Annotated in this window: 68 protein-coding genes (2 of these 68 cut by a window edge); 57 read left to right on the top strand and 11 right to left on the bottom strand. The window is 55.1% G+C overall.

Annotated elements, in window-relative coordinates:
* The 34 genes from tuf to rpsI form a co-directional block, all read left to right on the top strand.
* A protein-coding gene (tuf, locus tag ATHL_RS02995; protein WP_062189632.1) for an elongation factor Tu crosses the window boundary here: on the top strand, positions 1-21 show its end. It extends 1182 nt beyond the left edge of the window; 21 of the gene's 1203 nt are visible here — the last part of the coding sequence; its start codon lies beyond the left edge, outside the window; the stop codon is at positions 19-21.
* Positions 22-31: 10 nt separating this feature from the next.
* Positions 32-340 carry a 30S ribosomal protein S10 gene (gene rpsJ / locus ATHL_RS03000; RefSeq protein WP_062189634.1) on the top strand — a complete coding sequence of 103 codons (309 nt, stop codon included), beginning with the start codon at positions 32-34 and terminating at the stop codon, positions 338-340.
* Between the two features lie 306 nt (positions 341-646).
* Positions 647-1276, top strand: coding sequence for a 50S ribosomal protein L3 (rplC, locus tag ATHL_RS03010; protein ID WP_062189637.1), 630 nt, complete (start codon positions 647-649; stop codon positions 1274-1276).
* Between the two features lie 36 nt (positions 1277-1312).
* Complete coding sequence (gene rplD / locus ATHL_RS03015) at positions 1313-1951, top strand: 50S ribosomal protein L4 (RefSeq protein WP_062189639.1); 639 nt, start codon at positions 1313-1315, stop codon at positions 1949-1951.
* A gap of 1 nt (position 1952) precedes the next feature.
* Complete coding sequence (gene rplW, locus ATHL_RS03020) at positions 1953-2252, top strand: 50S ribosomal protein L23 (RefSeq protein ID WP_062189641.1); 300 nt, start codon at positions 1953-1955, stop codon at positions 2250-2252.
* A 2-nt stretch (positions 2253-2254) separates the two neighbouring features.
* The gene (gene rplB / locus ATHL_RS03025) at positions 2255-3091 is read left to right on the top strand and encodes a 50S ribosomal protein L2 (protein WP_062189643.1); all 837 of its coding nucleotides are present in this window, start codon (positions 2255-2257) and stop codon (positions 3089-3091) included.
* Between the two features lie 34 nt (positions 3092-3125).
* On the top strand, positions 3126-3413 hold the full coding sequence (rpsS, locus tag ATHL_RS03030) for a 30S ribosomal protein S19 (RefSeq protein WP_062189645.1): 288 nt from the start codon (positions 3126-3128) through the stop codon (positions 3411-3413).
* A gap of 3 nt (positions 3414-3416) precedes the next feature.
* A complete protein-coding gene (rplV, locus tag ATHL_RS03035) occupies positions 3417-3758 on the top strand; it encodes a 50S ribosomal protein L22 (RefSeq protein ID WP_062189647.1) in 342 nt (113 codons plus the stop codon).
* Positions 3759-3797: 39 nt separating this feature from the next.
* Positions 3798-4475: a 30S ribosomal protein S3 gene (gene rpsC / locus ATHL_RS03040; RefSeq protein ID WP_062189649.1), complete on the top strand. Its 678-nt coding sequence runs from the start codon at positions 3798-3800 to the stop codon at positions 4473-4475.
* Positions 4476-4517: 42 nt separating this feature from the next.
* Positions 4518-4946 carry a 50S ribosomal protein L16 gene (rplP, locus tag ATHL_RS03045; protein ID WP_062189651.1) on the top strand — a complete coding sequence of 143 codons (429 nt, stop codon included), beginning with the start codon at positions 4518-4520 and terminating at the stop codon, positions 4944-4946.
* Positions 4943-5152 carry a 50S ribosomal protein L29 gene (rpmC, locus tag ATHL_RS03050; RefSeq protein WP_062189653.1) on the top strand — a complete coding sequence of 70 codons (210 nt, stop codon included), beginning with the start codon at positions 4943-4945 and terminating at the stop codon, positions 5150-5152. Before rplP ends, rpmC begins: the two co-directional genes overlap by 4 nt.
* Complete coding sequence (rpsQ, locus tag ATHL_RS03055) at positions 5149-5424, top strand: 30S ribosomal protein S17 (RefSeq protein ID WP_062189655.1); 276 nt, start codon at positions 5149-5151, stop codon at positions 5422-5424. Before rpmC ends, rpsQ begins: the two co-directional genes overlap by 4 nt.
* Positions 5425-5427: 3 nt before the next feature.
* On the top strand, positions 5428-5799 hold the full coding sequence (gene rplN, locus ATHL_RS03060) for a 50S ribosomal protein L14 (RefSeq protein ID WP_062189657.1): 372 nt from the start codon (positions 5428-5430) through the stop codon (positions 5797-5799).
* A gap of 19 nt (positions 5800-5818) precedes the next feature.
* Positions 5819-6151 carry a 50S ribosomal protein L24 gene (rplX, locus tag ATHL_RS03065; protein ID WP_062189659.1) on the top strand — a complete coding sequence of 111 codons (333 nt, stop codon included), beginning with the start codon at positions 5819-5821 and terminating at the stop codon, positions 6149-6151.
* A 19-nt stretch (positions 6152-6170) separates the two neighbouring features.
* The gene (gene rplE / locus ATHL_RS03070) at positions 6171-6713 is read left to right on the top strand and encodes a 50S ribosomal protein L5 (RefSeq protein ID WP_062189661.1); all 543 of its coding nucleotides are present in this window, start codon (positions 6171-6173) and stop codon (positions 6711-6713) included.
* Position 6714: 1 nt separating this feature from the next.
* The gene (locus tag ATHL_RS03075) at positions 6715-6897 is read left to right on the top strand and encodes a type Z 30S ribosomal protein S14 (RefSeq protein WP_062189663.1); all 183 of its coding nucleotides are present in this window, start codon (positions 6715-6717) and stop codon (positions 6895-6897) included.
* Between the two features lie 17 nt (positions 6898-6914).
* Positions 6915-7328, top strand: a complete 414-nt coding sequence (rpsH, locus tag ATHL_RS03080; RefSeq protein ID WP_062189665.1) for a 30S ribosomal protein S8 — start codon at positions 6915-6917, stop codon at positions 7326-7328.
* Between the two features lie 9 nt (positions 7329-7337).
* Positions 7338-7895, top strand: coding sequence for a 50S ribosomal protein L6 (rplF, locus tag ATHL_RS03085; protein WP_062189667.1), 558 nt, complete (start codon positions 7338-7340; stop codon positions 7893-7895).
* Between the two features lie 7 nt (positions 7896-7902).
* Positions 7903-8268, top strand: coding sequence for a 50S ribosomal protein L18 (gene rplR, locus ATHL_RS03090; protein ID WP_062189669.1), 366 nt, complete (start codon positions 7903-7905; stop codon positions 8266-8268).
* Positions 8269-8298: 30 nt separating this feature from the next.
* Positions 8299-8823 carry a 30S ribosomal protein S5 gene (rpsE, locus tag ATHL_RS03095; protein ID WP_084001140.1) on the top strand — a complete coding sequence of 175 codons (525 nt, stop codon included), beginning with the start codon at positions 8299-8301 and terminating at the stop codon, positions 8821-8823.
* On the top strand, positions 8816-9016 hold the full coding sequence (gene rpmD, locus ATHL_RS03100) for a 50S ribosomal protein L30 (protein ID WP_062189673.1): 201 nt from the start codon (positions 8816-8818) through the stop codon (positions 9014-9016). The genes rpsE and rpmD overlap by 8 nt, the downstream gene beginning before the upstream one ends.
* A complete protein-coding gene (rplO, locus tag ATHL_RS03105; protein WP_062189675.1) occupies positions 9013-9465 on the top strand; it encodes a 50S ribosomal protein L15 in 453 nt (150 codons plus the stop codon). Before rpmD ends, rplO begins: the two co-directional genes overlap by 4 nt.
* Before the next feature lie 40 nt (positions 9466-9505).
* Positions 9506-10843: a preprotein translocase subunit SecY gene (secY, locus tag ATHL_RS03110; protein WP_062189676.1), complete on the top strand. Its 1338-nt coding sequence runs from the start codon at positions 9506-9508 to the stop codon at positions 10841-10843.
* Between the two features lie 12 nt (positions 10844-10855).
* Positions 10856-11503, top strand: coding sequence for an adenylate kinase (locus ATHL_RS03115; RefSeq protein ID WP_062189781.1), 648 nt, complete (start codon positions 10856-10858; stop codon positions 11501-11503).
* Between the two features lie 8 nt (positions 11504-11511).
* Positions 11512-12306: a type I methionyl aminopeptidase gene (map, locus tag ATHL_RS03120; RefSeq protein WP_062189678.1), complete on the top strand. Its 795-nt coding sequence runs from the start codon at positions 11512-11514 to the stop codon at positions 12304-12306.
* Between the two features lie 94 nt (positions 12307-12400).
* The gene (gene rpmJ, locus ATHL_RS03125; RefSeq protein ID WP_084001131.1) at positions 12401-12514 is read left to right on the top strand and encodes a 50S ribosomal protein L36; all 114 of its coding nucleotides are present in this window, start codon (positions 12401-12403) and stop codon (positions 12512-12514) included.
* A 6-nt stretch (positions 12515-12520) separates the two neighbouring features.
* Positions 12521-12907 (top strand): 30S ribosomal protein S13, encoded by a 387-nt coding sequence (gene rpsM, locus ATHL_RS03130; RefSeq protein WP_062189680.1) that lies wholly within the window; start codon positions 12521-12523, stop codon positions 12905-12907.
* Positions 12908-13024: 117 nt separating this feature from the next.
* The gene (gene rpsK / locus ATHL_RS03135; protein ID WP_062189682.1) at positions 13025-13429 is read left to right on the top strand and encodes a 30S ribosomal protein S11; all 405 of its coding nucleotides are present in this window, start codon (positions 13025-13027) and stop codon (positions 13427-13429) included.
* Between the two features lie 14 nt (positions 13430-13443).
* Positions 13444-14082 (top strand): 30S ribosomal protein S4, encoded by a 639-nt coding sequence (gene rpsD, locus ATHL_RS03140; RefSeq protein WP_062189684.1) that lies wholly within the window; start codon positions 13444-13446, stop codon positions 14080-14082.
* Positions 14083-14128: 46 nt separating this feature from the next.
* Positions 14129-15094: a DNA-directed RNA polymerase subunit alpha gene (locus tag ATHL_RS03145; protein WP_062189686.1), complete on the top strand. Its 966-nt coding sequence runs from the start codon at positions 14129-14131 to the stop codon at positions 15092-15094.
* Positions 15095-15100: 6 nt separating this feature from the next.
* Positions 15101-15478, top strand: coding sequence for a 50S ribosomal protein L17 (rplQ, locus tag ATHL_RS03150; RefSeq protein WP_062189688.1), 378 nt, complete (start codon positions 15101-15103; stop codon positions 15476-15478).
* A 34-nt stretch (positions 15479-15512) separates the two neighbouring features.
* Positions 15513-16271, top strand: coding sequence for a tRNA pseudouridine(38-40) synthase TruA (gene truA / locus ATHL_RS03155; protein WP_062189785.1), 759 nt, complete (start codon positions 15513-15515; stop codon positions 16269-16271).
* A gap of 32 nt (positions 16272-16303) precedes the next feature.
* Complete coding sequence (rplM, locus tag ATHL_RS03160) at positions 16304-16729, top strand: 50S ribosomal protein L13 (protein WP_062189783.1); 426 nt, start codon at positions 16304-16306, stop codon at positions 16727-16729.
* Between the two features lie 15 nt (positions 16730-16744).
* Positions 16745-17140 carry a 30S ribosomal protein S9 gene (gene rpsI, locus ATHL_RS03165; protein WP_062189690.1) on the top strand — a complete coding sequence of 132 codons (396 nt, stop codon included), beginning with the start codon at positions 16745-16747 and terminating at the stop codon, positions 17138-17140.
* Positions 17141-17329: 189 nt separating this feature from the next.
* On the opposite strand, the gene ATHL_RS03170 is transcribed toward rpsI, so the two are convergent.
* On the bottom strand, positions 17330-17785 hold the full coding sequence (locus ATHL_RS03170; RefSeq protein WP_201797926.1) for a DUF302 domain-containing protein: 456 nt from the start codon (positions 17783-17785) through the stop codon (positions 17330-17332).
* 99 nt (positions 17786-17884) lie between these two features.
* Between ATHL_RS03170 and yabN the strand changes: the two genes are divergently transcribed.
* The 17 genes from yabN to ATHL_RS03255 all read left to right on the top strand — a co-directional run bounded on the left by yabN (position 17885) and on the right by ATHL_RS03255 (position 35142).
* Positions 17885-19375: a bifunctional methyltransferase/pyrophosphohydrolase YabN gene (gene yabN / locus ATHL_RS03175; protein ID WP_162787558.1), complete on the top strand. Its 1491-nt coding sequence runs from the start codon at positions 17885-17887 to the stop codon at positions 19373-19375.
* A gap of 141 nt (positions 19376-19516) precedes the next feature.
* Positions 19517-20722: an SHOCT-like domain-containing protein gene (locus ATHL_RS03180; protein ID WP_062189694.1), complete on the top strand. Its 1206-nt coding sequence runs from the start codon at positions 19517-19519 to the stop codon at positions 20720-20722.
* Between the two features lie 71 nt (positions 20723-20793).
* On the top strand, positions 20794-21384 hold the full coding sequence (locus ATHL_RS03185; RefSeq protein WP_062189695.1) for a hypothetical protein: 591 nt from the start codon (positions 20794-20796) through the stop codon (positions 21382-21384).
* 150 nt (positions 21385-21534) lie between these two features.
* Positions 21535-21846 (top strand): NADH-quinone oxidoreductase subunit A, encoded by a 312-nt coding sequence (locus tag ATHL_RS03190; protein WP_420807569.1) that lies wholly within the window; start codon positions 21535-21537, stop codon positions 21844-21846.
* Between the two features lie 10 nt (positions 21847-21856).
* Positions 21857-23080 carry an NADH-quinone oxidoreductase subunit NuoH gene (gene nuoH / locus ATHL_RS03195; protein WP_062189699.1) on the top strand — a complete coding sequence of 408 codons (1224 nt, stop codon included), beginning with the start codon at positions 21857-21859 and terminating at the stop codon, positions 23078-23080.
* Positions 23081-23084: 4 nt separating this feature from the next.
* The gene (locus ATHL_RS03200; RefSeq protein ID WP_062189701.1) at positions 23085-23600 is read left to right on the top strand and encodes an NADH-quinone oxidoreductase subunit J family protein; all 516 of its coding nucleotides are present in this window, start codon (positions 23085-23087) and stop codon (positions 23598-23600) included.
* Positions 23601-23639: 39 nt separating this feature from the next.
* Positions 23640-23948, top strand: coding sequence for an NADH-quinone oxidoreductase subunit NuoK (nuoK, locus tag ATHL_RS03205; protein ID WP_062189703.1), 309 nt, complete (start codon positions 23640-23642; stop codon positions 23946-23948).
* A gap of 11 nt (positions 23949-23959) precedes the next feature.
* Positions 23960-26149, top strand: coding sequence for an NADH-quinone oxidoreductase subunit L (gene nuoL / locus ATHL_RS03210; protein ID WP_062189705.1), 2190 nt, complete (start codon positions 23960-23962; stop codon positions 26147-26149).
* Positions 26146-27666, top strand: a complete 1521-nt coding sequence (locus ATHL_RS03215; RefSeq protein ID WP_062189707.1) for a complex I subunit 4 family protein — start codon at positions 26146-26148, stop codon at positions 27664-27666. The genes nuoL and ATHL_RS03215 overlap by 4 nt, the downstream gene beginning before the upstream one ends.
* A 10-nt stretch (positions 27667-27676) precedes the next feature.
* Positions 27677-29155, top strand: coding sequence for a complex I subunit 4 family protein (locus ATHL_RS03220; protein ID WP_062189709.1), 1479 nt, complete (start codon positions 27677-27679; stop codon positions 29153-29155).
* Positions 29156-30622, top strand: a complete 1467-nt coding sequence (locus ATHL_RS03225) for an NADH-quinone oxidoreductase subunit N (RefSeq protein ID WP_162787559.1) — start codon at positions 29156-29158, stop codon at positions 30620-30622.
* 71 nt (positions 30623-30693) lie between these two features.
* Positions 30694-30993 (top strand): AtpZ/AtpI family protein, encoded by a 300-nt coding sequence (locus tag ATHL_RS03230; protein ID WP_062189713.1) that lies wholly within the window; start codon positions 30694-30696, stop codon positions 30991-30993.
* Positions 30977-31969 carry a F0F1 ATP synthase subunit A gene (locus tag ATHL_RS03235; RefSeq protein ID WP_062189715.1) on the top strand — a complete coding sequence of 331 codons (993 nt, stop codon included), beginning with the start codon at positions 30977-30979 and terminating at the stop codon, positions 31967-31969. The genes ATHL_RS03230 and ATHL_RS03235 overlap by 17 nt, the downstream gene beginning before the upstream one ends.
* 49 nt (positions 31970-32018) lie before the next feature.
* Complete coding sequence (atpE, locus tag ATHL_RS03240) at positions 32019-32255, top strand: ATP synthase F0 subunit C (RefSeq protein ID WP_062189724.1); 237 nt, start codon at positions 32019-32021, stop codon at positions 32253-32255.
* A gap of 22 nt (positions 32256-32277) precedes the next feature.
* Positions 32278-33018 carry a F0F1 ATP synthase subunit B gene (atpF, locus tag ATHL_RS03245; protein ID WP_062189726.1) on the top strand — a complete coding sequence of 247 codons (741 nt, stop codon included), beginning with the start codon at positions 32278-32280 and terminating at the stop codon, positions 33016-33018.
* Between the two features lie 91 nt (positions 33019-33109).
* The gene (locus ATHL_RS03250) at positions 33110-34684 is read left to right on the top strand and encodes a UDP-N-acetylmuramoyl-L-alanyl-D-glutamate--2,6-diaminopimelate ligase (RefSeq protein WP_084001137.1); all 1575 of its coding nucleotides are present in this window, start codon (positions 33110-33112) and stop codon (positions 34682-34684) included.
* A 17-nt stretch (positions 34685-34701) separates the two neighbouring features.
* A complete protein-coding gene (locus ATHL_RS03255) occupies positions 34702-35142 on the top strand; it encodes a YcgN family cysteine cluster protein (protein WP_062189729.1) in 441 nt (146 codons plus the stop codon).
* A 71-nt stretch (positions 35143-35213) separates the two neighbouring features.
* Here ATHL_RS03255 and ATHL_RS03260 read toward each other — a convergent pair whose 3' ends face one another.
* The 7 genes from ATHL_RS03260 to fusA all read right to left on the bottom strand — a co-directional run bounded on the left by ATHL_RS03260 (position 35214) and on the right by fusA (position 43604).
* Positions 35214-37475, bottom strand: coding sequence for a polyribonucleotide nucleotidyltransferase (locus ATHL_RS03260; RefSeq protein ID WP_062189731.1), 2262 nt, complete (start codon positions 37473-37475; stop codon positions 35214-35216).
* Between the two features lie 162 nt (positions 37476-37637).
* Positions 37638-37910 carry a 30S ribosomal protein S15 gene (gene rpsO / locus ATHL_RS03265; protein ID WP_062189732.1) on the bottom strand — a complete coding sequence of 91 codons (273 nt, stop codon included), beginning with the start codon at positions 37908-37910 and terminating at the stop codon, positions 37638-37640.
* 132 nt (positions 37911-38042) lie between these two features.
* Positions 38043-38852, bottom strand: coding sequence for a DNA alkylation repair protein (locus tag ATHL_RS03270; RefSeq protein WP_062189734.1), 810 nt, complete (start codon positions 38850-38852; stop codon positions 38043-38045).
* Between the two features lie 31 nt (positions 38853-38883).
* A complete protein-coding gene (gene proS, locus ATHL_RS03275) occupies positions 38884-40320 on the bottom strand; it encodes a proline--tRNA ligase (protein WP_062189736.1) in 1437 nt (478 codons plus the stop codon).
* 63 nt (positions 40321-40383) lie between these two features.
* Positions 40384-40689, bottom strand: a complete 306-nt coding sequence (locus ATHL_RS03280; protein WP_062189737.1) for a nucleotide pyrophosphohydrolase — start codon at positions 40687-40689, stop codon at positions 40384-40386.
* The gene (locus ATHL_RS03285) at positions 40676-41263 is read right to left on the bottom strand and encodes a hypothetical protein (RefSeq protein WP_062189739.1); all 588 of its coding nucleotides are present in this window, start codon (positions 41261-41263) and stop codon (positions 40676-40678) included. Before ATHL_RS03285 ends, ATHL_RS03280 begins: the two co-directional genes overlap by 14 nt.
* A gap of 277 nt (positions 41264-41540) precedes the next feature.
* Positions 41541-43604: an elongation factor G gene (gene fusA / locus ATHL_RS03290; protein WP_062189741.1), complete on the bottom strand. Its 2064-nt coding sequence runs from the start codon at positions 43602-43604 to the stop codon at positions 41541-41543.
* A 243-nt stretch (positions 43605-43847) separates the two neighbouring features.
* Between fusA and ATHL_RS03295 the strand changes: the two genes are divergently transcribed.
* Together ATHL_RS03295 and ATHL_RS03300 are read left to right on the top strand one after the other, a co-directional pair.
* Complete coding sequence (locus tag ATHL_RS03295; protein ID WP_062189743.1) at positions 43848-44456, top strand: class I SAM-dependent methyltransferase; 609 nt, start codon at positions 43848-43850, stop codon at positions 44454-44456.
* Entirely contained in the window at positions 44453-45094 is a 642-nt protein-coding gene (locus tag ATHL_RS03300; protein WP_162787560.1) for a hypothetical protein, read from the top strand. The genes ATHL_RS03295 and ATHL_RS03300 overlap by 4 nt, the downstream gene beginning before the upstream one ends.
* On the opposite strand, the gene ATHL_RS03305 is transcribed toward ATHL_RS03300, so the two are convergent.
* Both ATHL_RS03305 and ATHL_RS03310 read right to left on the bottom strand, forming a co-directional pair.
* The gene (locus ATHL_RS03305; protein WP_062189747.1) at positions 45076-45624 is read right to left on the bottom strand and encodes a GNAT family N-acetyltransferase; all 549 of its coding nucleotides are present in this window, start codon (positions 45622-45624) and stop codon (positions 45076-45078) included. The genes ATHL_RS03300 and ATHL_RS03305 overlap by 19 nt on opposite strands.
* Positions 45602-48307: a CBS domain-containing protein gene (locus tag ATHL_RS03310; protein WP_062189749.1), complete on the bottom strand. Its 2706-nt coding sequence runs from the start codon at positions 48305-48307 to the stop codon at positions 45602-45604. The genes ATHL_RS03305 and ATHL_RS03310 overlap by 23 nt, the downstream gene beginning before the upstream one ends.
* Before the next feature lie 81 nt (positions 48308-48388).
* On the opposite strand from ATHL_RS03310, the gene moeB reads away from it, so the two are divergent.
* Both moeB and ATHL_RS03320 read left to right on the top strand, forming a co-directional pair.
* Positions 48389-49579, top strand: coding sequence for a molybdopterin-synthase adenylyltransferase MoeB (gene moeB / locus ATHL_RS03315; RefSeq protein ID WP_236822319.1), 1191 nt, complete (start codon positions 48389-48391; stop codon positions 49577-49579).
* 33 nt (positions 49580-49612) lie between these two features.
* Positions 49613-50482, top strand: coding sequence for a PIG-L deacetylase family protein (locus ATHL_RS03320; RefSeq protein WP_062189753.1), 870 nt, complete (start codon positions 49613-49615; stop codon positions 50480-50482).
* A 64-nt stretch (positions 50483-50546) separates the two neighbouring features.
* Here the strand turns inward: ATHL_RS03320 and clpB are convergent, their stop codons facing one another.
* Positions 50547-53135 (bottom strand): ATP-dependent chaperone ClpB, encoded by a 2589-nt coding sequence (clpB, locus tag ATHL_RS03325; RefSeq protein WP_062189754.1) that lies wholly within the window; start codon positions 53133-53135, stop codon positions 50547-50549.
* Between the two features lie 122 nt (positions 53136-53257).
* Here clpB and lipB point away from each other — a divergent pair, with 122 nt between their 5' ends.
* Entirely contained in the window at positions 53258-54028 is a 771-nt protein-coding gene (lipB, locus tag ATHL_RS03330; protein WP_062189757.1) for a lipoyl(octanoyl) transferase LipB, read from the top strand.
* Positions 54029-54117: 89 nt separating this feature from the next.
* A protein-coding gene (locus ATHL_RS03335) for an FHA domain-containing protein (protein ID WP_062189759.1) crosses the window boundary here: on the top strand, positions 54118-54568 show its 5' portion. 224 nt of this gene lie beyond the right edge of the window; 451 of the gene's 675 nt are visible here — the first part of the coding sequence; it begins with the start codon at positions 54118-54120; the stop codon falls past the right edge of the window.

Here is a 54568-nt window from a genome sequence, read left to right on the forward strand (position 1 = left end):
ATTACCAAGATCTTAGAGTAACAGGTGGAAAATGGCTAAGCAACGCATTCGTATTCGCCTTAAGGCGTTCGACCACCGGGTGCTTGATCAGTCGGCCCGCCGCATTGTCGAAACTGCCGAACGGAGCGGGGCGCAGGTGGTTGGGCCGGTGCCCCTGCCTACGAAGATCGAGAAGTTCACAGTGCGCCGGTCGACCTTCATTGATAAAGATTCTCATGAGCATTTTGAGATCCGCACCCATAACCGGTTGATTGATGTCCTCGATCCGGATTCAAAGACCATCGATATGCTGATGCGCTTGAATCTGCCGGCTGGCGTGGATATTGAGATCAAGATCTAAGCGAAGCGTTTTCTTCCTGGTACAGGATATTTTCCCCGGTTGGGTGTTTGACACCTGGCCGGGGAAAATGCCCCAGAATAAAACCGCGAACTCTGTACAGAGTGAGGGGTTTCTGGTAAAATAGAGCGGTTTGGGTCGATAGACCCATCTGGCGAAAGCCAACAGGCAAGGCAAGAGCCGGTGAACAGGCGCGCGAGGAAAAAATGAGGGCGTGGCCTGTCATAGACTGACTGCCTTGCGGACCGGGATGATGCAGCCAAGCCCAGGCTGACAGTCCTGAAGACTAAACTTGAGGAGACAATTGATATGTTGAAAGGGCTCATTGGTAAGAAAATCGGCATGACCCAGATTTTCGATGATGCAGGTGTGGCAGTTCCGGTCACGGTCATCGAAGCTGGGCCTTGTTACGTTACCCAGGTTCGTGTGCCCGAACGGGACGGATACTCCGCCGTCCAGCTGGGTTACGGAGAAGTAAAGCCCAAACGTCTGACGGGTGGCCAGCTTGGCCATCTCAAGCGCAACGACTTGCCCCCGCTGCGCTTTTTGCGCGAATTTCGGGTGAAGAACCCGGAAGTAAAAGAGGGCGACAAGGTAACCGTTGAGGCTTTTAGCGTGGGTGAAAAAGTCGATGTCGTGGGCACTTCGAAGGGGAAGGGCTTTCAGGGTGCTGTAAAGCGCTATCACTTCAAAGGTGGCCCGAAGACGCATGGTCAGTCCGATCGCCAGCGTGCACCCGGTTCGCGCAGCTCGGGTACGACTCCAGGACGAGTATATAAAGGTTCCCGTGGTCCGGGTCATATGGGCAATGACCGGGTTACGGCCCAGGGCCTGCGAGTTATGCTGGTGGACGCCGAGCGCAACCTGATTGCCGTCAAAGGCGCAGTGCCTGGGGCGAAGGGCGGACTGGTCTTGATCAAAGAAGCCCGCAAGCAGTAGCCGGCAACCTTTGCCTGAACTAAGGGAGCGATCGATATGGTAGTAGATGTATTCAATATGGAAGGGCAAAAGGTCAGCTCAGTGGAACTGCCGCCGAGCATCTTCGATGCCCCAATTCTTGTGGATCTGATGCACCAGGCGTATCTTCGCCAGATGGCGAATGCCCGCCTGGGTACACACGACACCAAAACCCGGAATGAAGTATCGGGTGGTGGTCGGAAGCCATGGCGTCAGAAGGGTACAGGCCGTGCCCGCCAGGGTTCCACGCGCTCACCCGTCTGGGCACGGGGCGCGAAAGTGCATACACCGCACCCGCGTTCTTATGAGATGGCCATGCCGAAGAAAATGCGCCGTGCGGCGTTGCGTTCGGCTCTTTCGGCCAAGGCCGCTGAGGCGGCGATTGTGGTGGTTGACCAGCTTACTCTGCCAGAAGCCAAAACGCGCTACATGGCGAGTTCATTAAACAAGCTGGTGGGAGATGCCAGCGCGTTGGTGCTAATCCCCGAGAAAGAATCATACGAAGCGGTGATTCGCTCGACACGCAACCTCCCGGATGCGAAAATTTTACTGGCAAACTATCTGAACATCCGTGACCTTCTGGTGTTTGACAAAATCGTCATGCCGCTGGCTTCGCTGGATGTGATCACCTCGAACCTGGGTCAGGTAGGAGGGTAAGATGAGCACGATTTATGATGTTCTCCGCCGCCCGCTGGTGACCGAAAAGTCGAACTATCTGGCTGGCAAATTACATCAGTATGTGTTTGAGGTGGCTGAAGACGCCACACGGACGCTGGTGAAGGATGCCGTTGAAACTCTGTTCAACGTAACCGTTCTGCGGGTGAATGTGATTAACGTGCCGGGGAAGCGTGGCCGCCGGGCGCGCAGCCGCCGGATGGTGATCACCCGACCGACCTACAAAAAGGCGATCGTCACCCTGGCGCCCGAAGACACTTTGCAGTTCTTTGAAGGGGTATAGCCATGGCCGTAAAAGTATATAAACCGGTAACCCCCGGTCTGCGCGGCATGACCGGCCATACTTTTGAGGAAATCACTAAAACCACCCCCGAGCGTTCTTTGATCGTCATTCGGAAAAAGCACGCCGGGCGCAATAACACGGGGCGGGTTACTGTTCGCCATCAGGGCGGGGGAAACCGGCAATATATTCGGAACGTTGATTTCAAGCGCGATAAACGCAATATTCCGGCGCGCGTGTCAGCCATTGAATATGACCCCAACCGCACGGCGCGACTGGCCCTGCTGGTTTACGCCGATGGAGAAAAGCGCTATATTATTGCGCCCCTGGGGTTGAAAGTGGGTGATACTGTGCTCGCTGGCCCGCAGGCTGAAATTCGCCCGGGCAACAGTCTGCCAATCGCCAATATTCCGGTGGGTACGATGATCCATAACATCGAGCTCAAGGAAGGGAAAGGTGGGCAACTGGTGCGCGCGGCGGGTGCCTCGGCTCAGCTGCTGGCCAAAGAGGGCGATTATGCGCAGATTCGCCTGCCTTCGGGCGAGGTGCGCCTGGTACGCCAGGTGTGCTACGCAACCATCGGGCAGGTAGGTAACCTGGATCACAGCAACGTGAAACTGGGTAAGGCCGGGCGGAAGCGCCACATGGGGATTCGCCCCACGGTACGTGGTACAGCGATGAGCCCGCGTGACCACCCGCATGGGGGTGGTGAAGGCCGCCAGCCGGTGGGTATGCCGGGGCCCAAGTCTCCCTGGGGACGCCCGACGCGTGGGTACAAGACCCGCCGGAACAAGACCACCGACAAGTATATTGTTCGGCGCCGCAACAGTGGCAACCGCTAGGGCCGGGTAATTTGCAAGAAAGAAGGACGAGATTATGTCACGATCGCTTAAAAAAGGGCCGTACGTCGATCCGAAGCTTTTGAGCAAAATCGAAGCGATGAACGCCAGAGGTGAGAAGAAAGTGCTACGCACCTGGAGTCGCGATAGCGTGATCTTCCCGCAAATGGTGGGCCACACCATTGCTGTTCATGATGGTCGCCGGCATGTGCCTATTTACATCACCGAGAACATGGTGGGGCACCGCCTGGGTGAGTTCGCCCCCACACGCCTGTTCCGCGGGCATGTGTCTGAGAAATCCTCCAGTCGGGGAGGGAAGAAGTAAGCTATGGCAACCGATATTCGTGCTCAACTGCGATATGCAGATATCTCTGCACAGAAAGCCCGCCTGGTGGTTGACCTGGTGCGGGGTAAGTCGGCGGTCGAGGCTGCCAACACGCTCAAATTCATGCCCAAGAAAGCGGCGCGGATTATTGAGCGGGTGCTTAATTCGGCGATTGCCAACGCGGAAGAGAATTTTGGTGTCAGCCGCGACGACCTGTACGTCCATACCATCATTGCCGACGAAGGGCCGACCCGCAAGTGGCGTCGGTTTGGGGCACGCGGGAGGTTTAAACCCCTGCTGCGCCGGTCTTCTCACATCACGATCGTTTTACGCGAGAACGAGTGAGTCGGCAAGGGTAGATCAAGAGAGAAACCAGGAGTTTGTATGGGTAGAAAAGTCCATCCAGTTGGTTATCGCCTAGTGGTCACCAAGGCCTGGGAAGGCCGCTGGTTCGCTGATGGCAAAGAATACCGCGAAAACTTGCAACAGGATTTTAAAATCCGCAAGATGGTGCATGACATTGCGCATAACGCGGGTGTATCGCGGGTAGAGGTGGAGCGGTTCCCCGGAAAGGTGCGGGTGATTGTCTTCACAGCCAAGCCGGGCATTCTGATCGGCCGCAAGGGAGAATCGGTCAAGAAAATTCGCCAGGATTTAGAAGCGCTGGTGGGGAAGAAGATCGACCTGGAAATCAAGGAGATCAAAAATCCCGATACCGATGCGTTGCTGGTAGCCGAAAACCTTGCCGGGCAGATCGAGCGCCGGGTGAGCTATCGGCGGGCGATGAAACGCGCGTTGCAGCAGGCCATTCGCCAGGGTGCTCAGGGCATCAAGGTTGAGGTGCAGGGGCGCCTGAGCGGTGCTGAAATGGCGCGCAGTGTCTGGCTGCGGGAGGGGCGTGTTCCATTACAAACGTTGCGGGCGAACATTGATTTTGCCCGTGCGGAGGCGCTTACCACCTACGGCCGTATTGGGGTGAAGGTGTGGGTCTATAAGGGCGAACAGATGCCCGAAGCTGAAGAAAAAGCTGAACCCACTGAAGGCGTTTACGTCAGCGAGTAAATATCCCCTGGCTCAGGCCAGGATACGAAAGAGGAAACGACTATGTTGATGCCAAAACGTGTCAAGTGGCGCAAGCAGCAGCGCGGACGAATGCGGGGAAAGGCCCTGCGGGGCGCCGAGATCAGCTTCGGCGAATATGCCCTTCAGGCGCTTGAACCCGGCTGGGTAACCGCACGGCAGATCGAAGCTGCCCGCCGCGTGATTGTGCGCGAAATGCGTCGCCGGGGCAAGGTATGGATTCGGATTTTCCCGGACAAACCCTACACCCGCAAACCCCCTGAGACCCGCATGGGTAAAGGAAAGGGCAATGTGGAGTACTGGGTTGCGGTGGTCAAACCGGGCCGGATCATGTTTGAGGTGGGCGGCCTGCCAGAAGAAGTTGCCAAAGCCGCACTTCATCAGGCTTCCTACAAGTTCTCCATTAAGACCAAAGTAATTATGCGTGAAGAATTGGCAGGAGAACAGGTATGAAACCGAAAGAGATTCGATTACTGACGACGGAGGAAATTCGGGCGAAGTTAAATGATGCCCGGCAGGAATATATGAACCTGCGTTTCCAGGCGGTCACCGGTCAACTGACCGATACCAGCCGTTTGAAACAGAGTCGCCGTCTGATAGCGCGCTTTTTGACCGTATTGCGCGAGCGGGAATTACAGGGTGAGGAAGGTGCAGAATGAATACACGTCGACGCATGACCGGTGTTGTCACCAGTAATAAGATGACCAAGACGGTGGTGGTTGAGATTACCCGCACCTACCAGCACCCCCTGTACAAGAAGGTTGTGCACAGCTCGAAGAAGGTTCATGCCCATGATGAGCTGGGGTGCGCCGTCGGCGACGAAGTAGAAATTGTTGAAAGCCGCCCGCTTTCGGCTCTGAAGCGCTGGGTTGTCCAGAGGATTGTCCGGCGCGCGAGTGGCGGAAGCAGCGAAGAGCAGGTAGGAGCGTAAGCGATGATCCAGCAAGAGACGCGTTTAAAAGTTGCAGACAACACAGGCGCACGAGAGCTGCTGGTGATCCACATCATGGGTGGTTCGACCCGCAAGTACGGATATGTGGGCGACATTGTGGTGTGCACGGTCAAATCGGCTGCTCCTCAGGGCGCGGTGAAGAAGAGTGAAATCGTCAAAGCGGTGATCGTCCGCTGTGCCAAGGAATGGCGGCGGGAGGACGGTTCGAGCATCCGGTTTGACGACAACGCAGCGGTGATTCTGGACTCTTCCGGCCAAAATCCGCGCGGGACGCGTATTTTTGGCCCGGTGGCTCGTGAATTACGCGAGAAGGGTTTCATGAAGATCGTCTCGCTTGCCCCGGAAGTCCTCTAGGAATGGTGAGGAGCGAACTATGAAGGTGAAAATTCGCAAGGGCGATACCGTTGAAGTTATTAGCGGTCGTTCTGAAGATAAAGGGAAGCGCGGTGAGGTGATCCGGGTCATTCCAGACGAGAACCGGGTGGTGGTGCAGGGTGTGAACATGCGCACCAAACATCAGCGCCAGGTGCAATCGCAGGGTCGCACGTTGAATCCGGGTCTCGTGCGCTTCGAAGCGCCGATCCATATTTCCAACGTTATGTTGGTGTGCCCGAAGTGTGGCAAAGCCACACGAGTCGGAATCAACCGCCAGGATGGAAAGGCATTCCGCATTTGTAAGAAATGCCAGGCGAGCATCGACGAGTAGGGCCGTTGGGAGTGACAGAATGAACAAATTGAAAGAGCGTTATCAAACCGAGATTGTGCCTGCCTTGATGAAACAGTTAAACCTGGATAACGTCATGCAGGTGCCACGGATTGAAAAGATCGTCCTGAATATTGGATTAGGCGAGGCCCTGGATAACCCGAAAGCGCTGGAGGCTGCCAGTGCTGACCTGGCTACGATCACCGGGCAAAAACCGGTCATCACCAAGGCCCGGGTGAGCATTGCGGCGTTCAAACTGCGCGAGGGACGGTCGATTGGTGCCAAGGTGACGCTGCGGCGAGACCGCATGTGGAGTTTCCTGGACCGCCTGATCAATGTGGTATTACCGCGCGTACGTGACTTTCGCGGGGTTTCTCGCGACGCGTTCGATGGGCGGGGTAATTACACCCTGGGACTGCGCGAACAGTTGATCTTCCCCGAAATCGAGTACGACAAAATCGACAAGATTCGCGGGATGGAGATCACCATTGTAACCACTGCGAAATCCGATGATCATGCGGCAGCCCTGCTGGAAATGCTCGGTATGCCATTCAGAAAGGGATAATATGGCGAAGAAGTGCATGATGTATCGTGAAATGCGGCGAAAGTACCCCATTCAGGTGCGTAATCGCTGCCAGCGGTGCGGCCGCCCGCGTGGGTATATTCGCAAATTCGGCCTGTGCCGCATTTGTTTCCGTGAGCTGGCGCTGCAGGGCAAAATTCCCGGCGTGGTCAAGTCTTCCTGGTAGCCGGTGTGGAGGTATCGATGAGTGTGAATGATCCTATTGCCGACATGCTGACTCGGATACGTAATGGCCTGATGGCCGGCCACAGCCTGGTGGCGATGCCCAATTCCAAGATTAAGGTAGAAATTGCCCGGATCCTGAAGGAAGAGGGTTACATCGAAGGTTTCGAGGTTGTGGAGGGCGAAGTACCGAGCCAGAAAATCCTGCGGCTGAAGTTGAAATATGTAGGTGAACGTCGTCAGCGGCAGCCGGTAATCACCGGTCTGCAGCGGGTGAGCCGCCCCGGGCGCCGGGTCTATACCCATAAACGGGATATTCCCTGGGTGCTTTCCGGGATGGGCATTGCCATCCTGTCTACCCCGAAAGGGGTGATGACCGGGCAGCGCGCGCGCCAGCTTGGGGTTGGCGGCGAGATTCTCTGCAAGGTCTGGTAGGAGGGTGCCATGTCTCGTATTGGACGTTTACCAATCCCTGTTCCTCAGGGGGTTCAGGTTGAAATTGATGGCCTGAACGTGAAAGTCAAAGGCCCCAAGGGCACCCTGGAGCGCACCTTCGCGCCGGGGGTTCAGGTGAGCCTGGAAGGGAACCAGATTGTGGTCACCCGCGAATCGGATGCGCCGATGATGCGCGCTTTGCATGGAACCACACGTGCGTTGATCAACAACATGGTTAACGGTGTTCACACCGGCTTCACCAAGGTGCTGGAGATCGATGGCGTGGGTTACCGCGCCTCTATGGATGGGAAAACTCTGGTCTTGAACCTGGGTTTCTCACACCCGGTACGGGTTGAACCGGTGGATGGGGTGACGTTTGATGTTGATGAACGAACCCGCCAGATCAAGGTGATGGGTTCGAACCCCGAAGTGATTGGTCAGGTAGCGGCAGATATCCGCAAGATTCGCCCGCCGGAGCCATACAAGGGGAAGGGTATTCATTACCTGGGTGAGACCATTCGCCGCAAAGCCGGGAAATCTGGCAAGGGCGGCAAAGGCAAGAAGTAGGTGAACTATGACAAAACGATCACGAGCTGAATCTCGCCTGCGCCGGCATCGCCGGGTACGCTTGAAGATCAGTGGAACGCCGGAGCGACCGCGACTGAACGTCTTCCGCAGCCTGCAGGAAATTTATGCCCAGGTGATTGACGATCAGGCTGGGGTGACGCTGGCCGCCGCTTCGAGCATTGACCACGCTTTACGCGGTCAACTGAATGGTTTGACCAAAACTGAACAGGCCAAAGCTGTAGGCAAACTGGTGGCGGAACGCGCCAGAGAAAAGGGGATCACACAGGTGGTCTTCGATCGTGGCGGGTATCGTTACATGGGGCGGGTGAAAGCCCTGGCCGATGCCGCGCGCGAAGCTGGCCTGGAATTCTAATGAGAGTAAAAAGGGCCTGAACCAATGGAAATGACCGAATATCAAAGCCTGGAACAGCAATACGACGAACGGGTGATTGAAATTGCACGCGTTGCCAAGGTGGTCAAAGGTGGAAGGCGCTTCCAGTTCCGTGTGACCGTCGTGGCGGGTGATAACAAGGGACGGGTAGGCCTGGGTGTTGGCAAGGCCAACGCCGTGCCTGACGCCATGCGCAAAGCCACCGAACGTGCGCATAAGAATATGCACCGGGTGGGGATGATTGGAACGACCATCGCCCATGAGGTGATCGGTAAGACGGGTGGCGCGAAAGTGCTCCTCAAACCGGCCTCACCTGGAACGGGTGTTATCGCTGCTGGTGGTGTACGCGCCGTGCTGGAAGCGGCGGGAATCCGCGATATTTTGACCAAGTCGATGGGCAGCGCCAACGTGCTGAACGTCGTTCAGGCCACCTTCTCGGCGCTCGAGCAGCTCAAGTTCCCCGAAGAAGAAGCTGCCCGACGCGGGAAGCTGGTGAGCGAAGTGATGCCTTTCTGGGAGCGGAGGAAGAATGTCTGAGACGACCGAACCCAAGAAATTAAAAGTGACGCTGGTAAAAAGCGCGATTGGTTACTCCGAACGGCATAAAGCGACAGTGCGTGCGTTGGGCCTGCGCAAACTGCATCAGACGGTGGTGCTGCCCGATACGCCCTCGATTCGCGGCATGCTTTACAAGGTCAACCATCTCGTGAAAATTGAGGAAGAGAAATGAAACTTCACGATTTAGTACCCAATGAAGGCGCGAATAAGAAACGCAAGCGCAGAGGCATTGGTATCTCGGCGGGGCAGGGTAAGACCGCCGGGCGCGGGACGAAAGGTGAAGGCGCTCGCTCGGGTCAGGGCGGTCACCTGTACCGCCAGGGCGGCAACCTGCCTTTCTATCGCCGCCTGCCCTTCATGCGTGGTGAGGGTTTCACACCGCCCAACCGGGTAGAGTTCAACGAGGTCAACCTCGAACAGCTTGAGCGTTTCCCGGCAGGCACCGAAGTGACCCCGGAACTGCTGGCGCAGGCAGGGATGCTTCACAAGGTGAAAAACCCGGTGGTGATTCTGGGCAACGGCGAGCTGAACGTTCCGTTGACCGTCAAGGTGCATCGCATTTCTAAAGGCGCCAAAGCAAAGATTGAAGCTGCTGGCGGTAAAGTGGAGTTGATCGCCTGAGAGGGTTCTGAGGCGGTCGGCCAATACAGGAGACTCACTTATGAAACGGTCTGCTTGGCGCTATCTGTGGAAATCAGAAGACATCCGCAAGAAGCTGCTGATTACGCTGCTGATGCTGGTGTTGTACCGCCTGGCCGCCAACATCCCTGTGCCGGGTATCGATCGCGCAGTGCTCGGTCAATTGACGCGGAGTACGAACCCGGCACAGACACTCTTCAACATGCTCGATCTGCTCTCCGGCGGGACGATGTCTAACTTCTCGATCCTGGCGATGGGGGTGTATCCCTACATTACCGCTCAGATCATCATTCAATTGCTCATCCCCATTATCCCTTCTCTGGAGCGCCGCATTAAGGATAACCCGCGGGAAGGTCAAATTCTGATGGAGCGGTGGACCATGCTCCTGACCATCCCCATGGCGGCCCTTTCTGCGATCGGGCAGATCAACATCTTCGCCTCTCTGGCCGGAAGCCCGGTGATTAAAAATTATGGTTTTACCGGGGCCAACCTGTTGCCGACGCTGACTACCATCATTACCATGATGGCCGGGACGATGTTCGGCATCTGGCTGGGACAATTGATCTCGGAATATGGCATTCCCAAACAGGGGCTGTCGCTCATTATTTTCTCCGGGATCGTGGCGCGTATTCCATTCAACCTGGCTTCCCTTTTGAGCGATAAGGTAAACGGCTGGTGGATGCTGCTGGTGGTGCTGCTGTTGTTGGTGTTGATTATTTTCGCCATCGTCTATGTGCAGCAGGGACGGCGAAATGTGCCGGTGTTTTTCCCGGGTCGGCGGGTGGGCAACCGCATGTCGATGCCGGTGCACAGCAATCTGCCTCTCATGGTCAATATGGCCGGGATGATCCCCATCATTTTCGCGCAGGCCATTCTTACCTTCCCATCCATCGCGGCGAGTTACTTCCTTCAGTCCAAGACGCCCTGGGTTGCCAGCCTGGCGCAGGGGATTTACCAGACCTTTAACGGTCAGAGCGGAGTGTATGCCCTGCTGTATTTCCTGATGGTGGTGGCATTTACTTTCTTCTATACCGATGTGCTCTTTCAGCAACAGAACTACGGTGAGAACCTCAAGCGCCAGGGAGCGCAGATTCCCGGGGTTGTGCGGGGTGCACCCACGCAGAAATATCTTAACCGGGTACAACAGCGCATTACCCTGCCAGGGTCGCTCTTCTTGGGTTTTGTGGCTGTGTTGCCCTATCTGTTGCACCCGATCTTCCCTGCGGGTTCGCGCTCGGGGCTGGTGTTAATCTCTGCGGCGGGGTTGCTCATTGTGGTCGGTGTGGTGAGAGATACATTCACGGTCATTGAGACGGAGTTGAAACTCCACGGTTACCAGGAAAGCCTGATTAAAGGATAGACGACCATGGCTATGTACATCGTACTCTTAGGTCCTCCCGGTGCAGGAAAAGGCACTCAGGCTCAAATTATCGCCAGAGAATTCGGGCTGACGCACGTCTCGTCGGGAGATCTGTTCCGGGAAAATTTGAAGAATCAGACAGAACTTGGCAAGCTTGCCCAGGGATACATGAACCGCGGTGAACTTGTCCCCGATGATGTGACCATTGCAATGGTCAAAGAACGGATCAGCCGCTCCGATTGCGCCAATGGAGCCTTACTGGACGGCTTCCCGCGTACTCCAGCCCAGGCAGATGCCCTGGCGGGTATGCTGGCCGAGCTGGGTGGAAAGGTACACTGTGTACCTTACATTTCGGTGCCTGCCGAAGTGCTCATTGAACGACTGGGCGGCCGGTGGACGTGCCCCCAGTGTGGGCGGGTTTATCACGAAAAATACAATCCTCCCAGGACAGCCGGAGTATGTGACGACGACGGTGCGACGCTGATTCAGCGCGATGACGATAAGGCTGAAACGGTTGAACGGCGCATTCGGGTTTACATGGAACAGACCATGCCGTTGATTGAATATTACCGCCGGCAGGGGCTGCTGGTTGAAGTGGATGGCACGAAGAGTATTGAAGAAGTCTCTCGTGACATTCTGGCGGCGATTCGGAAGGGGTAGTCCAGCTTATGGCATGGGATCGGCAGGTCACCATTAAAACCTCGCATGAACTCGAAATCATGCGACAGGCCGGGCGGATCAATGCTGAAGCTCTGGCGGCGGCCAGGGCGGCTATTCGACCGGGGGCTACCACTGCCGACGTAAACGCAGCCGCTGAAGATGTCTTACGCAAGTACGGTGTCTATTCACCGTTCAAGAATTATCCGGGACCCTATCCCTATCCGGCGAGCACCTGTGTCAGTGTCAACGAAGAACTGGTGCATGGCATTCCCAGCAAGTCGCGCCGGTTGAAAGTGGGAGATATCGTCTCGGTAGACTGTGGCACGGTATACGACGGGTTTGTGGCCGATTCGGCCTTCACCGCCGGGGTAGGCGAGCTCTCAGAGACGGCTCAGAAGTTGCTTGAGGTGACCGAAGGGGCGTTGAAGGCAGGCATCAGCCAGATGAAGGCCGGAAACCGGATTGGGGATGTATCGTTTGCCATCCAGCAATTTGTGGAGAGTCGGGGTTTTCATGTGACACGGGAGTACACCGGTCACGGTGTGGGCCGGAGAATGCATGAAGGCCCTCAGGTGCCCAATTACGGAACTCCGGGGCGCGGAATGATCCTTCGTTCGGGGATGACGATTGCGCTGGAGCCGATGGTGCTGGTTGGCACCTGGCAGACGCGGGTTTTGCCTGATGAATGGACAGTGGCCTCGGCAGATGGCTCGCTCACGGCGCACTTTGAGCATACAGTGGCCGTGACGGAAAATGGCCCGGTTATCTTGACTCTTCTCGATGGAGAGCAAGGTGGTACTTAAGGAAAATGGAGAAAGTCCTCTGGACGAAAGGCCGAACAGCAGGTATAATTGCAACTTTGGCTTGTGAAGTGTAAAACGAAGGAGTATAGGCATCATGAGAGTTTCACCATCCATCAAGAAACGATGCGCCAGATGCAAAATCGTGAAGCGCAGCGGGCGCCTGTATGTCATTTGCGATAACCCAAAGCACAAACAGCGACAGGGGTAGGAAACCATGGCTCGTATTGAAGGTGTTGATCTTCCGCGCAATAAGCGGGTTGAGGTAGGTCTGACCTACATTTATGGGATTGGCCCGACGCGTGCTCGCGAAATTCTGGCGGCTACCAACGTCAATCCGGATGTTCGCGTGCGCGACCTGACGGAGAATGAAATTAACGCGATGCGTGATTTCATTGCCCGCAGTTATAAAGTAGAGGGCGACCTGCGCCGCGAGGTGCAGATGAATATCAAACGGCTGGTTGAAATTGGGTGCTACCGTGGCTTACGGCACCGCCGCAACCTGCCCGTGCACGGGCAACGCACCCGCACGAATGCCCGCACTCGCAAAGGCCCGAAGAAGACGGTTGCCGGGCGTGGCCGCCGCCGAGGCGCCAAGAAGTAATTCTGGCCGGGCAGGGCAGGAGATGGGACCCTTCCTCTCCCCGCGGCAGCCTGCCCTGTACCTGGTTGGAGTTGCTTAATGTAGAAACCTGGATGTAACGTAAACAGGAAAGGAATTATGGCACAAAACGTACGTTCAACGCGACGCGCATCTTCTGCCAAGAGAGTCAAGCGAACACTGACTTCCGGGCAGATCCATATTTTTGCGTCCTTCAACAATACCATTGTGACCGTCACCGACCAGCAGGGAAATGCCGTCTGCTGGGGTAGCTCCGGTTCGGCTGGCTTCAAGGGTTCGCGCAAGAGCACGCCTTTTGCCGCCCGCCTGGCCACGGAGCAGGCTGTGAAAACGGCCATGTCGATGGGGTTGCAGGAAGCCGATTTGATTGTCAAAGGGCCTGGCCCGGGACGTGAGTCGGCGATTCGCGCCGTTCAGTCACTCGGTGTTCGAGTGCGTTCTATTGCAGATGTGACGCCGGTTCCCCATAATGGTTGCCGGCCGCCCAAGAAACGCCGCGTGTAAGGGAGAGGGATCGTATGGGTAGATATATTGGTCCGGTCTGTAAATTGTGCCGGCGTGAAGGTGAAAAATTGTTCCTCAAGGGCGAGCGTTGCTACAGCCCGAAGTGCTCTTTTGAAAAGCGGGGTTTTGCCCCCGGTCAGCATGGCCGCACCCGGCAGGGCCGCGCGGAACGCGAATCGGACTATGCTCGCCAGCTGCGGGCAAAACAACGCGCCCGGCGGGTGTATGGCATTTTCGAGCGTCAGTTCCGGCGCTATTTTGGTGTTGCTCTGCAGAAAAAGGGCCTTACCGGTTTGAACTTGCTTCAAACTCTGGAAATGCGGTTAGATAATGTAGTTTACCGTCTGGGATATGCTGCCAACCGTTCTCAGGCTCGTCAGCTGGTCAATCATGGGCATATTCTGGTGAACAATCACCGGGCGGATATTCCCTCGATGCTGCTTCGGCCAGGAGATGTGGTGACCGTTTCTGAGAATGCGCGCCGCAAAACCTACTGGAAAGAACTCGTCGATGTGGCGGATAAACGCATCTGCCCGTTATGGCTTGATCGGGATGTCAAGAACCTTTCCGGGCGGGTGTTGCGCGTCCCGGAGCGGGCAGAAATTGACGGTAACTTGAATGAGCAATTAATCGTCGAGTACTACTCGCGCTAAGACACCAACATATCCGGGCCTGTAAGGGGCCGGGAAGGGGTGAATTGTGGCTGCTCTAAGTAATATGGTAACGCCGAAAGTCGAGCGCGACGCCGAAGCTCGGAACTACGCCAAGTTTGTAATCGGGCCTCTGGAAAGTGGCTATGGCGTAACGTTGGGTAATTCTCTGCGGCGTGTGCTGCTATCCTCCCTGGATGGTGCGGCGGTGACATCCATCCGTATTTCGGATGTGCTGCATGAATTCAGCGATATTCCGGGTGTACGCGAGGATGTGATTCAGGTGATGTTGCAGATTAAACAACTGCGCCTGATCCTGCATGATGTGGAAACCTCTCACCTGCATCTGGATGTGCGCGGTGAAGGGGTGGTGACCGCCGCAGATATTCAAACGCCCGCCGAGGTGGAAATTGTCAACCCGGATCTGTATCTGTTCACGGTGGATGACCCGAACACTCGCCTGGAGATTGACCTGATGGTCAGCCGCGGGCGGGGCTACTCCCCGGCATCAGAACGAAGCGGCAGGCTTCCGATTGGCGAGCTGCCGGTGGACGCCATCTTCAGTCCCATTCAAAGGGTGAACTGGAGTGTGGCTGCAGCGCGGGTTGGGCAAAGCACCAACTACGACCGGTTGATTTTGGAGATCTGGACGGATGGCACGATCACACCAGAGCGAGCTTTGAGCACTGCCTCGAAAGTGATGATCGATCACCTGCGCTACATCGCCGGTGTCAGCGAGGAATCGTTGATGCTTGGGGTGGAGAAGGAAGTGGTCGGTAGCCGGCTGACCAGCGAAGCGGCAGAAACGCCGATTGAGAACCTTGACCTTTCGGTGCGGGTCTTCAACTCGCTCAAGCGGACAGGGATCACCACCGTGGGAGATGTTCTCGAACTGCTGGAAAAAGGCGATGAGGCGGTCATGTCCATTCGGAATTTTGGCGAAAAGAGTCTGGACGAATTACGCCAGAAAATGCAGGAGAAAGGCTTCCTGCGCGATGACAAGACAGTGGAGTGATGAACTATGCGACACGGTGTAGCAGGTTATAAACTGGGACGAAGTGCAGGGCAGCGGAATGCACTGCGCCGCACCATGATCAACCAGTTATTCATGCACGAACGAATCAAAACAACCCGTGCCAAGGCGCTGGCGATCCGCGGGGATGCCGAAAAATTAATTACCCTGGCGCGCAACAGCGCCAAAGGCAGTGACATTGACAAGGTCAATGCCCGCCGCCTGGCTGCCGCGCGATTGGGCAATCCTGAAATGGTGCGGAAACTTTTCGATGACATCGCCCCGCGCTATGAGAACCGCAACGGTGGATATACCCGTATGCTGAAGCTGGCGCCTCGTCTGGGCGATGCCGCCGAGATGGTTCTGCTGGAGCTGGTTGAAGGATAGTTGGGATGAGTCGCCGGTGATGAACCGGAGTGACATGGCACGTTACAAACTGATTCTTGCTTACGACGGCACGCATTTTCGAGGATTCCAGCGACAGAAAACAGGCCGAACTGTGCAGGGAGAGCTGGAAAAAGCCCTGCGAAAGCTTGGCTGGAAGGGCACTTCCATCCTTTCGGCGGGGCGAACCGACACCGGGGTTCACGCCAGCGGTCAGGTGGCAACGGTTGACCTGGACTGGATACACGGATGCGAGGCGCTTCATCGGGCCCTGAACGACCAGTTACCTGATGACCTGGCAGTGGTGGCGGTGGAGTCCGTCTCTGACGGTTTTCATCCTCGATTCGACGCGGTGGAGCGGAGTTACCGGTATCGCATGTATATTTCGCAACATCGCGACCCTTTACGGGAAAGGTATGCATGGCGGGTTTGGCCACCGGTGAATGTGCCTGCGATGGAAAAGGCCGCGGAGCTCGTCCGGGGAAGCCATGATTTTTCGGCATTTGGAACCTCTCCAGTAAGTGGCGGAACCACGCTGCGGACGGTTTCGCTGGCGAAATGGACACAGATCGGTGATGAGCTGGTTTTTGAGGTGACGGCCAATGCGTTTCTGTACCACATGGTACGCAGACTGGTGTTCACAATGGTGCTGGTCGGGCAGAACCGGTTGAGCCTGGAGGATTTCAGAGCTGGTGTACAGGATGCTCAACCTTTACCGCCCGGCCTGGCACCGCCGCAGGGACTGGTTCTTCTGGGAGTGCATTATGCCGAAGAAAAGCAAGAAGCAGGATCGTAATTCGAGACCCTGGATAAGGTGAGAAAATGGGAATGGACAAAACATACGTCCTTAAAGGAAAACAAGAATCCGGGTGGATACTGGTAGACGCGAGCAATCAGGGGCTGGGGCGCCTGGCGACGCAGATCAGCCGGTATCTCCTGGGAAAACACAAGCCGACCTTCACGCCTGGCGTGGAAATGGGCGACTACGTGGTGGTGGTCAATGCCAGTAATTTGCGCCTGACGAATGAACGGATGCTCACGAAATTCTATTACCGCCATTCCAATTATCCTGGTGGCCTGAAGACCGTGAGCCTGCGCGATCAGATGCAAAAACACCCCGACCGGGTGATTCGCGCCGCTGTGTGGGGGATGCTCCCTCACAACAAGCTCGGTCGCCGATTGATCAAGAAACTCAAGATTTACGCCGGGAGTGAACACCCGCACGAAGCGCAGAAACCTGTCCCGGCAGCGTAAAGGAGCAAAAGAAAGATGTCTGTCCAGTATTTCGAGGGTGTTGGAAGACGGAAAGAAGCGACGGCCCGCGTTCGCCTGATGCGAGGAAGCGGCAGGTTTATCGTCAATGAAAAAGCCGCCGAGCAGTATTTTACCCGCCTGGGAGATATTGAGGCCATCCTTGCACCGCTTGAGGCTTCAGGCCATGATCGCTCTCAGTTCGATATCACCGTCATCGTCAGGGGTGGTGGTGTGACGGGCCAGACTGACGCGGTCAAACTTGGGATGGCGCGGGCGCTGGTAAAAATGAACAATGAGCTGATTCCGGTGATGCGGAAGGGTGGTTTCCTGACGCGAGACGCCCGCGTGAAGGAACGCAAGAAACCTGGTCTGAAACGCGCTCGCAAGGCACCCACATACACCAAACGCTAAAAGTTTCATTTCCGGGTGGTCTTTTCCCATGCTTTCAAGGGGAAAGGATCACTATGCGGGAATGGATTCTAGAAGAGCTGCCTGCAAGATGCAGGGGCAGCTCTTTTGCGTTAATGGGTAAAAGTTAGCAATAAGGGGAGGAACTACCAGCTTGTTGAGGCTCTTTGATCAAAAGAAACTGCTGGCTGATCAATCGGTGAGGTGATTCAGGCGCTGCCAGGGTTTAGCTTCCGGGTCGTTCTGGCTGGCTCCACGGCGCAGGCGATCGGCCACCCGGGTGAGGCGGTTGCGGGCTTCGGAAGCGAGTTCACCTAATACGGGGTCTTCACTGCTCCCACAGCCAAGCATTTGATCGGGATCGGCAATACGGACGAGGATGTGATCCTCGCCCATGGCTTCTACCGAAACATTGCAAGGGAGCATTAACCCCATGCGGGGGTCGTGTTCGAGTACACGATGAGCAATGGGAGGGTTACATGCCCCCAGAATGACATAGGGACGAAAGTCGATGTTCAACTTCTGACGCATGGTTTTTTGAACATCAATGCGGGTAACCACCCCGAACCCCTCGGCGTTCAATGCCGCTTCAACCACTTCCAGGGCCTGCTTGAATGGCATCGAAAGGGTAATTTCAAATGGATCCACAGGAATCAACCCTGACCTTTCTTTCTGGTAAAATCACTCTCAATTGTACCGCACTCTCCTGCCGGTGTGTACACACCGGGTTTATGATTGAGGTGGAATGTGAGTAATGACAGACCTGCCGGAATTGTCTTGATGGGGCTGGGGCCAGGCGACCCAGCATTGTTAACGCTTCAGGCATGGAAGCACCTGGAACAGACGAATGAGGTTTACCTGCGAACACGACACCATCCAGTAGTTATGGGAATGCCGGAAGGATTGACTGTGCATTCCTTTGATGAGCTGTATGAGCGTGGGGAGTCCTTTGAGGAAGTTTATGAGTCGATTATTCAAAAGGTGCTCGAACTGGGGCAAAGGCCGGAGGGGGTGACCTATGCTGTGCCCGGGCATCCTTTTATCGCCGAGGCTACCGCACCTGAAATTGCACGTCGTGCCAGAGCCATGGGTATTCCTGTGCGGGTGATTGAGGGGATCAGTTTTATAGAACCCGTCTGCACTGCTCTTGGGATGGATCCGTTCTCGACCATGATCCTGACGGATGCTCTGGAGTTAGGGGGGCGCCACGTGCCTCACTTTCCGCCAGACCAGCCTGTGCTGGTTGCCCAGATTTATTCGCGGCAGGTAGCTTCAGAGGTGAAGCTTACCCTCAACGCTATCTATCCGGATGAACATCGGGTGCGCCTGGTTCACGGAGCGGGCACTCCTGCCGAACAGGTGGAGGAGCTGGCGCTTTATGAAATTGATCGCAGTGAGCATATCGGCCTTTTGACGGCTCTCTACGTTCCGCCCCTGGGTCAGAATCTCTCGCTGGAGGGATTTCAAGAGGTGGTGGCTCACCTTCGGGCGCCTGATGGATGCCCCTGGGATAAAGAACAAACCATGGAAAGCCTTGGCCCAATGCTCCTGGAAGAGACTTATGAGGTGCTGGAGGCGCTGGATGGACAGGACTTCGCCGGTGTGCGCGAAGAGTTGGGCGATGTTTTATTGCTGGTGACCATGCTGGCGCAAATTGGTTCGGAAGAAGGGCTGTTCAGCATGCCTGAAGTCATCCACGGGATTCATTCGAAGATTGTACGGCGCCACCCGCATGTGTTTGGCGATGTTCAGGTAGACGATGCCGCTGGGGTGCTGAGAAACTGGGAGAAGTTGAAAGAAGAAGAACGCCATGAAAATGGAGACCAGACCCAGAAAGGGATTCTGGATGGGATTTCGCGCGCTTTACCGGCGCTTACCCGGGCGCAGGAATTTCAAAGCCGGGCGGCTCATGTGGGGTTCGACTGGCCGCACCTGGAAGGGGTGAAGGAAAAAGTTCTGGAAGAATGGGCTGAGGTATCTGAGGCTGCGACTCCGGAGGAGAAAGAAAAGGAACTCGGCGACTTGCTTTTTGCCATCGTGAACCTGGTTCGCTGGTATCATCTGGATGCAGAGACAGTTTTACGCAAGGCTAATCAGAGGTTTTATCGGCGTTTTCGTCACATTGAACAGCGGGCGCGCGAGCAAAATCGCTCGCTGGGTGATCTTTCGATGGAAGAAATGGAGGCATACTGGCAGGAGGCCAAGCGTCTGTATTCAACGGGCGGTGTTGATTTTTGACGAACTGCATTGCGAAACAACCCGGTGAAAAGCCGGGTTGTTTTAATTTAATTTCCAGGTTAATAAAAAATATTAAAATATCTATTGACAATTATTTAGTTTATGCTATGATAGATTAAGAATATGAAAGGAGTAAATCCAATGACATCAGCGGAGATGCATTTTCCGGTTCAGGAAGGTTCGAAACTTGTTCTTCGTGTGGCAGGAGATCTTTATCTGCTGGGAGGAGAAAGCTCAGACCTGGTTGTAGAAGGGGTTGACGCGCGCCACGTTCATGTTCAGCAGGAGGGGAATGTATGCACCCTTATCACGGATACGGATTGCAGGGTGACGGTACCCTGGAACGCAGGTGTGAGGGTAGAGCGCATTGGTGGAGATGGGATCATCGCTGGCCTGGCAGGCCCCGCTGAAGTGAGCCATGTGGGTGGCGATCTGGCCTTGAGACAGGTTGAAAAGGCAGATATTGCCCATGTGGGTGGAGATTTGTTCCTGGCAGAGGTGGGAGAAGCGGTTGCGGTTCGCCGGGTTGGCGGCGATTTGAAGGGCGAAGTGAGCGGGAACCTCTCGGTGGAAATGGTGGGCGGTGATTGTGTGGTGTGTGTTTCGGGAGGAGTGCGGTTGCGCGGCGGTGGGGATATTGACCTTGGTCTGAAGGGTGCGTCTACCGAAGAAGTGGTGGTGAAATCGGGGGGAGATATTGTGTTGTATCTGCCGACAGATTTTTCAGGGCGGCTTGATCTCACCAGCGGCGGAAGAGATATTGTGGTGGATGTGCAAAATCAACACCGCTCGATGGAACAGGAAAACGCTATCCTCACGCTGGGAAAGGGTGAACGCCTGGTGCGCCTGAAAGCCGGTGGAGATATTCGTGTGGTGGATGAGCCCATGCCCTCTCTGGAGCTGGATGATCTTCTGGATCGGATGGAACAGGAGTGGAAAACGGCAAAACCTTCAGGTGGGGAAGACGGCTCGTGGGAGGGTTTCGCGGAGCGCATTCAGCGCCGGGCAGAAGAGGCTGCCCGGCGGGCGGAAGAGCGGGTGCGGGCCGCTATGGAGCGCATGGAACGGCGTGGCTGGCACCGCGAACACCCGGCCGGGATGTGGGGTGCCCGGGTTGAGGGCTGGGAGGGAGAGAAACGTCCTCCCGAACCTGCTCAGCCTCCTTCGCCCCATGCCCCGGTTGATGCCAGCCAGGTAGCTCCGACGACCGATGTCAGACCTGGCCAGGGAACCTCAGGGGTCTCCAATGAAGAGCGCATGCTGGTGTTGAAAATGTTACAGGAACATAAAATAACCGTAGAAGAAGCTGAAGAGTTACTGGCAGCGCTGGAAGGTCAGATCGATTGAGCTTCAAATTGGTGCAGGGCGACACCTCCTCTGTCTGAGCTGGCAGAGGAGGTGTTTTGTATAATCAAGATATGTTGAGAGGATGGGCCAGGTTGCCAGTGGTTCTGGCATTTCTTTGTGGAATCATTCTGGGGGTAATGGGTTTCCCGCCGCAACAACAACGAGCCGAATTCCCGCTTCGGATCGATGACGGAAGGGTAACTTTAAACCGGGTGGGGGTGCTTATGCTGCCAGCGTACGTCTGGCTGGGGGATGATGCAGACATCCGTTTTATGATTGAGCGCGGAGGGGAAGGGGATTCGTTCGAAGGATGGATTGTTTCGGCCCGGCTGGAAAACTTAAGCACACCGGAAGCCAGGGAAGAATTTCGCGAACCGTTAGTTGCGGGGCAACCGGTTTCTCTACGCTGGACAGAGGAAGTGAAAGATCGTAGCACCTGGCAGGCACGTCTTCGCCTGGAAATGATTCCGGTAGATCAAACGGGTAAACAGGGCGAGGGATACGTTCTCCTCATCCGCAGGATTCAACTGCCGGTACGTTCGTGGCTGGGTTTACCGGCAAGCTGGTGGCGGGGTGGGGCAGGGATTGGACTGGGAATTTGCCTCATCGGGTGGATCTGGGCTGTTCGCCGTAAAGGCTCGCACCAAAGTATGTTACAATAACAACGATCAGACTGCTTTCAAAATTTACCTTTTTACTGATATTACCAAGCATGATCTGGCACACTCTGCGCAATCGAGATCACATCCTGCCCTCAAGGAGTCATTATGCTGAGTGAATGGTTGTATGTGGGGGTGTTTTTTCTGATCGCAATGTTCCTGCCAGCCGCCGCCATCTTCATCGCCGGTATTCTGGCCCCAAAAAAACCCAATCCCATTAAAAGTTCCACCTACGAATGCGGAATCGAGACCGTAGGCCCCGCCTGGATTCAATTCAAGGCGCAGTATTACATCTACACCCTCGTTTTCCTGGTATTCGATGTGGAAGTGGTGTTGCTCTTCCCGTGGGCGGTAGCTTATCACCAGCTACCGCTCTTCGCCGTGGTTGAGGGGGTAATTTTCATTTTGATCTTGCTGGGCGGCCTTTTGTATGCCTGGCGCAAGAGAGCCCTGGAATGGCTGTGAGGAGGATTCGGTGACACCCTGGTATCAAGATCCGGTTCAGTTCATTGCTGAATGGCTGCGTGGTGTGTTGCTGGGCTGGGGGATGCCTCCCAGCGGGGTAGAACTGGTGTTGACGGTACTCGGAGCAGGCACCATTGCCCTTCTAGCCATGCTCTGGGTGGTCTTCCTGATCTGGTATGAACGAAAGCTGATCGGGCGCATCCAGGATCGCTTTGGCCCGAATCGTGTGGGCCCGTGGGGAATTTTCCAACCCATTGCGGATATGTTGAAGATCTTCACCAAGGAATATATCACTCCTGAAGGGGTAGATCGTGTTCCCTACAATCTGGCACCTATCCTCGCGGTGGCTTCGGTGCTGCTGATCTGGGCAGTTATTCCCTTCACCATGACCGTGATGGGGGTTAATCTCAATGTGGGAATAGTGTATATCATCGCCAGCGGTGGCCTGGGTGTGCTGGGGATTATCCTCGCGGGATGGAGTTCGAATAATAAATATGCGCTCCTTGGCGGGTTTCGCGCTGTAGCTCAACTGGTTTCTTATGAAGTACCCATGGTGGTTTCCTTGCTCATTCCGGTGATCCTGGCTGGTTCGCTGGGTGTGAACGACATCGTCATGGCCCAACGCATCCCTTACCTGTTATCAGCGCCCGTAGCGGCGTTGATTTTTTTCATCACTTCTATGGCTGAAACCGGGCGGTCTCCATTCGACCTGACCGAAGCTGAATCGGAGATCGTTGCGGGGTTTAACATTGAGTATTCCGGGCTTAAGTTCGGGATGTTCTATGTGGCCGAATTTCTCCATGCGTTTACGGTATCCCTTCTCTTTGCTACCCTGTTCCTGGGGGGGTGGCGTGGACCGCTGGCTGAACAGGTGCCTCTCCTCGGGTTTGTGTATCTGGTGGTGAAAACCTTTGTGGTGTATTTCGTTGTGATTCTCTTCCGGGGTTCTCTGCCCCGCTTCAGAATTGATCAGATGATGGATTTGAACTGGAAGCTGCTTACCCCGTTAGCGCTTGTGTCTCTGGTTGTGTCTGCACTGGTGGCCAAGCCACTTGAAGAGATGCCGTTAGCACAGACTCTCGCATTGCTGGTGTCTAATGGAATCGTGCTTATTCTTTTTATTGAAGGGACGGGGAAAAAGGTGCAACGGAAGCGTGAGATCGTCGGGAAACCGCGCCCTCTGGCAGTTCCTCATCCCGAAGAGCAGCAACCTGCCCAGTCCACCGGAGGGTAAAAGAATGACCGGATTACAGATTGCCTTTCTAGCCATCGCTGCGGTTACCCTCGCGTCGGCGGTACTGGTGGTGAGTTCGCGAAAGATCATGCATGCGGCTCTCTGGCTGGTCCTGGCGCTGGGCGGCATAGCGGCTCTTTTCGCAACTCTTGAAGCCAGTTTCTTTGCCGCCGTACAGGTGATGGTTTACATTGGCGCCATTGCGATTTTGATCATATTTTCTGTAATGCTTACCCGCCGGGTAATGGAGGATACCGGCCCGCAAAATACCCGCTACTGGCCCGCGGCGCTGGTCGTATCGCTGGGCGTGTTTGGGGGGATTCTTTTCCTGTTTCTTCAGTGGCCCGGGTTCAGCGTGGAATCCAGGCCTGGTCTGGAGCAGGGGGATTTGCTGGTGCGCTTTGGGCAGGCGCTGGTATCTCCGGATGAGTTTGTGGTGCCCTTCGAGGTGGCATCGATCCTGCTGGTAGCGGCGATGATTGGGGCGATGATCATCGCCAGAGATCCTTCAAGAAAATGAAGCTTCTCCAGCCGACCCTGGAGAAATGAGGAGGGGTGAATGATCCCGCTGGGCTGGTATCTGATTTTTTCGGCGCTTTTATTTTGTGTGGGGTTGTTTGGAGTCTTGTCACGCAGGAATGCTATTGCCATTCTGATGGGGGTTGAATTGATGCTCAACGCGGTCAATGTGAATCTGCTTGCATTCTGGCGATACCTCTGGGCACCCAAAGTGGATGGGCAGGTATTTGTGGCCATCGTTCTGGTGGCGGCAGCTGCGGAAGTAGTGGTAGGACTGGGATTAATCATTTCTGCGTATCGCCGACGCAACACGGTTGTGGCGGATGAAATGGATATGCTCAAAGGATAGCCGGAGGTGATATGACGTTTGAGACCCTGGTCTGGCTTATTCCCCTGGCACCTCTGGTTGCCTTTGGTCTGATTGTCCTCTTTACCCATCCTCGCCGTGGGCTGAGCCACTGGACAGCACTGGTGGGCGCGGGGGTATCCTTCCTGGCCAGTATGATTCTGTTTGTACGGGCGATAACTACCGAAGGACTGGCAGAGAATCCCATGCAGGTAGCCCTGAATTGGCTTCCCACGGGGAATACCTGGTTAAAAATTGGGGCTCTGATCGACCCGGTGAGTGCGGTGACTCTGTTTTTTGTGGCCTGGACGGTGCTGATGATTTTTATTTACAGTGTCGGCTACCACAATTTTGGGCAGCCGGTGGGTGACCATGATCAGCCTGGTTTGCCGCCGCATGGGGCCACACTGCGCGAGAAAAAAGGAGGCAGCCGGCGAGTCCCGTCGGTGGAGCCCATGTATTCCCGGTTTTTCGCCCTGATCAGCCTGTTTGCATTTGCCATGTTCTTCCTGGTGATCAGCGACAATCTGTTATCGCTGTATATCGGCTGGGAAATCATGGGGTTCTGCTCCTATATGCTGATCGGCTTCTGGTATGGCAAGAAATCTGCTCGCGACGCGGCGGTGAAGGCATTCCTCACTACCCGGGTTGGAGATGTGTTCATGCTCCTCGGGATTGTAGGGTTGTATTCTGCCACCGGAACCTTGAATTACCGGGCCGCGCTGGGTGACCCGGCGGTGCTGGAGCGCCTGGCCACGACGGATTCGGGAGTGCTTGGGCTTTCGCTGGCAGGTCTCCTTGGGATTTTACTCTTCATCGGCACTATCGGAAAATCGGCTCAATTCCCGTTGCATATCTGGTTGCCCGATGCGATGGAAGGCCCTACGCCGGTTTCAGCCATGATCCATGCCGCAACAATGGTTTCGGCGGGTGTTTATCTCTCCATTCGCATTTTCCCCCTGGTGTCGGCGGGCTGGGATGGGGGTACGCTCACCCAGGCGATGCAGGTCATGGCCTTCATCGGAGCGTTTACGGCTTTGTTTTCGGCAACCATCGCGCTGGTGCAACCCGATATTAAACGGGTGCTGGCATATTCCACCATTTCTCAACTGGGGTACATGATCGCGGCACTCGGGGTGGGGGCGTATGTCGCGGCAACATTCCACCTGGTGACGCATGCCTTCTTTAAGGCGTTGCTCTTTCTGGGTTCCGGGTCGGTGATTCACGGCATGGAACATGGGGTGTTGCATTCGCGCGAAGAGATTGACCCGCAGAACATGTTCCACATGGGTGGTTTACGAAAGAAAATGCCGTTTACTTTCTGGACGTTCCTGATCGGGGGGTTTGCTCTTTCGGGCTTTCCGCTGGTGACAGCCGGATTCTGGTCGAAAGATGAGATTCTCTCCGGGGCCTTTGGCGGGGGTAACCTGGCGGTGTTCATCACCCTGGCGCTGGCCGCTTTGTTGACCGCTTTTTATACAATGCGGCAAATTACTCTGACCTTCCTGGGTGAGCCACGGAGCAAGGCTGCGGAACATGCCCATGAAAGCCGCCCGGTGATGATTGTCCCGCTCATCGTTCTGGCTTTCTTCGCGGTGACGGCTGGCTGGGCTGGTATTCCTCAAAAGTTCCCTCTGTTGGGGGGGATCATTCCGAACTGGTTTGACGAGTTTGTGGGAAGTACGCTTCGGGGAGAGGCTCTTCACACTGCCGAGAGTTATTTGCCGTTGATTACTTCACTGGTGGTCTCTCTGGGTGGGCTTTACCTTGGGTGGAGGGTCTATCGCGGGGTTCAGAAAGGCCACCCGGATCCCCTGGAAAAGCCGCTTGGCTTTCTCTATCGGGTGTTCTATTACAAGTACGGTATTGATGAGTTGTATCAGGCAGTGCTGGTTAAACCCGCGGTGTGGCTGGCAGAAGTCTTTACCTACCGCATCCTTGATCGGCTGATCCTGGATGGCATTGTGGATGGAATCGGGAAGGGTGCGGTATGGCTGGGAATGGTGGTACGGAATTACTTCGATAAGCCGGTTGTCAACGGTGGAGGTGATGGCTTGAGCCGGGGCGTACGGCGTAGCAGTGAAGTGTTACGTTTGTTGCAGAATGGGCGTGTGCAGTACTATATGGTGCTTACACTCACCATGGTAGTGTTGGCCGGAGCCTTAATTACAGTCCTCTTTATTCAGTCAGGGAGGCTACCATGATGGAATTCCTCACTGCTCATCTCCTGACCTTAATCCTGTTTCTTCCAACGGTTGCGGCACTGGTACTTTTGTTCCTGCCATCCACTGCGGTGCGGGCTTTGCGCTGGACGGCTCTGGTAACCAGCCTGATTCCTCTGGGCCTCTCTTTGCTTTTATGGCAGCGTTTCAACCCGGGGGGAGAGTTGTTCCAGTTTGTTGAAAGAGCCGCCTGGTATCCGGCCATCCACTCAGATTATCATCTGGGGGTAGATGGCATTGCCCTGACCATGGTGATCCTCACCACGTTGTTGACCCCCCTGGCCATCCTGGCTTCGTTCAATGTACAACAGGGCGTGAAGGCGTACATGATTCTGTTCCTCTTGCTGGAAACTGGCATGCTGGGCGTGTTCATGTCGCTGGATCTCCTGCTGTTCTTTGTGTTCTGGGAAGTTGGCCTGGTGCCGATGTATTTCCTGATCCACCAGTGGGGGGGAGAAAAACGCCATTACGCCTCGTTAAAGTTTATTCTTTTCACCATGGGCGGTTCACTGGGGTTGTTACTCGCCACCCAGATGATCGGTGTGGTCACCGGCACGTACGATTTGCCGCGTCTGTTGCAGATCTGGCCGGGTTTGACCACGCCCGAAAACAACCTGTTTGGGTTGCCCCTGGCAACGGTTAAAACTATCGCTTTCTGGGCTTTTGTGATTGCCTTTGCGGTCAAGGTTCCGGTGTGGCCTTTTCACACCTGGCTGCCCGATGCCCATACAGAAGCCCCTACCGCTGGATCCATGATCCTGGCGGGGGTTCTCCTGAAGTTGGGCGCATTTGGTTTCATTCGGCTTGTTCTGCCATTGTTCCCGGTTGAATCTCAGCTTTATGCCGGATGGCTGGCGGCACTGGCCTGCCTTGCGATCATCCTGGGCGGGCTGGGGGCTTTCGGACAGGACGATTTCAAGCGGTTGGTGGCGTATTCTTCGATTAATCACATGGGGTTTGTGGTGCTGGGCATTGCTACGGCGGCTCTGGCGGGGGCCTCGCTGGATGGCACCATTGCCTTAAACGGGGCCGTGCTGCAGATGTTCAACCACGGTCTCTACTCGGCAGGGATGTTTTTCCTGGTAGGGGTCATCTATGACCGGGCCCACACCCGCGACCTCAATGCCTTTGGCGGTTTATATGCTCTTCTGCCAGTATACGGCTCGATCCTCATTTTTGTATCCATGGCCTCTCTGGGGTTGCCCGGGCTGAATGGGTTTGTGTCTGAGTTTATGGTGGTGCGTGGGGCCTGGCCGGTATTCACTTTGGCCACCGCGCTTTCGATGATCGGGTTATTCTTCACCGGCGCGTATACGCTCAAAGCGTTATGGAAGGTTTTGCACGGACCACTCAACCAGAACTGGAAGGGGCATATCAGTGAGATAAATGGTCGCGAACTGGTCGTCATTGCCCCCCTGATGGTGTTGATGCTTGTCATCGGCTTCTGGCCGGCCTGGATCGTGGATGTCATTAACCGGGCAGTAGGCTTGTGGTTCTAAGGAGCACAGGATGAGCTTTCCAATTCTTAGCTTCATCATCTTCATTCCTTTAGCGGCTGGCCTGTTGATTCTGGCGCTTCCGGCTGAACGCAAGCAGGCAGTCCGGGTCATTGCGCTGACGGCGGGTTTGCTCGATCTGATCCTCGCGGTGCTCGTCTATTTTCTGTATGATCTCTCGGCCGGGGGATATCAATTCATTGAAAGGGTTGAATGGGTTCAACCTCTGGGAATCTCTTATTACGCCGGGGTGAATGGCATCAGCGTTCCTCTGGTTTTGCTTGGGGCGCTGGTATTGACCGCTGGAGTGATGGTTTCCTGGCGGATTGAGGATCGCCCGCGTGAATTTTTCGCATATCTCATGTTCCTGGGGACAAGTGTTCAGGGTGTTTTCTGTTCCCTGGATCTATTTATGCTCTTCTTTTTCTTCGAACTGGCAGTTTTCCCCAAATTTTTAATGATTGCGATCTGGGGTTATCCCAAAACCCGCGATTATGGTTCGATGAAATTGACCCTGTACCTGTTCCTCGGGTCGGTGGTATCGCTGGTGGGGGTTCTGGCGATGTATTTTACCGCCGGGCTCCATACTTTTGATATGCTGGCTCTGGAAAAGGCCGGATTTTCAATGGCATTCCAGCAGAGCTGGTTTCTGGTAGTATTCGGGGGGTTTGCTATTCTGGGGGGTATCTTTCCTTTTCACTCATGGGCGCCGGATGGTCACGTGGCCGCCCCGACGGCGGTTTCAATGTTGCTCGCCGGGGTGGAGATGAAGGTGGGCGCCTTTGCCGCGCTTCGGGTGGCGATCATGCTCATGCCGGAGGGGGCGCGATTCTGGGCGCCGTTGATTCTGGCGCTGGGGACGGTGAATGTGGTTTATGGCGCCCTCATTGCCCTCATTCAAACGGATTTCAAATACGTGATTGGTTTTTCATCGGTTTCTCACATGGGGCTGGTATTAATCGGGTTTGCGACCCTCTCCAGGGAGGGGCTGCTGGGGGCAGGCCTGCAGATGTTCTCTCACGGCATTATGACGGCGCTCTTCTTTGCTGTGGTGGGTATGGTGTACGACCGCGCCCACACCCGAGAAATTGGCGAGCTGGGAGGGCTGTTTCAAAAGATGCCACTGGCTGCTATCGGATTCATCATTGCGGGGCTTGTCTCGATGGGTATGCCCGGATTCTCTGGCTTCGTGGCAGAATTCCCAATTTTCATGGGGGTGTGGCGGGTGATGCCGGTGGTGGCGATTATTGCGATCCTGGGGGTCATCGTCACTGCAGGCTATATTTTGCTGGTCGTCCGGCGGGTGTTTTTTGGCACTCTTCCCGCCAGGCTGGAGAGCACTGTTGGAGATATTTCTGCCCTGGATCGATGGGTGGTGGGTGGGTTGGCTGCGTTGATGGTGATCATCGGTTGTTTTCCCACGCTATCCAGAATGGTTCCTTTGGTTGAATCGGGTGTGATGCAAATTCTTGCGCTTGTAGGAGGTGCTTAGGTGAACATCGTCACGTACCAACCCTCCATGCTGCTGGCAATCCTGCCGGAGTGCCTGCTGGTGCTTCTGGCGGCGATGATTCTTGTGGCAGATCTGGTATTTCCCCGAGATCAGCGCTCTGCGTTTGGGTGGCTGACTGCCTGTGGTTTCATACTGGTGGCGTTGATGGCCGTGCTTTTCTCTCGTCCCGGGGAGACTCCTGAATTCATTTTCGGTGGCATGTTGCGTCACGATTGGGCGAGCTTTACTTTCCGGTTGATTTTCTTGCTCGGTGCCTCGGTGACAGCCCTTTTTGCCAGCGATGAACCAACCGACAGGCGCTTTGGGGAATTTTATTTTTTGATGGTGATCGCAACCCTGGGAATGAGCCTGATGGCCTCGTCGGCCAACCTGATCATGCTTTTTTTGGCCATTGAAACCACCTCGCTTCCGTTGTACATTCTGGCGGGTTTTCGTATTCTGGACCAGAAATCCGTCGAGGCGGGAATTAAATACATGCTGTACGGGGCGATGACCTCGGCGGTGATGCTGTATGGCTTCAGCCTGTTATGGGGGTTCACAGGGACTGCCAGCCTTTATGAAATTGCTCGCCAGTTCCAGGTCATGGATCGGGCCTCTCTTCTCCTGGGTGGCGCAGTGCTTCTGGTGCTGGTAGGGTTTGGTTTCAAGATATCAGCTGTTCCTTTTCATTTTTGGGCTCCTGATGTGTATGAAGGAGCGCCGACCCCGGTGGCGGGTTTTCTTTCCACAGCATCGAAAGCGGCCGGTTTTGCGGTTCTGGTTCGGGTGTTGCTGGCCGTGTTCCCGGCCGCTACTCCGTTCTGGGCAGTGGTGGTAGGGCTGCTGGCGGCAGGCAGTATGCTGGTGGGTAATATTCTGGCCATGTCTCAGCGGAATATCAAACGCCTTCTGGCATATTCCTCAATTGCTCAAGCAGGATACATTCTGGTGGGATTGGCGGCTCATTCTCCACTGGGAACGGCTGGCACCGTTTATTATCTGGCTTCTTACCTGGTAACGAACCTGGCCGCCTTTGGCATCGTCTGGCTGGTGGGAAGAGAAGTGGGTTCAGACGATCTGGATGCCTACGCCGGCCTGGGGAAACGTAATCCCACGGTTGCGCTTGCCATGTTAATTGCCCTCCTTTCTCTGGGAGGGATTCCTCCCCTCAGCGGATTCTTCGGAAAACTGCTCGTTTTTGGGGCCGCGGTTCAGGCGGGGGTTCAGGGAGAATCCTGGCTGATTGCTTTGGCGTTTGTGGGGGTGCTGACCTCAGTAGTGGGTCTGTACTACTACCTGAATGTAATGAAGACCCTTTATCGTCCCGGGGTTGATGAGCATTCGCTCCGGGTTTCCTCTGCCTGGCGGGTGGCGTTGCTGGTGTGTGTGGCTGGTATGCTCTTTCTGGGTACAATATTTACACCCATGTTTCAGCTGGCTGTGGCAGCGACGGGAGGGTGGTTCTGAGGGATCAGATCGGCACTTATTGGTACAAACAGGTTTGACGCGACATTTTGGGCTGTGATATAATCGCCCCGATGGGCCGGGAATCGCAACCTTCAGAGCGGAGACAAAAAATCCTCAACCTGACGCTGGCGGGAGTGGCGGCGCAGGTGGGTTGCCTGACGCTGGCCATCATTCTCGGTGCGGTGCTGGGGGGTTTGTGGTTGGATGTGCGTTTCCAGACGCGCCCGCTTATCACGATCCTCCTGGTGCTGGGGAGCATCCCTGTTTCGCTTGTTTTGATGTTTGTGGTGGTGCGCGCCGCCACGGCACGCATTCAAAAGAATTTGCAAGACCCTCAAGAACAGGAGGCAGGCATTGGAAAAACCGGTTAACCGTGGCCCGTTGGGCATTCGTCATCGCTGGTGGGTTTTGCTTTTTATTGTTCTCAATATCCTCTCTGTTTTTTTAATTGCCCCTGTACGGCCGCACATTCAGGTAGCGCCTGAAAACGTTACAGAACACCCTCTCTTTACACTTCCGGTGATCGGAGATTTCTACCTCACCAATACCCTGATCATGCTGGTGCTGGTAATGCTGGTCATTATCGGCCTGGCGTGGGGAGTGCGGCAGTCTCTCCGCGATGGCTCTCTGGTTCCCAAAGGGATTGCCGGGGCGTTTGAGGCGTTAATCGAGGTGCTCTATAACCTCACCGAGTCGTCCGCAGGGCGCTACGCAAAGACCATTTTCCCGTGGTTTGCCACGATTGTGATCTTTGTGCTGGTGGGCAACCTGATGAAATTAACCCCCATCGTAGAAACGTTTGGCCTGCTGCACCCGGCGAAGGAAGGTGGGCATCCCATTCAGCAGCTCTGGCCCGGGGCGTATACCCTCATGCCAGGAGAGGTGCACGAAGGTGAACAGGGATACATGGTGACCCCTTTCTTCCGTGGCATTCCCACTGACCTTAATTTCACCTTTGCGCTGGCCCTGATTTCGGTTTTCATGACGCAGGTGGTAGGGGTACGCGCTCAGGGAATGCGGTATTTCCTGAAATTTTTCAACGTGACCAACCTGTTTAAAAAACCGTTTTTCGGTGCGATGGATTTTCTGGTGGGGTTGCTGGAGTTGATCTCTGAGTTATCCAAAGTGCTTTCGTTTGCCTTCCGGTTGTTTGGAAATATGTTCGCCGGGGCGGTGTTGCTTTTCCTGGTTGGTTCCCTGATACCGGTATTTTTACAATCGTTTGTGGTGCTCTTTGAAGTATTTGTCGGGCTGATTCAGGCCTTTGTTTTTGGTATGTTGACGATGGTCTTCATGGCACAGGCAACCCAGGGTCATGGAGAAGAACACGAAGAGGGGGCTCATTAGGAATCCCCTGAGCAGAACATCTCGTTTTCCATAGAGGAGGAGTATTCCAATGACTGGTGACATTATCGTGGCGGCAAAATTCATCGGAGCCGGGTTGTCGATGATCGGCGCACTGGGGGCGGGGATCGGTATTGGGTTGAGTGTTCAGGGCGCGTTGCAGGGTATGGCGCGAAATCCGGATACGTATGGTAACCTGCTCACCAATATGATCCTGGGAATTGCGTTCTCAGAAGCGATTGCCATTTATTGTCTGGTCATCGCCTTCCTGATGCTGTTTGTCCTGTAGAAAACAAAGAAGAGGTGCGGCCTTGGAAGCGCTTGGGATTAATTTAGGGTATTTGCTGGTCTACATCTTTTCTTTTGCGATCATTTTCATCGTGCTGCGAGCATGGGTGTTTGTTCCGCTCACGGGGATGCTTGAAAAGCGTCGTCAGACCATTGCGCAGGGACTGGAAGATGCGCGGATTGCGGCTGAGGCGCGGGCCAATGCCGAGCACGAAGCGCAACGGGTGCTGGCAGAGGCTCAGACCAGAGCGGCAGAAATTATCCGTGATGCTACCCACCGGGCAGAGAATGTTGAAGCCGAAATTCGGGCGCAGGCGGAAGCTGACCTTGCAAAAACCCGTGCCGCTGCCCTGGCAGAATTGGAGGGTGAGCGAAACCGAATGCTGGCGGAGCTACGTTCTCAGGTGGCTGCGCTGGCGATTGCTGCCACGCAAAAACTGATCGGCGAGACCCTGGATGAACAACGCCAGCGGAAATTACTGGCCGAGTTCTTCTCTGGTGTGAAGGGGGGGCGCGTGGTGGTGCTGGATCAGATGGAAGACATTACCGGGCAAATGGCAGAGGTCACCAGTGCCCTGCCGTTGACCGAGGAAGAACAGAATGTGGTCAAGCGGGATGTGCTTGCGAAACTTGGAAGCGCGGCTACGGTGAGTTTTCGAGTTGATCCTTCGATCCTGGGCGGACTGGTAATCCGCGTGGGTGATCGTGTGGTGGATGGTTCGGTGGCTGGTCAGCTTGAAGAACTCAGGCACAGTATGCGTTAAAAAAGAATCCATTCGTTTCGGGAATGATCACCGGAGAGGGCGGAGATTGACCGCTGTCTCCGGTTTCGTATTAGAATAAGGGCAGGTGGCCATGATGACCGGGTTCACGCCGAAAACCTTGAAAATGTTGATGGATGCGCTCCCTGTGGAGATGCATGTGGTGGGGGAAATCCCCGATGTGCTTGTGACCGGGGTATCCTACAACCATCGTACTTTGCAAAAAGGGAATATTTTTGTGGCTCAAAAAGGAATGCATGTTGACAGTCACCAGTTCATTCCCCTGGCCATCGAGCGAGGAGCGGTTGCGATTGTTGGCATGCAGGAGGTGGAGGGATTAAGTGTGCCCTATGTGCGCGTGAAGGATTCGCGCGAAGCGCTGGCGCATCTTGCGGCGGCATTTTACGGGTACCCGGGGCGAGATATGACCGTGATTGGTGTAACCGGCACCGATGGTAAAACGACGACTGCCAACCTGATTTATCATATCTTACTGGCGGCCAATCTGAGGGCCGGGATCATTTCCACGGTGAATGCTGTTCTTGGGGATGAGGTGGTGGATACGGGGTTTCACGTCACCACGCCAGAGGCCCCCGAAGTGCAACGTTATCTGGCGCGTATGAGGACGGCCGGGTTAACCCATGTGGTGCTGGAATCGACTTCTCACGGGTTGGCACAGCATCGTGTCACCGGGTGCGAGTTTGATATTGCGGTGGTCACGAATGTGACGCATGAGCACCTGGATTTTCACGGCACGTATGAAAATTATCTGGAGGCAAAAAGCAGGCTTTTCCGCCTGCTGGGGGAAACGCAGCCGAAGGAACGTGGAAATCCTCGGGTGGGAGTATTGAACCGGGATGATGAGTCGTATGCATATTTGAAGAAGGTAACACCCGTGCGCCAGGTTTCGTATAGCCTTTCGCCCGGGGCGGATTACTGGGCCGAATCGATCGAGTTTGCAGGCGATACAACCCGTTTTGTGGTGGTTGGACCGGCCATCAGACAACCGGTGAAAACTTGCCTGGTAGGCCCGTATAATGTATCCAATTGCCTTGCGGCATTCTGCGCTACGGTCGAGGGACTGGGAATCGATCCTGAAGTAGCGGCACGGGGAATTGCGATGATGAGAGGGGTGCCAGGAAGGATGGAACGCATTCACATGGGGCAGTCCTTTCTGGCCATTGTGGATTTTGCCCATACTCCGAATGCGTTAAAACAGGTATTATTGGCCGCCCGTCAAATGGTGCGTGGACGAGTCATTGCGGTATTTGGATCAGCGGGTTTACGCGATCGTGAGAAACGAAAAATGATGGCCGAAGTTTCCACCGAACTGGCGGATTTTACCATTCTGACCGCAGAAGATCCGCGCACTGAATCGCTGGAAGATATTCTGGCGGAGATGGCGGCAGGAGCAACCGGGCGGGGTGGGGTGGAGGGGGTGCATTTCATCCGTGTACCCGACCGGGGGGAAGCCCTGCGTAGAGCCGTTCAAATGGCCAGGCCGGAAGATTGTGTCATCGCGTGCGGAAAAGGGCATGAACAGTCCATGTGTTTTGGTGAAACGGAGTACCCGTGGGATGATCGGGTAGCCATGCGTGCGGCGCTGGCAGAACTTCTCGGTGTTGAGGGGCCTTCTATGCCCGAATTACCAACCAGTTCTTCGGATTAATGTGCGCCTGGAGCGGGATGGAAAAAGAATTCTGGAAGCACAAAAGCCTTCAGGAAATGAACCGGGCAGAATGGGAAGCCCTCTGTGATGGCTGTGGTCGTTGTTGTTTGTATAAACTCGAAGATGAAGAGACAGGGGATTTATATTACACCAATGTAGTATGCCGCCTGCTGGATAGTTATCGCTGTCGGTGTACAAAATACTCCGAGCGCGCCAGACTTATGCCTACCTGCCTGGTGTTGAATGCTGATCTGGTGGCAGAACTATCCTGGATGCCTTCCACCTGTGCATATCGGTTGCTGGCCGAAGGGAAGGATTTGCCCTGGTGGCATCCGCTGGTTTCCGGGGATCCTGAAACTGTGCATCGGGCGGGGATTTCGGTGCGGTACCGGGTAATTGAAGAGAAGGATGCCGATCTGGAGCACCTGGAAGATTATATTGTGGACTGGCTTGAGTGAAAAAGGTGTGGATTCAAAACCAGGGGCGGTTGTCATTCGACCGCCCCTGGTAATTTATTGTAAAGAGGAGCCTAGTTTCGACGAGGCCCGCGGTCTCCGCTGCGCCCCCCGCGGTCACGATCACTACGTCCGCCGCTGCTTCGGGAACTGCCGTTTCGGTCTCCAGAACCACGAGGTGCTCCAGAGCGACCGCCACTGCTACTGCGGCCACCCCGGTCGCGTTCCAGGGCTTCTTCAGCGGTCCAGCCTTCGAGCACTGCCTGCCGGGAGAGGCGGATTTTCCCTTCAGGGTCGATATTGGTGACCATCACAGTAACTTCGTCGCCTACATTGACCACATCTTCGACTTTGTTGACACGCTCAGTATCGAGCTGAGAAATGTGCACCATGCCGTCTACATTGGGAAGGATTTCCACGAAAGCGCCGAAGTCGGTGACGCGCACCACTTTGCCAGTGTAAATGCGCCCGATCTGCGGAATTTCGGTAATGGCCTCGATTTTCTCGCGGGCGGCCATTTCACTGAGCGAATCGGTGGCTGCAATGTATACTGTGCCATCGTCTTCAATATCGATCTTGGTATTGGTTTCTTCCTGCAGTGCCCGAATGTACTTGCCTCCCGGCCCGATGATGGCACCGATTTTATCAATGGGAATTTTCACAATGGTGATACGCGGCACATGAGGTTTAAGCGAGGGGCGCGGCTGAGGAATTACGGCAAGCATTTTATCCAGAATTTCCAGACGGCCTTTGCGCGCCTGCGCCAGTGCCTGAGACATGATCTCCGGGGTGATCCCTTTGATCTTGATGTCCATTTGCAGGGCAGTGATGCCCAGCGAGGTACCGGCCACTTTAAAATCCATATCTCCGAGATGGTCTTCAAGCCCTTGAATATCACTGAGGATGACGTACCGGTCACCTTCTTTGATCAATCCCATGGCAATGCCAGCTACGGGGGCTTTAATGGGCACACCGGTGTCCATCAGGGCCAGTGTTGAGCCGCACACGGAAGCCATAGAAGTGGAGCCGTTGGAACTCAGCACTTCAGAAACCAACCGCAGGGTATAAGGGAAGACACTCTCGTCCGGGATGACCGGCTCAAGTGCTCGCTCGGCCAGAGCACCGTGCCCAATTTCGCGCCGGGATGAGCCGCGTAAGGGCTTCACTTCGCCGGTGGAATAGGGCGGGAAATTGTAATGGTGCATATAGCGCTTGATGCTTTCAGGGGTGAGCGAGTCCAATTCCTGGGCTTCTTTCGGGGTACCCAGGGTGGCCAGGGTGAGTACCTGGGTTTCGCCCCGGGTAAAAAGGCCCGAGCCATGAGCGCGTGGGCTGATATCTACCTCGCACCAGATGGGACGGATTTCTTCCGGGGTTCGGTGATCGGGGCGAATGCCGCGTTCAAGGATGCGTGTGCGGACGACTTTCTTGTAAGCCTCTTCGAAAGCTGTCTTAACCGAGTCTACCAGGGTCTCATCTTCTCCGGCAAACTCCGAGATGATCTGTTTTTCAAGTTCTTCAACCTCGCTGGCGAGCTGGGTTTTATCATGAGGTTGTTCGAGAGCGGCCTCCAGAGCAGGAGCAGCGCGCTGATAAACCTGTTCGGATAGCGCCGGGTCGAGGGTGAAGAGAGGAACCTCTCGTTTGGGCTTTCCGACCTCAGCCGCCATTTTTTCCTGCGCTTCTACCAGGCTCTGAATGGCCTGATGCCCAAACTGGATCGCAGCGACCATGTCTTCTTCGGCGACTTCATTGGCGCCGCATTCAACCATCAGGATGGCATCGCGGGTGCCAGCGATGCGCAGGTCAAGGTCAGATTGCTCCATCTGGCTGAAGGTGGGGTTGGCAATGAATTGCCCATGAACGCGGGCAACCCGCACTCCACCCACAGGGCCGCCCCAAGGGATATCTGAGATCATCAACGCGGCCGATGCGGCATTAATGCAGAGGATATCCAGGGGGTTCTCCTGGTCTGCCGAGAGGGAGAACATGATCACCTGGACTTCGTTGCGCATTTCTTTATTGAAGAGCGGGCGGATAGGGCGATCGGTGAGTCGGGCGGTGAGAATGGCCTCGGTTGATGGACGGCCTTCGCGGCGGTAGAAGCTACCGGGAATGCGTCCTCCGGCGTACATGCGTTCTTCGTACTCAACGGTGAGGGGGAAGAAGTCGACGTTTTCTTTAGGTTCGGGAGACATGGTGGCGGCGGCAAACACCATCGAATCGCCAAGCCGAACCGTGACGGCCCCTCCTGCAAGGCTGGCCAGCTTTCCGGTTTCAAAGATCACCGGACGCCCGCCAACCATGGCGGTAAATTGTTTTGATTCTGGTTTCATTTGTTTTTCCCTTCTTTTGCACCCCGCTTGATCAGGGACTGAAGCTTGAGGAGGAAACTTTTCCTCATCACGATTCAATTCCTAACCAGCGGGGCGCGATCATCAGATGATAAAAAAGAGTAGATGGCGAAACAACAGCCATCTACTCCAGGTGGCATCCGCTTATTTGACTCGCAGGTTCAAGCGTTCTGCCAGAGCCAGGTAGCGGCTGTAATCTTTGCGGCGCAAGTAGGCAAGCAGGCGCCGCCGATGCCCTACCAGTTTTAACAATCCCCGGCGCGAGGATTCGTCGTGCTTGTTTACCCGCAGATGCTCGGTAAGCTGGTTGATCCGCTGTGTGAGCAAGGCAACCTGTACCTCTGGCGAACCGGTGTCGCTATCGTGGCGTTTATAGGTGCCAATCAACGCCTCTTTTTGTTCTTTTGTCAAACCCATGACTCTGCAACTCCTTCTATAATTTTAGCAGGTCTCCATACGGGCAGCAGCGCCGCCCGCAGGACCAGTCAGCAGGGTGATTATACCACAGGGGAATCGGAATGTGCAGAGTACACTGCCTGACTGGCAGGATCAAAGGGGAGCCTGGTTGCGGAGGGAGGTGCGTAAGGTTTGCTGTTGCGATTCGCTGAGTTCAGGCAGTACCTGTCGGACCAGCCGGGCAGTGGCTGGATTGGAGGATGAAGCAAGGATCTGGCGTAAAAAGAAGGTGGTTTCACTACCGGATCGGCGTGCCATGGCCTGCAATGCGCGCGAAAGGTCGTTAAAAATGGGGGTTGTTGGATTTTTAGCCAGGGGGCCAAGGAGGCGAAAGACGGCGGGCAAATTCTCGAATTGAGGGTCCTGAACCAGCCACTCTATAACTTGCAAGCCAGTACGAAGATGCAGGCTCTCCGTTTCCTGAAGCCACCCTTCAAGAAGAGTCACCATTTCCAGGGGAGAATCCCGCCGCAGAGTGACTGTACCGCGTTCAAGCAAAGTCATTAAAACGGAACGGTCATTACAGTTCAACACCCAGGTTCTCAGACGTTCTTGCACTTCCTTCAGATGGTTTGAAGGCATCTGACCGAGAATATGTGCGGCCAGATGCTTTAATTCAAGATGGGGATCTTGCCAGAGATGATCAGCAATGGGGAGCAACGCTTCGGGCTGGCGCCTGCAGGCCTCACTCAATTCCAGCTCGAGCTGGCGCATGACAAGAGGAGGAATATGATAGGCAGGGGTGCGCGGGCGCGTTGGAACGTTTTCGCCTGCCCGATAGGCATGATCGGCCTGTTGTTCGAGAAAATCAACCAATGCCCGATGAAATTGCTCTGGCTGGTTGATCAGACTGAACAACTGGCCAAGCGCATCGCGTAAGCGCGAAAGCTGGATAGCTGGCATGGAGCGTGCTCGCTGCGCCCGGGGGGGTGCATCAATATGCGCGGGCGAAGTACACCTTTTCGGAAGCCGATTTTCCACAGACCACACAGACACCCTTTCCACCCGGCTGATCAAGTGGGATGCACCGTGAGGTAGCTCTGGTATCTTCCTTTACTCTGGCCTCACAGGCTGGGTCGCCACACCACCATGCGAAAGCCCAGCCTTTTTGTACGGCGTCGGTTAATTCGGCATAGTTTTGCACGTCGAAAATATGCTCATCTCTGAAGGCGATTGCCCTGGCCAGAAGCGAGGCCTGGATATCCTTCAGGGCTTCTGAAACGGCAGGCACCAGGGCTTCTTGAGAGATAAAGGTTTTTCCGGCTTTTCCGGGGCGGTCTCTCCGGGCGAGGGCCACCGAATTCTTTTCGACATCTTTCGGGCCGATCTCAATCCGCAATGGAACGCCGCGCATTTCCCAATCGTTGAATTTAAACCCCGGCGTGAGCCCATCGCGGGCGTCAACGTGGACGCGGAAAGTCTCTGCCAGGGTTTGCCGTACGCGTTCGACGACTGGCATGACGGCACTCTGCTCGGCATCATCGCGATAAATGGGAATGATGACAAGCTGAATGGGTGCCAGGCGGGGCGGGAGGATCAACCCCTGGTCGTCACCGTGGGTCATAATGATGGCACCGATGAAACGAGTGGACATTCCCCAGGATGTGGTATAAGCAAACTCCAACTCATTTTTTTGATTGAGAAATTTGATATCAAAAGCTTTGGAAAAATTTTGCCCAAAATAATGGGAGGTGCCCGACTGTAAAGCGCGGGTGTCGCGCATCATGCCTTCAATAGACCAGCTGCTGATCGCACCGGCGAACTTTTCGGTTTCACTTTTCCGGCCACGAATGACTGGCACGGCCCCTTCGTTGACGGCAAAGTCGTAATAAGTATCGAGCATGAGGCGCGTCTCGGCCTGAGCTTCTTCAGGGGTGGCATGGACGGTATGGCCTTCCTGCCAGTAGAACTCCAGGGTGCGTAAAAAGAGACGAGTGCGCATTTCCCAGCGGACGACGCTCCCCCATTGATTAATCAGGATGGGCAGGTCACGATAGGATTTAACCCATTTGGAATACATGTACCCGATGATGGTCTCTGAAGTGGGTCGTACCACCAGCGGTTCTTCCAGGGGTTGGCCTCCTCCATGGGTTACCACGGCCAGTTCAGGCGAGAACCCTTCCACATGTTCTTTTTCTTTCTCGAAAAAGCTCATGGGAATGAGTAATGGGAATGCGGCATTGACATGCCCCGTTGCTTTGAAACGTTTATCGAGGGCCTGTTGAATATTCTCCCACAACGCCCAGCCATACGGTTTGACCACCATGCAGCCGCGAACGGGGGCGTAATCGGCCAGGTCAGCTTTCTGTACGATCTGGTTGTACCATTCTGAAAAGTTTTCGCTTTGTGGGGTTAGTTTTTCATCTGCCATGGTTTCCCTCTTGCCGGGTGTGTGGTGATAGATATAACCTGCTGAAGAGCATGTGAAATCTAATTATACCGCAGGCCAGTTGCGCTGGTAATTCTCTTCCAGTTTTTGAAGGATGGCCTTTTCCAGATCGATTCCAGTCAGGTGTGCCAGTTGCAGGAGGTAGAGGGCCACATCGGCCAGCTCTTCTGCCAGGTCGGCAGGATGCTGAGGGGTTTCATGCCACTGGAAGTGTTCCAGCACTTCGCTGGCCTCCAGGGAAAGAGAAATGGCGATGTTGCGGGGCGTCTGAGGACGGGGGCTATCAGGCTCATACCAGCCTTTTGAACGTACGAATTGATCCATAGCGTGGGTCAGATCAGTGATTTGCATGAAGAGGTTCCTTTTGGATTGAAATTAACCTGGTATTTTGTTGATATACAAAGAACACCCAGAGGGCGAAAAAGATGATGAGAGAATCATACACGGCACGGGGATATATGCCGGTGAAGGTAAGGGAAAAGGCGATCCAGGTGAGAAGTAAAGCCCCCAGCCACCACAAGTGACGCATCCATGCGGGAGTGGTCTGATCGCGTAAAAACCAGAGTAGAAAAGGAACAAACATGGTCATCTGTTCGTAGGATGTACCGTTAGGATGGAACAAATAGGTGATAAAGCCGATCCAGCTGAGGGTAAAGAGGGTCAGGGCAGGGGTGGGGTGAGAAACGGAGCGGAGAAACAGAAAAAGGGTGAATGCTGCCGAAACCAGAGCGATGACCACGACCAGGATTGAGGAGAGAAAACCGGGGAGAAAACTCTTGAAAAGAGCATAGAGGGTGACAGTGGCCTGCACGTAGCCAGTATACTTTTCAGCGGCGCTGATCCACTGAGGTATCCACCCTGGCCAGTACCACAGTGACCCTGCCAACAGTATAAGAAGGGTGAGCCCGAAGCTGAACCCGAACATGGGGTACTTCCTTTTTAGGGCAATCCATAAAAAATACAGAAGAAATAACCAGCAAACAGGATACTTTTTTTCATGAAATGCTCTTGAATGCTCGAAAACAAAGTTCTCGGAATCCTGACAGGTCAGACTTATTCATCGCGCTGGTTTTGGATTCCAGCTGTGTTCCTGACCATGATCGATGAACGCGCCCATAACCTTTCTACATAAATTTTATTTTAAAAGAAAACCCCTCAACGGTATTGCTGAGGGGTTTGAGCTGCAATCAGGTCTGGGAGAATTACTCCTCTTTCTTTTCTTTTTGCGCCCTGGCGATGATTTCCTGGGCAATATGTGACGGCACGGTCTCGTAATGGTCAAATTCCATGGTGAAGAATCCGCGGCCGCCGGTCATAGAGCGGAGCTGGGTGGTATAGTGCAGCATTTCAGAAAGAGGCACATAGGCAGTCACTACGGAATGCCCGCGTTCGGTGTTCATGCCCTGCACGCGCGCACGGCGAGTGTTAAGATCTCCCAGAACATCTCCCATGTTGGCTTCGGGTACGGTGATCTCAACTTTCATAATGGGCTCGTGCAGTACCGGGCCGGCATCCATGAAGGCCAGTTTGAAGGCTTCACGGCCGGCAATTTCGAAGGCGATCGGCTTTGAATCGACGGGGTGTTCTTTACCGTCAAAGACCGATACTTTGACGTTGCTGATGGGGTAGCCCGCCAGGATGCCCTCGGCCATGGTGTTGCGGATTCCCTTTTCAATGGCTGGCATATAGCTGGATGAAATGGCCCCGCCGAAAACGTCATTGACAAATTCAAAGTCTTTATCGGGGAGGGGTTCAATCCGCAAATGCACTTCGCCAAATTGACCGGCGCCACCGGTTTGTTTTTTGTGGCGATACATGGCCTGACTCTTGCGGGTAATGGCCTCTTTATAAGGAATGCGAGGCTCAACCGCAATGAGGTTGACCTGGAACTTGGTTTCAGCACGGCGAAGCGCGACATCGATGTGCTGGTCGCCCATGCCCTGCAGGATGGTCTGGGCAGTGGCAGGTTCCATGTACCAGGAAAGGGTGCGATCTTCTTCACACAGGCGCGTGAGCGTGGGTGAGATTTTGGTGGAGTCGGCCTGTGTTTTTGGTTGAATGGCCACCCGGTAAAGCGCCCCCGGGTATTCCGGTTCAGGCAGGGTCAGAGGGGTGGAGCGATCACAGAGGGTGTTCCCGGTAGAGGTTTCGGCCAGTTTGGGAACTACTCCAAGGTCGCCTGCATGGATCACTTTCATGGGGAAGGTCTCTTTCCCGCGCATCACAGCCACCGTCCCCAGGCGCTCTTCTACGCCTTTGGTCTGGTTCCATACCCGGGTATCGGAGGTGATGGTTCCAGAATACACACGGAAATAGGTCAGCTTTCCGACGAAGGGATCTGCGGTGGTTTTCCACACGTAGGCGGCCAGCGGGCCGGTATCCGAAGCAGGGAGTTCCACGTCTCCATCTTTGCCTTTGGCCACCGGGGTGGGGATTTCCAACGGAGAGGGTAAAAGGCCGACAACGGCATCCAGTAAGGGAAGGATGCCGATCTCGGCGGCCCCGGCGGATACGAACACAGGAATAAATGACCCGTTGCGTACCACGGCGGCCAGACCCCGCATGATTTCTTCAGGAGAGAGTTCCCCTGATTCGAGATATTTCTCAAGGAGGGCATCCTCACCTTCAGCGGCTGCCTCAATGAGGGCGGTGCGAGCGTTTTCGGCCTCTTTCAGATATTCTGCAGGAATATCCACCACGGTTTTCCCCTCGCCGCGGTAGGCTTTCATGGTGAGCAGGTCGATGACCCCCTGGAAGGATTGTTTCTCACCCCAGGGGAGTTGCACAGGGATAAGACGGGTGCTTGAAAATTCCTGAACCGAGGCCAGCGCTTTTTGATAATTGGCATTCTCGCGGTCCATCTTATTGATGACCACGAAGCGGGGGAGTTTGAACTTATCACACTGTTGCCAGGTAATTTCAGTGCCAACCTCAACCCCGGAGACCGAGTCGACCAGCACGATGGCGCTATCGGCTACGCGGAGCGCCGAAATGACCTCGCCGATGAAATCGAGGTAACCGGGGGTATCGAGGAAATTGATTTTGACATCTTTGTATTCCACAGGGATGACCGAAGTGCTGAGAGAAATTCCTCGCCGAATTTCTTCGTCTTCGAAGTCCGAAACAGTGGTGCCATCCTCGATTCGCCCCAGGCGGGTGGTGGCTCCGGTGACGTGCAGGAACGCCTCGGTGAGCATCGTTTTGCCGGCGCTGCTGTGTGAAATCAGCGCAACGTTGCGGATTGCGTCAGTTCGATATTCTTTCATGAATGAAACCCTTTTATTTTCGTATGATTGCCCGATCGTCTATTTTAAGGTAAGTTACCGTTCTTGTCAAAGCCGCTGGGTGAATAGAGCAGATTCGGCCACGAATATTTGATAAAAGGCTCGGGCGGGGTGAAGTCGTGCAGGGGGAAATCCCCGGAGGCAGGTTTCAGATGCCTGTAGCAGGGTGAAGGTGAGCCGTCGGTTCTTTTTGACTCTGGAGGGTGAATTGGTTATGATTTGGATATGAAAGAGAGATGGACTCAAACGCTCAGGCGGCTGGTGCACCGAATGCGCTTTACCTGGATGTATCTTGGAAGTCCTCCCTGGGATACAGGCATGACTCCGCCTGAGTTGCAGTCTTTTCTTGAGGAGCACTCCCCGGGCCGGGCGTTAGACCTGGGCTGTGGAACGGGGACAAACCTGGTAAGGCTGGCTCAGGCGGGCTGGCAGGTGACAGGAGTGGATTTTGTCAGCAAGGCAGTGAAACGGGCGCAGGAAAAACTTCACCGCCTGGGCTTGGAAGGTGAAGTGATCTGTGGAGATGTGCTGGATCTTCGTCCGCTTCATCCTCCCTACGACCTGGTTCTGGATATAGGTTGTTATCATGGACTGGATCAGGCTTCGCGTGAGGTGTACCGGAGAAATCTTTTTTTTTTACTGGCACGAACGGGAACTTTTCTGTTGTATGCGCATCTTAAGTCTGAACCTGATGCCCGGATTGGGATTTCTGAAGAGGATATTCAGAGATTAAAAGAATATTTCTCTCTGTTGCATCGGCAAGATAGCTTCGACAGGTTTGGTCGTGCGGCGACCTGGATGACCTGGAGCCTTCCACCAGAAGGAAAGCCATGATGATCGGACGAATCGAGAAAAAGGTCTTGCAAAGAGTGGGGCTTATCGGGTTGGCGGCAGTATTGACCGGATGCAGGTTCCCGGTGGAGCTTTTTTTTGCCCCCGACTCTCCCCCTCCCAGCCAGATCAACACGGCGCCATTGCCATCTCTACAGGGGGGGAGTCAACCCGTGGAAAATGAGGCCACACTGACCCCAACGTCCCTTCCCTGTGCCTATGCCTGGGCCGAACAGTCATTGCCTGACCTTACCGCAGAGGTGCAAAGAGCCCTCGATGTTGCCGGTCTGAACCGGGTTGAAGCCCTGGCCGTGGCTTATGGTGAAAACTGTGTAGATACCCTCAATAACCAGGTGGTTTCGTTTTCGGTTATGGAGACAGATTTTTATTTCACCGTGGTGGTGGAGGATACTGGCAACCGGGAGGCTCTCGGAAACCTGATTTATCAGTTATTGTTGATCACGGAGCAGTTTCCGCCTGGTAAAGCCCCCGGGCCCAATCCTGGCCTGCTCACTGTCCTTTTCCAGGACGAAAAACAGAATGTACAGGTTCGAGCGAAGCTGGTAGACGCCCTGGCAGCAAAGACCCGTGGATTGCGTGGGAGTGCTTTGCTGGAGGCACTTCAAGCTGGGCACCCGTAGAGGGACTTTTCCATTCGCCAGGCTGGTTCATGCACCTCAACCACGTGCCCTTCATGATCGAGATAAGACCAGCGGCCAGGTTCCGGGGCAACAATATGAAACCCATGCCGGAGATAAAAGGCGAGCGCACGTTCGTTTACCCGGGCGACATTCAAGGTGAGAAAATGGAATCCTCGATGCCGCAGGTCGTCTTCTACCGTAGCAAGTAAACGGGCACCTACCCCCTGACTGCGAAACTCTTCTTTAACTCGAAACGCATAAAGGTAAGCGCGGTCGATTCCATTACAAAGCTCAGGACGGTCGCATTTTAATTGAACAAACACCTGCCCGATGATGCCGTAACCAGATAAATCGGCAACCCACAGTACGCTCAGTCCCATTTGAGCACGTCGGAAGGCTTCGCTATACAGGCGGCGGAAGTGCGTGTATTCTCCGTTCCATTCCAGAGCGGGCAGATCCTCTGCTCTGACGTGGCGAATGAGTAAATCGCTCCACGATATTTTGGGATTATGGATGGTAATTTCGGCCACGGGGTGGTTTGACCTCCAGGTTTTGTTGTTGGAGCAGTTGATCAAGCAATGCCAGCTCTTCCTCTTTTGAGTGGATGAGACCGTCCAGCCATGCGGTTCGCAGTGTTCCAAGAATTTCTTTGTACAGCGGGCCAGGGGGAAGGCCCATCTCGCGGAGGGTTTCTCCAGTGGTGACGGGTTGGATAAAACGCCACTGGGTGGCATAAGATTCCAGGATGGCACGCTGAGGTTCGTCTTTGTTTAGCGTATAGGTGGTATATAAAACCATGGAAGGGATGGAATCTAACCGCGAGGCCACCTGCGAGGGGCGTAGACCCACCAGAGAGGGCAGGTCGCGCTGTAACTGGCAGGTTAATACGATCTGAGTCTGAAGGATGCCCGGCAGACGCAGGCGGTCAGCAATGCTGAAGGCTTTTTCGATGGGTAAACGTCCAAACCAGACCAGATAGGCAAGTGCGATGCGGATGGGAAGGTTTCCCGCTTCTTCGGGGAGCTTCCATTCCTGCGGAACAGGCTGGTTGAGGGCATTTCGGATGGATTCTGCCACTTCGTCCGACCAGGGGATATCGGGATGAATGGCACGAAGTAAGCCAAGCTCGTTCAGCCGAGAAAGCATGGCGATGGCTTTTTCTTCCTGGAGAATGAGGTTGAGCTCATGACGGAGGCGATCTCCGGAAAGATTGCGGATAAGAGGGTGGCCTTCCTGCATTAATTGCAGGGTGCGTGCTTCGATTTTAAAGTTAAACCGCTGTTCGAAGCGAACGGCACGAAGCTGACGGGTGGGGTCATCGACAAACGAAAGCGAATGAAGGACACGCACCAGCCCTGCCTGAAGGTCTCGCAGACCGCCCCAGTAATCGTACAGGTTGCCATAATGTGGGCCGTCGAGGCGAATGGCCATGGTGTTGATGGTAAAATCGCGGCGGTGCAGATCAAGTTTTATACTGCTGCGTTCTACGGTGGGAAGGGCAGTGGGGTAATCGTAGAATTCGGTGCGCGCGCTGATCAGATCCAGGGTTTCGGGGAGATCAAGAGGATTGAAGCGGTTTTTTTCAGAGAGCACCTCTGCCAGGTGCTCACGCTGTTCCTCAATTTTCCATTTTGCGGTACCAAAGCGGAAGTGAGCGAGCACCCGTCCGCCAAATCGCCGCGTCAGTGCGTTGGCCAGGGCAATGGCATCTCCTTCAACGACCAGGTCGAAATCGACTCCGGGGCGGTCGAGAAGTAAATCGCGCACGAAACCGCCCACAATGTAAATGGCCTGGTGCATGCGGCGAGCCTCGGCAGCCACAGCCTTCAGAAGGGCCAATCTCGCCGGGGGCAGGGCGGTTTCTAGCCGCCGGGCCAGGTTCATCCGGCCCGGTACGGGGGCGTGACCGGTGATGTGCCTCAGGAGATCGGTTCGGGTAACGATCCCCACCACCTGTCCGGTGGAAGGATCAACCACGGGGAGTTGCCCCCAACCGGTGTTAATCATTACATCGCGGACGTGTTCAATGGAATCGTCCGGGGAGACTGAAACCTCACCCGCTTCCATGAGACTGGCAGCAGTGAGATTCATGCGATGCGATACTGCCCTGTCGACTGCCCGACGGGTGAGAAGGCCCACTACCTTACCATGCTCCAGGATGGGATACCCCTCGTAGCCATAACGTTGCATGAGTTGAAGCGCCTTTTCTGCGGGAGTATCCGGTGAGAGAGTGAGAGGCTGAGCCGACATGATCTGCCGCACTGTTGTAGAGGGATGCACGTGAGAGGGCAAAATGTGTTCCAACTCGCGGGCGACGGACTGCAGGGGAGATTCCCCTTCTGTCTGATATGGAAGCGTACCGCCGGATGGCACCTTCACCAGGGCGGCTGCTGCCCGATGATGCCCCCCTCCACCGAAGTGTGCGGCAATTTTGGAGACATCAACCTGATCACTGGTGGAACGAGCCACAAGGCGGATCCCTTCGCCGGTCTGGACGAGCAGGAACAGCGCCGCCGGATCAAGCAGATCGCGAATTTTATGGGCGACGGAAGAAATTTCATCCGTCATTCCAGGGGCCTCAGCGGTTGCCAGGAGAATCTGCTGACCGTGGATCCATATCGTTCGGGCGTTGGCAAGCAATTGATCGTAAACCTGACGCTGTTCAGCAGAAAGTGCGGGGTTGAGGTATCGGTTGGCAATTTGCAGGTTTGCACCCTGCTCCAGCAGGTAACTTACGGCCCTTGCGTCACGCGGGGTGGTGCTGGCATAAGTGAGTGAACCGGTGTCTTCGTAAATTCCAAGGAGCAGGAGGGTGGCATGGATGGGGTCGATGCCTCCATTATGCTCATGCAACCCCTCGACGAAGAGGGTGGTGCAGGCCCCTGTCTGATCAATGGTGACCTTCCAATCCGGGGGTAAGTCTTCCCGGCGAGAATGATGGTCGACCACTTGAATAATGGTGTGATTCCCCATTCCTTTCAGGGTGATGAGAGATTGGGTGTCTACCAGGGTGACCGTCTCAATGCTCTGGCTGGGGAGGTCGTTAATTTCAATAAATGGAAGATCAGCACCGTACAGGTTGAGGAAAGCCTTAACGTTGCGGTTTAAGCGCCTTGGCAATACCGGGGTGGCTCGATTATGCATAAGGTAAGCACCAAGCATGGCGCCAAGGGCGTCAAAATCGGCCTGTTCATGCGTGAGAATGATGTGCATTGAGATTATTATAAGTCAGATAGGGAACGTGCAGAACGGCGGTTTGAGTACCGGGGTGCCATTAAGTTATAATGCTGAGTCATGAGTGATTGCCAGGGGGCTTCCGATTTGAGAAAGGTGAGAATGGAAACTCAGGAACTGACTCAGACTGAATTATTACGATATTCCCGGCATCTCATTTTGCCGGAGGTGGGCCTTTCGGGGCAAAAAAAACTAAAGGAGGCCTCCGTCTTACTGGTGGGGAGCGGAGGGCTGGGATCGCCTGTGGCGTTGTACCTGGCGGCTGCCGGGGTGGGACGAATTGGTGTGGTGGATTACGATGTGGTAGAAGAATCAAACCTCCAGCGGCAAATTCTCCACGGAGTGGATGACCTCAACCGCCCAAAGGTGGAATCAGCCCGGAAGCGGATGCTTTCGATCAACCCGTATATTCAGGTAGATACATACAGTGAGGTCTTCAGTTCTGCAAATGCAGAGGAAATTGCTGCTCCGTACGATATTCTGGTGGACGGCACTGATAACTTTCCGACTCGATACTTAATCAATGATCTGGCCGTACTGACCGGCAAGCCCTATGTTTATGGGGCGGTTTTTCGTTTTGAAGGCCAGGCAAGTGTATTTGCTGCCGGAAAGGGTCCCTGCTACCGCTGTTTGTTCCCTGAACCGCCCCCACCGGATTCGGTGCCTTCCTGTGCAGAGGGTGGGGTCCTGGGGATTTTGCCGGGAACGATCGGCTCCATTCAGGCGACTGAGACGATTAAGCTCATTCTGGGGATTGGTGAATCGCTGGTCGGCAGGCTCTTGCTCTATGATGCGCTAACCATGAGCTTCCAAAGCGTTCAATTGAAGAAGAACCCTGCCTGCAAGGTGTGTTCTGACCATCCTGAAATAACGCATCTCATCGATTATGAACAATTTTGCGGAGTACCTGCTCACGGGCACGCCAGCCGGGCAGATATTCCCCAGGTGGAGCCCAGGGAGGTTCTCGACCGACTTGCCCGGGCAGAACCTCTGGCTCTGCTCGATGTGCGCGACCCGGTGGAATTGGAGGTTTCCAGACTGCCCGGAGCTCTGGTCATTCCTTCGGGTCAGGTGCTTTCCAGGCTGGGGGAGCTGGATGCCTCGAAAGAATGGGTGGTTTTCTGCCGCACCGGAGACCGCTCTGCCCGGGTGGTGAAAGCGTTACGCGAGCGGGGATTTCGGGCGGTCAATCTTAAGGGTGGGATTAACGCCTGGGCAGAACAGGTAGATCCTTCCATGAAGCGGTATTAAGTTTAATGCAACGATTTTGAACAGGGTTGTTTTATGGAAAATCATCGACGGATTTTACTGGCGGTTCTGGCTCATCCCGACGACGAATCTTTTGGAACAGGAGGCACCCTGGCCTATTATGCCAGGCAGGGGGTCGAAGTGTACCTGGTGTGTGCCACACGTGGAGAGGCGGGCGAGATGGAGGAAGGATTTCTGCGGGGATTCACCTCGCCTGCTGAACGCCGTGAAGCAGAACTGCGCTGTGCGGCGGAGAAGTTAGGGCTGAAAGGGGTTTACTTTCTGGGTTACCGCGATTCGGGCATGCCCGGTTCACCGGATAACGCTCACCCCAATGCCCTGGTGGCGCAACCACAGACAGAGGTGGCTTTAAAGATTGCACGTTTCATCCGATTGCTTCGCCCACAGGTGGTGATCACTTTTGATCCGATTGGGGGTTATCGCCATCCTGATCACATCGCGGTACATCGGGCGACGGTAGAAGCGTTTTCTCTGGCGGCTCAGGCGGACGTCATTCTGGATGACCTCCCACCCTATCAGGCTGAGCGATTATATTTTCATCTTATCCCGCGCACTTTTCTCCGTTGGATGGTGCGATTGATGCCCCTTTTCGGGCGTGACCCGCAACGGTTTGGTAAAAACCACGATATTGATCTGCGCTCCATTGTCGAGGTCCATTTCCCTGTACATGCGGTGATCCAATACCGTTCGGTAGCTGCGATCCGGGATGCGGCTTCAGCCTGTCATGCCAGCCAGGGGGGAAGTTCCTTGACCGGGAGCGGAATCATTGGCCGTTTACGGCGGCTCTTCTTTTCTTATGAAATGTATATGCGAGGTTATCCACCTGCCAGGCCCAAAGAACAGGTGGTTCGCGATTTGTTCGCTGGAATTTCGGGTGGTGATTAAAAAAACATCACGGGGTCGAATTTTGACCCCGTGATGTATGTTCAAGGGCAGTGAGAAGCCCGGCTTAGTTTTCGGGCACGGCGGTGACCACCGGGGTAAAGGTGAGGCCATCGGGAACGCGCTCTACACGGATGGTGTCTCCGGGTTTGAAATCTCCAGAGAGGATGTGCATGGCCAGTGCGTCCTGCAGTTCGCGCTGGATTGCCCGCTTTAGCGGACGTGCTCCGAAATCGGGATCGTAACCGATCTCCGCCAGGTATTGCACAGCTTCTGGTGTGAGTTCCAACCGGTAACCGCGTTCTTCCATGAGGCGCATGACCCGGCGCAGCTGGATGTTGACGATCTCCGCAAGGTGCTCGCGGTTGAGCGGATGGAAGACCACAATCTCATCCACGCGGTTAAGGAACTCAGGCCGGAAATGAGCCTGCAGGATGCGCGTGACCTGTTCCCGGGTCACCTGAGCATTGTGGTTGAGCCACAATTCGGACCCAAGGTTACTGGTCATGATGATGACTGTGTTGCGGAAGTCAACGGTTCGTCCCTGGCCGTCGGTAAGTCGCCCATCATCGAGGAGCTGTAAAAGCACGTTGAAGACCTCCGCGTGGGCTTTTTCAATTTCATCGAAGAGCACCACACTGTACGGACGCCGCCGGACGGCTTCGGTAAGCTGGCCACCTTCCTCATAACCTACATAGCCGGGAGGAGCACCGATCAATCTTGAGACGGTGTGCTTCTCCTGATACTCGCTCATGTCAATGCGTATCATGGCGCGTTCATCGTCGAAGAGGAACTCAGCCAGCGCGCGGGCCAGTTCGGTTTTCCCAACCCCGGTTGGGCCGAGGAAGATAAAGGAGCCAATCGGACGGTTGGGGTCCTGCAAACCAGCGCGGGCGCGGCGTACTGCGTTGGCCACCGCACTGACGGCTTCATCCTGGCCGACGATGCGTTCGTGCAGGCGTTCTTCCATGTGCAGGAGCTTCTGCGTTTCCCCTTCCAGCAGGCGAGAAACGGGGATACCCGTCCAGCGAGAGACGACTTCGGCGATTTCCTCGGCGTCCACCTCTTCTTTCAGAAGAGCGCCGTTGGCCTGCAATTCTGCCAGGCGTTTTTCGGCCTCCCGTAATTTCCCTTCCAGTTCGCGCAGGGTGCCGTAACGCAGCCGGGCGGCTTTCTCCAGATCGTTCTCACGCTCGGCGCGCTCAATTTCCACCTCGGTCTGGTTGATCTGCTCCTTAATGGAGCGGAGTTCCTGGATGGCGGCTTTTTCGGTCTGCCAGCGCGACTGAAGGGCGCGGGCTTCTTCCTGTAAATTGGCCAATTCTCGCTCAATCTTCTGCAGGCGTTCCTGAGAAGCTTTGTCTTTTTCTTTTTGCAGGGCCTGACGTTCAATTTCCAGCTGCATGATTGCCCGATCGATTTCATCAATGGCCTGAGGTTTGGAATCGATCTCGGTGCGCAGGCGTGCAGCGGCCTCATCGATTAAGTCGATGGCTTTATCGGGCAGATGGCGGTCGGTGATGTACCTCTCAGACAGTGTGGCGGCCGCAATTACAGCCGGATCAGTGATGCGTACACCATGATGAACCTCATAACGTGATTTGAGGCCTCGCAGGATGGAAATAGTATCTTCTACCGATGGTTCGTTGACCATGACGGGTTGGAAGCGCCGTTCGAGGGCGGGGTCTTTTTCCACGTACTTTCGATATTCATCGACGGTGGTGGCGCCAATCATGTGCAACTCGCCCCGTGCCAGCATGGGCTTAAGCATATTTCCGGCATCCATGGCGCCTTCGGCGGCTCCGGCACCCACCACGGTGTGCATTTCATCCACAAAAAGGATGATTTCGCCCGAGGCCGCGGTAATCTCCTTCAGCACGGCTTTGAGGCGCTCTTCAAATTCACCGCGATATTTCGCTCCGGCGATGAGGGCGCCCATATCGAGCTGGACGATGCGTTTGTGTTTGAGCCCTTCGGGCACATCGCCGTTGACGATACGCTGGGCCAGGCCTTCTACGATGGCCGTCTTCCCTACACCGGGGTCACCAATGAGAGCCGGATTGTTTTTTGTCCGCCGGGAGAGAATCTGAATGACGCGGCGGATTTCTTCATCTCGCCCGATGACCGGGTCGAGTTTCCCGCGTCTGGCAATGGCTGTGAGATCGCGGCCATATTTTTCCAGGGCCTGGTAGGTGTCTTCAGGTGTGGGTGAGGTAACCCGCTGGGTACCACGCACGGTAACCAGGGCTTTCAGGATGGCATCTTTGGTCAACCCATATTGAGAGAGTCGCCGCCCTTCTACAGACTCGGTGAGCCCCAGCAGGATGTGCTCGGTAGAAACATACTCGTCCTGCATGCCCTTGGCGTATCGTTCAGCCGCATTGAGCACTTCTACAACAGGCTGGGATAGCCCCGGGGTAACATTGCTCCCCGTCACTCTGGGGCGTTTCTGTAATTCTCTTTCAAGCTCGTCGCGCAGGGCGATCACAGATCCGGCAACATTGGTGACAATCGCCGGTACGATCCCCTGGTCTTGTTGAATTAAAGCCAGAAGCAGGTGGGCCGGTTCGATCGCCTGATGCCCATAATCCTGGGCAAGCTGTTGGCTTCGTGCCAGCGCTTCCTGAGCTTTTTGAGTGTATTGTTCGAGGTTCATTTTTCCTCCTATAATTCCTTTAAAATCTGACACGTTGAGAATAACCGCCGATTGTCGGATTTTTATAAAAGTATTATTAAAAAAGGGTAAAATGCTGGCATTCTCAGACATAGCGCAGGGCCATGGAAACGAGTGTTGATACTTCAGTGAAAAGGTGTGAGGCGTGGTGGCTGGGCAGGGTGGCCTACCACAAGGCCTGGCAGTTGCAAAACAGGCTGGCTGATCTGATCGCTGCCGGAAAGCAACTGCCCACGTTGCTGTTACTGGAACATCCTCCTACCTATACTATTGGCCGGATGGGCAACCGCGATCATCTTCTGCTGGATGATCAACGGCTTGCAGAACGAAACCTGACGGTGGTGGAAGTGGATCGAGGGGGGGATATTACCTACCATGGGCCGGGTCAACTGGTCGGGTATCCAATCCTCCCCCTGGCGCCGGTGGACTGGCAGGGGGGGGTTCTCGGAAAGGCCGATTTCGTCGGTTACCTTCGCCGGTTGGAAGCCTGCCTGATTGATGCGCTGGGTCAACTGGGGGTCAGGGCAATACGCAGAGATGGGCTTACTGGAGTTTGGGTAGAGGAGAATCGTGAGGAAGATGCCCCAGCTTATGCCAAAGTGGCTTCCATCGGGGTGAAGATCGATTCCCGCGGAATCACCCGCCATGGTTTTGCGCTGAACCTTGCCACAGACATGGAATACTGGGAGGGAATTGTTCCGTGTGGTCTGGAAGGGGTGAGAATGACCAACCTGGTGGACTACATTGCGGGAGCTACCCATTCCATGGCTGTGCTGGATGCTATAGTAGAGGCCTTCGGGAGGGTTATGGGTTATGAGATGGTCTTTTCAAAGGAACCGGAAGCCGGGTGGCAACGTCTTGGTTTGAGTGAATGACTGAAAACAGGTGTCAGCCGGGCTTGATTTGACAGGGTTATGGGTTATCATTACACTATAAAGGGCATTCAAGAAAAAAGGAGGAACCTATGCCTTCCAGCTTTCGTCTGGTGATGCGCTCCGGTCCAACTGCGGGGAAGGTTTTTCCTCTCGAAAAGGGGGAAATTCTGATCGGACGCGATTTAAACAATGAAGTGGTCATCAACGATCCCGAAATTTCCAGGCGTCACGCCCGGTTGTATTTGCAGGGGAACACGTATGTCCTGGAAGACCTTGGATCGACGAATGGTACTTTTGTAGGGGGGCAGCGATTAACCGGGCCGTATCCATTACGCATTGGCGAGGTGATCACCCTCGGTGAGCGTGTGACCCTGGTGTTTGAGCTCAACCTGCCGGATATCGAGGCCACGGTGGCATCAGCGAGTGTCCAGGCGGCGCAACCAGGGCCGGTACAATCGCCGGTACAACCCACGCCCGGTTATCCCCAGGCGCAGCCTGCGCCGATGCCGGTATACCCTCCGCCTGCGGGGGCAGGATACC

This window comes from Anaerolinea thermolimosa (assembly GCF_001050195.2).
GTDB classification, from domain to species: Bacteria; Chloroflexota; Anaerolineae; order Anaerolineales; family Anaerolineaceae; genus Anaerolinea; species Anaerolinea thermolimosa.

Excerpts from the sequence above, each read along its gene's own strand:
- rpsJ (WP_062189634.1), top strand. The coding sequence starts at position 32 with ATGGCTAAGCAACGCATTCGTATTCGCCTTAAGGCGTTCGACCACCGG.
- rplC (WP_062189637.1), top strand. The coding sequence starts at position 647 with ATGTTGAAAGGGCTCATTGGTAAGAAAATCGGCATGACCCAGATTTTC.
- rplD (WP_062189639.1), top strand. The coding sequence starts at position 1,313 with ATGGTAGTAGATGTATTCAATATGGAAGGGCAAAAGGTCAGCTCAGTG.
- rplW (WP_062189641.1), top strand. The coding sequence starts at position 1,953 with ATGAGCACGATTTATGATGTTCTCCGCCGCCCGCTGGTGACCGAAAAG.
- rplB (WP_062189643.1), top strand. The coding sequence starts at position 2,255 with ATGGCCGTAAAAGTATATAAACCGGTAACCCCCGGTCTGCGCGGCATG.
- rpsS (WP_062189645.1), top strand. The coding sequence starts at position 3,126 with ATGTCACGATCGCTTAAAAAAGGGCCGTACGTCGATCCGAAGCTTTTG.
- rplV (WP_062189647.1), top strand. The coding sequence starts at position 3,417 with ATGGCAACCGATATTCGTGCTCAACTGCGATATGCAGATATCTCTGCA.
- rpsC (WP_062189649.1), top strand. The coding sequence starts at position 3,798 with ATGGGTAGAAAAGTCCATCCAGTTGGTTATCGCCTAGTGGTCACCAAG.
- rplP (WP_062189651.1), top strand. The coding sequence starts at position 4,518 with ATGTTGATGCCAAAACGTGTCAAGTGGCGCAAGCAGCAGCGCGGACGA.
- rpmC (WP_062189653.1), top strand. The coding sequence starts at position 4,943 with ATGAAACCGAAAGAGATTCGATTACTGACGACGGAGGAAATTCGGGCG.
- rpsQ (WP_062189655.1), top strand. The coding sequence starts at position 5,149 with ATGAATACACGTCGACGCATGACCGGTGTTGTCACCAGTAATAAGATG.
- rplN (WP_062189657.1), top strand. The coding sequence starts at position 5,428 with ATGATCCAGCAAGAGACGCGTTTAAAAGTTGCAGACAACACAGGCGCA.
- rplX (WP_062189659.1), top strand. The coding sequence starts at position 5,819 with ATGAAGGTGAAAATTCGCAAGGGCGATACCGTTGAAGTTATTAGCGGT.
- rplE (WP_062189661.1), top strand. The coding sequence starts at position 6,171 with ATGAACAAATTGAAAGAGCGTTATCAAACCGAGATTGTGCCTGCCTTG.
- ATHL_RS03075 (WP_062189663.1), top strand. The coding sequence starts at position 6,715 with ATGGCGAAGAAGTGCATGATGTATCGTGAAATGCGGCGAAAGTACCCC.
- rpsH (WP_062189665.1), top strand. The coding sequence starts at position 6,915 with ATGAGTGTGAATGATCCTATTGCCGACATGCTGACTCGGATACGTAAT.
- rplF (WP_062189667.1), top strand. The coding sequence starts at position 7,338 with ATGTCTCGTATTGGACGTTTACCAATCCCTGTTCCTCAGGGGGTTCAG.
- rplR (WP_062189669.1), top strand. The coding sequence starts at position 7,903 with ATGACAAAACGATCACGAGCTGAATCTCGCCTGCGCCGGCATCGCCGG.
- rpsE (WP_084001140.1), top strand. The coding sequence starts at position 8,299 with ATGACCGAATATCAAAGCCTGGAACAGCAATACGACGAACGGGTGATT.
- rpmD (WP_062189673.1), top strand. The coding sequence starts at position 8,816 with ATGTCTGAGACGACCGAACCCAAGAAATTAAAAGTGACGCTGGTAAAA.
- rplO (WP_062189675.1), top strand. The coding sequence starts at position 9,013 with ATGAAACTTCACGATTTAGTACCCAATGAAGGCGCGAATAAGAAACGC.
- secY (WP_062189676.1), top strand. The coding sequence starts at position 9,506 with ATGAAACGGTCTGCTTGGCGCTATCTGTGGAAATCAGAAGACATCCGC.
- ATHL_RS03115 (WP_062189781.1), top strand. The coding sequence starts at position 10,856 with ATGTACATCGTACTCTTAGGTCCTCCCGGTGCAGGAAAAGGCACTCAG.
- map (WP_062189678.1), top strand. The coding sequence starts at position 11,512 with ATGGCATGGGATCGGCAGGTCACCATTAAAACCTCGCATGAACTCGAA.
- rpmJ (WP_084001131.1), top strand. The coding sequence starts at position 12,401 with ATGAGAGTTTCACCATCCATCAAGAAACGATGCGCCAGATGCAAAATC.
- rpsM (WP_062189680.1), top strand. The coding sequence starts at position 12,521 with ATGGCTCGTATTGAAGGTGTTGATCTTCCGCGCAATAAGCGGGTTGAG.
- rpsK (WP_062189682.1), top strand. The coding sequence starts at position 13,025 with ATGGCACAAAACGTACGTTCAACGCGACGCGCATCTTCTGCCAAGAGA.
- rpsD (WP_062189684.1), top strand. The coding sequence starts at position 13,444 with ATGGGTAGATATATTGGTCCGGTCTGTAAATTGTGCCGGCGTGAAGGT.
- rplQ (WP_062189688.1), top strand. The coding sequence starts at position 15,101 with ATGCGACACGGTGTAGCAGGTTATAAACTGGGACGAAGTGCAGGGCAG.
- truA (WP_062189785.1), top strand. The coding sequence starts at position 15,513 with ATGGCACGTTACAAACTGATTCTTGCTTACGACGGCACGCATTTTCGA.
- rplM (WP_062189783.1), top strand. The coding sequence starts at position 16,304 with ATGGACAAAACATACGTCCTTAAAGGAAAACAAGAATCCGGGTGGATA.
- rpsI (WP_062189690.1), top strand. The coding sequence starts at position 16,745 with ATGTCTGTCCAGTATTTCGAGGGTGTTGGAAGACGGAAAGAAGCGACG.
- ATHL_RS03180 (WP_062189694.1), top strand. The coding sequence starts at position 19,517 with ATGACATCAGCGGAGATGCATTTTCCGGTTCAGGAAGGTTCGAAACTT.
- ATHL_RS03185 (WP_062189695.1), top strand. The coding sequence starts at position 20,794 with ATGTTGAGAGGATGGGCCAGGTTGCCAGTGGTTCTGGCATTTCTTTGT.
- ATHL_RS03190 (WP_420807569.1), top strand. The coding sequence starts at position 21,535 with ATGTTCCTGCCAGCCGCCGCCATCTTCATCGCCGGTATTCTGGCCCCA.
- ATHL_RS03200 (WP_062189701.1), top strand. The coding sequence starts at position 23,085 with ATGACCGGATTACAGATTGCCTTTCTAGCCATCGCTGCGGTTACCCTC.
- nuoK (WP_062189703.1), top strand. The coding sequence starts at position 23,640 with ATGATCCCGCTGGGCTGGTATCTGATTTTTTCGGCGCTTTTATTTTGT.
- nuoL (WP_062189705.1), top strand. The coding sequence starts at position 23,960 with ATGACGTTTGAGACCCTGGTCTGGCTTATTCCCCTGGCACCTCTGGTT.
- ATHL_RS03215 (WP_062189707.1), top strand. The coding sequence starts at position 26,146 with ATGATGGAATTCCTCACTGCTCATCTCCTGACCTTAATCCTGTTTCTT.
- ATHL_RS03220 (WP_062189709.1), top strand. The coding sequence starts at position 27,677 with ATGAGCTTTCCAATTCTTAGCTTCATCATCTTCATTCCTTTAGCGGCT.
- ATHL_RS03230 (WP_062189713.1), top strand. The coding sequence starts at position 30,694 with ATGGGCCGGGAATCGCAACCTTCAGAGCGGAGACAAAAAATCCTCAAC.
- atpE (WP_062189724.1), top strand. The coding sequence starts at position 32,019 with ATGACTGGTGACATTATCGTGGCGGCAAAATTCATCGGAGCCGGGTTG.
- ATHL_RS03250 (WP_084001137.1), top strand. The coding sequence starts at position 33,110 with ATGATGACCGGGTTCACGCCGAAAACCTTGAAAATGTTGATGGATGCG.
- ATHL_RS03255 (WP_062189729.1), top strand. The coding sequence starts at position 34,702 with ATGGAAAAAGAATTCTGGAAGCACAAAAGCCTTCAGGAAATGAACCGG.
- ATHL_RS03260 (WP_062189731.1), bottom strand. The coding sequence starts at position 37,475 with ATGAAACCAGAATCAAAACAATTTACCGCCATGGTTGGCGGGCGTCCG.
- rpsO (WP_062189732.1), bottom strand. The coding sequence starts at position 37,910 with ATGGGTTTGACAAAAGAACAAAAAGAGGCGTTGATTGGCACCTATAAA.
- ATHL_RS03270 (WP_062189734.1), bottom strand. The coding sequence starts at position 38,852 with ATGCCAGCTATCCAGCTTTCGCGCTTACGCGATGCGCTTGGCCAGTTG.
- proS (WP_062189736.1), bottom strand. The coding sequence starts at position 40,320 with ATGGCAGATGAAAAACTAACCCCACAAAGCGAAAACTTTTCAGAATGG.
- ATHL_RS03280 (WP_062189737.1), bottom strand. The coding sequence starts at position 40,689 with ATGCAAATCACTGATCTGACCCACGCTATGGATCAATTCGTACGTTCA.
- ATHL_RS03285 (WP_062189739.1), bottom strand. The coding sequence starts at position 41,263 with ATGTTCGGGTTCAGCTTCGGGCTCACCCTTCTTATACTGTTGGCAGGG.
- fusA (WP_062189741.1), bottom strand. The coding sequence starts at position 43,604 with ATGAAAGAATATCGAACTGACGCAATCCGCAACGTTGCGCTGATTTCA.
- ATHL_RS03295 (WP_062189743.1), top strand. The coding sequence starts at position 43,848 with ATGAAAGAGAGATGGACTCAAACGCTCAGGCGGCTGGTGCACCGAATG.
- ATHL_RS03300 (WP_162787560.1), top strand. The coding sequence starts at position 44,453 with ATGATGATCGGACGAATCGAGAAAAAGGTCTTGCAAAGAGTGGGGCTT.
- ATHL_RS03310 (WP_062189749.1), bottom strand. The coding sequence starts at position 48,307 with ATGCACATCATTCTCACGCATGAACAGGCCGATTTTGACGCCCTTGGC.
- moeB (WP_236822319.1), top strand. The coding sequence starts at position 48,389 with ATGAGTGATTGCCAGGGGGCTTCCGATTTGAGAAAGGTGAGAATGGAA.
- ATHL_RS03320 (WP_062189753.1), top strand. The coding sequence starts at position 49,613 with ATGGAAAATCATCGACGGATTTTACTGGCGGTTCTGGCTCATCCCGAC.
- clpB (WP_062189754.1), bottom strand. The coding sequence starts at position 53,135 with ATGAACCTCGAACAATACACTCAAAAAGCTCAGGAAGCGCTGGCACGA.
- lipB (WP_062189757.1), top strand. The coding sequence starts at position 53,258 with ATGGAAACGAGTGTTGATACTTCAGTGAAAAGGTGTGAGGCGTGGTGG.